Below are 53,907 nucleotides of genomic sequence, written 5' to 3'. Positions count from 1 at the left end.
TCACGAACCTGGTGCGTCGGGCGACCGTCAAGGCGTCCGAACTCACGGCCGCCGAACTGCGGGAGGGTGGCGCTGCACTGACCACCCTCGTCACCCAACGTGCGCCGCGGGTGGTCGCGGTCGCCGGGATCACCGCCTATCGCACGGCCTTCGGGCAGCCCAAGGCCGTGCAGGGACGCCAGCCCGAAGACCTGGCCGGTGCCGAGCTCTGGGTGGTGCCGAACCCGAGCGGACTGAACGCCCACGAGACCGTCGCGACGCTCGCCGATGCCTACCGCGAGGTCGCCGAGGCGGCCGGGATCGTCAGTCCGGGCTGACCAGTTCGCCGTCGAAGGTCGCGTGATCGGTGTCGCCGCTGCCGTTGTCATCGTCGACGGTGACCTCCACCCACACGGGCGATTCGGCCAGGTGGTGGAGGACGAGCTCACCCTCGTCGACTCCGACACCTCGCCGATCCCGAGCTGCGGACAGCAGTGGCGCGAAGGCCGCCGCGTCGAAGTCACCCAGATCAAATGCAGTGCCGCTGTCCGTGCTGGAGTAGAACAAGCTGAGCTCGTCCGGGTCCCAGCGACTCCACGAGTAGACAGTGACGTCGCGCGCCCCGGAACCACTCGGCACGCTCAACGAAGCCCCGTCGTCGCGAAGAGTTGCTGCGACGACCTGGTCGTCACCGACTGCCGCCTCGAGCAGGTCCGACAGGTGCTCGATCCCCTCGGCGGTGCGCGGGTCGGGACCCTCGTGGCTGGACTCCGTCGCCTGCCCGCTGAAGCCGTCGAGATTGCCCACGACGGCTACGCCCCCGAGGAGCGCCGCGAAGGTGAACAACTTGAAGACCATGTTGCGCAGGACCTTGTCGCCGGCCTCGACGGCGGCCTGGTTGGCGGCCCGCTCGGCAGCCTTGGCGGCTGCGGCCTGGGCGCGCGCGGCAGCGGTGGCCGTGGCAGGGGCGGGCGCCGCCGGCTCGCGGCGCCGATACGCGGCCCAGGGTTGCTGCGCGTCGACCTCGGGCTCCACCTCGTCGGGTGTCGGCGGTTGATAGTGCCGCCACAGTCGTCGCGCGCGGCGCTCGCGCTCCTGACGACGTTCCGGAGGGGCCATGCCGGCCATCCAACTACAGCGGCGTGATGCTGGTGATCAGCCAGGTCCCGTCCACGCGTTCGGCGTCGATGGACAACTGCGCTGCCGACACGGTGGATTCCTTGTCGGTGACTCGTTGCGAGGCCTGGTCGAGGAACACCAGCAACGACGCCTTGTCGCCCTTGAGCTCCTTGACGGCGGCAATCTGGACCTGCGCGGTGAGGACCAACTTCTGGCCGGGCGCCTTCTCCTCGAGGGACTTGAAGAGCAGGGCGTACTCGTCGCTGGCCTTGCCGGTCAGCAACTCCTTCGCGGCCTGCTGAGTCGGCGCCGGGTCGTCGTACGAGAAGCTGAAGACGCGCACCAGCGCGGCGGCGATCGCGGACTGGACCTCGGTCGTGCGGGTCGCGTCGACGACCGCGTGGTTGCCGACGTTGTCGACGCCACGGACCCGGTCGGCCTGCCAGAACGCCAGCCCACCGGCAGCGAGTACGACGACAGCGACCACGAGCAGGAGGTGGCGTCGGAGCAGCGTCATCATGAGAGGTCCACCGCCACCTGGTCGAGGGTTTCCAGCAACCAGGTGCCGCCGACCTTGACCAGGTCGGCCGCGAAGCGATTGCGCTTCACCGTCGGTGCGGCATCGGGGTCGGCGCCGTCGCGAACGGTCACCTCCACCGAGGCGATCACCGTCGCGGTGGAGGGAGTCAAGTCGATGACGGCCGCGTCGACCACCTTGCCGGACGAGACCTTGCCCTGGTCCTTCATCAGCGCCCGGGTCTCCTCGTCGGTCCCGGCGATCTGGTCCTTGAGCGTGCCCGTGGACACGTCCTGCCACTTCTCCAGGCCACCCGGCACGTCGCGGTAGTCGAGGGTGTTCATGGTCTCGATGTTGGCGCGGGCCGAGATCAGCACCGTGTCGCGCAACTCGGCCAGTTCGACTGCCTTGGCGTCGTGGTCACCGGCCTTCAGCCAGGACACGAGACCGGCGGCAAGGATGAGCGCCGCGATGACCAGCACCGCCCACTCGACGCCCCGGCCGCGAGTCTCGACAGGCTCGACCACCGCATCGGGCTCTGCAGGCTCGACCAACGGAGTCGACTCTTCGCTCTTGATGTCCTGCTCCTCCACGCTCGTCACTGGGCTCTTCGTCACTGGACACCACCCAACAGGTCGCCGAGTCCGTCGACCTCGTTGATGGTGGCACCGGGCACGGCCCTGCGCCCGAGTCCCGCTGTCGGTTCGTCGACGGCCTGCGCCCCGCGCACGTTGCCCTGGGACCGCGGCGCCGTACAACCGGCCTTCGTGTTCAGCGGCTTGCCTTCGGTGGCATCGGTGCCCCGCCGCTTCGCCGTGCCACTGTAGCCAGCGACGCATGGCAACGGATCGAAGAACGTCGGCACCAGGCCGAGGTTGATGCCCTGCGAACTCGTGGTCGCCCAACCGACACTGACGATCTCCGGGAGGCGGATCATCGCGTCGCGCACCCCGTTGGAGTTGACCCCGAAGACGGTCGCGGTCGAGACCAGGTTGTTCATCAGGATCGCCAGCGGTTGGCCGACGTCGTGGATGAGCAGGCTCAGTTCCCTGGTGGCACCGGGGGTGTTGCCGATCAGGGTGCGCAGGTCCGCGTCGGAGTCGGCCAGGGTCGCCGCGAACAGGGCCAGATCGTTGCTCCACGCGCGGATCGCCGTACTCGACTCCTCCTGGGTGCGCAGCACCTGGCGGGAGTTGCGGATGAGTGACGCGCTGACCAGGAAGTTGTCGTCGGCGGCCTTCTGGAACGACTGCGAGGTCTCCAGCAACCGGGACATGTCCTCACCGAGTCCCCGCGAGAGCAGGTACCCCTCGTCGATCACGGTGGTGAGGTCGTCCGACGGCAGTGACCCGGCCAGGTCGCGACCGGACCGCAGCACCTCGGACAGGTCCTGCGGCACCGACTCGATGCCACCGCTCAGGTGGTCGCCGTCGGCGAGCACCTTGTCGGTGTCGGCGCCGCGGAGGTCGAGGTACTGCTCACCGATCGCTGACCGGTTCCGGACCTGGACCGTCGAATCGGCCGGAATCTCGGGGGCATCCGGCTTCATCTCGATCGTGGCCTCCACCCCGTCCCTGGTGGGCGTGAGGTCGGTGACCTCACCGACCTGGACGCCGCGGTAGGTGACTTCGGAGTTCACGAACAGGCCACCGGCCTCGGGGAGCGCGACGGTCACCTGGTAGCCGTTGCTGAACGGCGTGAAGCCGACGTACATCGCCCCGAGGTAGCTGGTGCCGAGCAGGGCGACCAGCACGAACATGCCGAGCTTCACATGGACGGTGCGGGTGAGTTGCTGCATCACTGACTCCCTTCACTGATGCCACCGGAGGCGCTGTCCGACGAGCCCGGGGTGGGGCTGTCGCTCGTCGACGGATCGGTGGGACTCCCACTGGGCGTCCCACTGCTCCCCGGATCCGAGGGGCTGCCCGACCCGCTCTCGGACGGCACGATCGACGGCCCGGGCAGGCTGGGCGTACCAAGACCGGGCGTCGCGCTGTCGGTCGACGGCAGCATGGTCGGCGGCAGGTCCCCGGGGACACTGGATCTGGGACTCACCGCCGACCCGCCGCCCGGCTGCGGCCAGGCGCAGCCGATCGCCGCACACCCCGCAGGAAGGGTGCGGAAGTTCGTCGTCATGAAGACGTTCAGGTAGTCGCCCCGGATCGCGCCGAACACGGAGTCCGGGAACGGGTAGGTCAGCAGGATCTCCAGCGAGTGCGGCAGGTCGCTGCCCGCCTTCGCCAGTTGGCGCAGGATCGGCTCGAGGGCCTTGAAGTCCGCGACGATGTCCTTCTGTGACGCGTTCAGGGTGCTCACCGTGACCTTGGACAGCTTGTCGAGCGCGGTGAGCATCCGGGTCAGTTGCGGGCGCTGCTCGACCAGCACCTTCATGCCGGGCGACAACTTCTCCAGCACGTTCGCGATCTGGTCGCGGTCGCCTTCGAGGGACTCCCCCAACTTCGCGAGGCCGTCGATGGCACCGGTGATGGCGCTCTTGCGGCGATCGAGGACCCCGACGAAACGGCTCGTCTCCTCGAGGAACGCCTTGATCTCTCCGGTCTGACCGCCGTTGACCTCCTGCAGCTCACGGGAGATCTCCTGGAACTGCCCGATCCCACCACCGTTGAGGACCAGCGACAGAGCACCGAGGACCTGTTCGGCCGTGGCCGCAGCGTCGGTCTCCCCGGTCTTGAGGAGGGCGCCGTCGGCCAGCGCACCGCCTGTGCTGCTGGGGCCTCCGGCCTCGGGGCGGACCAGGGCGACGTACTTCTCACCCAGCAGGGAGGTCTGCTGGAGCCGGGCGGTGGTGGCCGCGGGCAGGTCGATGTCGGAGCGCACCTCCATCTCCACCAGGGCCGTGCGGCCGTCGTCGGCCAGGGTCACCTCCGAGATCCGGCCGACCGCGACGTTGTCGACCTTGACGCTCGACTGGGGCACCAGGTCGAGCACGTCCTCGAACTCGGCACTGATGGTGATCGGGTCATCGCCCAGGTCCGCGCCACCCGGGAGCGGTGCGTCGTAGACGCCGCCGCTGAGGACACCACACCCACTGAGGCTGAGGCCGAGTACGGCCACCCCTGCGGCCGTCGTACGACGGAAGCTGCCGGAGATCCGCATGCTCATTGCCCTCCGTCCACGCCGGGCAGCATCACCGGGGGCGCATCAGCGGACGAACGTGCGGTCTTGCCGTCCTCGGTCCAGACCGTCAGTTCGTTGAGGTTGCCGCGGCCACTGATCGTGTTGGTGCGGGGGTCGTAGGCGTTCAGGAAGTTCTGCAGGGCCAGCGGAATGGTGCGCACCGCCTCGTCGATCGACTTCCTCTGGTTGACCAGGACCCGGGTCGGGCCGAGCAGGCCGTCGACGCTCTTCTTCAGCGCCGCACGGTTGTCGTGGACGAAGCCTTCGAGCAGGGCCATCGCATCGCCGAGCTCGAGGATCGCGGCTGACATGTTCTCGCGGTCCTCGGCGAGGTACTGGGCAACCACCGCCAGCTGCTTGTTGGCCCCGAGCACGCCGGTGTCGTTCTTGAGCAGCGTGGTGTTGAGGGTGTCGAGGTGGCTCACGGTGTCGAAGAAGTCCTTGTCGAAGCCGTCGATCGTGGCCGACGCGTCGGAGAAGTCCGACAGCATCGTGTTGATGTCGGCGCCCTGACCGTCGAGGTTCTTCGCCATCGTGGTGAGGAAGTCCGACAGTGCTCCGTCGCGGTTGGCGCCGTTGGGACCCATCGCATCGCTGACGTCGACGAGGCTCTCGTACATCTCGTCGATCTCCACGGGTACCGCCGTCTTCGCGATCGTGGCGCCGTCCTTGAGAGCGGGGCCGCCGTCCCACGGTTCGGTGAGCTGGACGTAGCGGTCGCTGACCAGGGTCGGTGCGACGACGACGGCGCCGGTGTTCTTCGCGACCTTCTGGCCCTCGTCGAGCTCGATGGTCACCAGCACGCCGTCACCTCGCGGTTCGACCGCGGTCACCACGCCGACCGGGACGCCGAGGATCTGCACGTCGGACCCGGGATAGAGCCCGACCGTGGCGTCGAACTCGGCGGTGAACTCGGTCGTGTCGCGCAGCAACCGCAGGCCGACCACGACCCCGGTCACGACGAGCGCAATGCCCGTGGCGATGGCGATCCAGCGGATCCTGGACGTTGTCGTCGCGTTCATCGGGCGCCTCCCGGCTTGCAGTCGCGGACCACGTCGTTGTCGAGCACCGGCGCATCGTCGGCGTCGAAGAGACCGCAGATGTAGGAGTCGATCCACTTGCCGTTGCCCATGGCCGAGGTGAGCATCCGGTAGTACGGCCCGAGCACCTTCAGCGCGTCGTTGAGGTGGGTCTGGTTGGCCCGCAGTACGGCGGACACGCGATCGAGCTTCTTCAGGGCAGGAGTCAGCTGCTTCTCGTTGTCCCGCACCAGGCCCTGGAGTTCCTTGCCGAGCGCCGCCGTGCTCCGCAGCATCGTGCGGATCGACTCGCGCCGGTTGGCCAGCTCGGTGAGCAGCAGGTTGCCGTCGGACACCAGCGCGCCGAGCTCCTCGTTGCGGGTGGCGAGGGTGCCGGTGACCTTGTTGGTCGAGGCGAACAGCTTCCCCAGTTCGTCGTCGCGGCTGGAGATGGTCCGCGACAACCGCGACAGTCCGTCGACCATGCCCTTCACCGACTCCGGAGTGTTGGCGAACACCTCGGACATGGTGTTCAGGCTCTCCTCGAGCTGGGCCGTGTCGATCTCGCCGATCGTCGAGGACAGGTCGGAGAAGGCCGCGTTGACGTCGTACGGCGTCGTGGTGTGCTCGAGCGGAATCGGACCGTCGAGCGCCTCGGTGCCGAGTGGGTCGATGGACAGGAACTTCTTGCCGAGCAGGGTCTTGATCTTGACCGCAGCAGTCGACTGGTCGCCGACCTCGACACCCTTGACCCGGAAGGTGACCAGCACCTGCTTGCCGACGAGTTCGATGTCGGTCACCTTGCCGACCTTGACCCCGGCAACCCGGACCTCGTCGCCGGCGTGCAGCCCGGCGGTCTCGGCGAGGTAGGCCTGGTGGCGGTCGCCACCGCCGATGACCGGCAGGTCCTCGGCGTAGAACGTCGCGAAGAAGGTGGCGACGAGGGCGGTGAGGCCGATCACCGCGATCACCACGCGGTTGCGTTCGGCGAAGGAGGTCGAATAGCGCTTGGTCATCACTTGCACCTCCCGGCGACGGGCTGGACGCCCAGATCGCCGTAGTAGCCCTCGGGGAGCGGGATCCGACCCTCGATGGAGCAGACGTAGAAGTTCACCCAGGAGCCGTAGCTGCTCAGTCGACCGACCCGGTCGAGCTTGGTGGGCAGGGTCTGGAGGAACTTGGCGATGACCTCGTCGTTGTCGGCCAGGACGGCGGACAGGTCGCCCAGCGCCTTGATCGAGCCCTTGAGCGGCGCGCGGCCTTCCTGGAGCAGACCGGCAACGCTGCTGGACAGGTCGCTCATCCCCTCGATGGTGGAGCCGATGGTCTCGCGGTCCTCCGCGAGTCCGCTGACCAGTTGCTGCAGGGTGACCAGGGTCGTGTCGAGCTGGCCGGAGCGTTCTTCGACGACGCCGAGCACCGAGCTCAGGTTGGTGATCAGGTCACCGATCACCTGGTCGCGGTCGGCCAGCGTCGAGGTCAGGCTGGCGGTGCTGCTGAGCAGGCCCTCGACAGTGGGGCCCTCGCCCTGGAAGACGGCGATGATCTGCCCCGACAGTTCGTTGACGTCGTTGGGGTCCAGCAACCGGAAGAGCGGCTGGAACCCGTTGAACAGGACGGTGAGGTCGAGGGCCGGTTGCGTGTCGTCGAGGTCGAAGACGTGGCCAGCAGCCAGTCGCTTGCCGGGTACGTCGGCCGGCTGGACGGCGATGTAGCGCTGGCCGACGAGGTTGCGGAACCGCAGTTCTGCGGTGGATCCCTCGCTCAGCGGCGCGCTCTCGGCCACCGTGAACCTCACGCGTGCGATCCGGTCGTCGGTGACCTCGATCCCGGTGACGGTGCCGACCTTCACTCCTGCCATGCGGACGTCGTCGCCCTTGTTGAGGCTCGTGGCGTCGGTGAACAGGGCGACGTACTCGTCGTTCGGTCCGCTGCTGCTGTTGCGGATCGTGCCGGCCAGCGCCAGCGTCGCGAGGATCGTGGCGATGGCGAAGACCAGTGACTTGGTCAGCGTCGTGGCGAGCTTCCGGTTGCGGCTCATCGGACCTCCACCTCGGCTCCGCGGAGCAACGGTCCGACCAGCAGGCTGCCCCAGGCGGGGTAGGCGCGCGGGCTGACGCCGACGGTCGGCGCCATCAACTCGGCGATCAACTGGTTCTCGGCAGGCGAGTTGGCCTCACCGAGGCCGGCACCGGCCGCGAACGTGTTGCGGATCCGGTCGCTCGGCGGGGGCGGCACCTGCTCGGGCGTGTCCGCGGAGGCGACAGGACGGTTCCCAACGGGCTTGACGCTGCCGTCCTGGTAGGGACAACGGGGCTTGCCCTGCGTGGCGTAGCGCGGGTCGTCGCGACCGAGCAGGTACTTCCCGCGCGACGGCGTCACGTTCAGCACCACGTGCACGCCGGGCTCGTTGGTGCCCTTGCCCAGGGTCTTGTCCATCACCGGGATGAAGTCGCGCAGCGACTTGAACAGGCAGGGGAACTGCGCGGCGTACAGCGCCACCGCCTCCAGTGCACGGCGGCTCTGCTCCGACAACACGGTGATCGTGGACTGGTTCGCGGCGACGTACTCGCGGGCGTCGTCGGCCGCGACGATCACGTTGGCGAACAGGTCGTTCACCTCGGTGCGCTGGTCGACCAGGGTCGCCGACGTGGTGGTCATGCTGTCGAGCGCGTCGACCAGGTCGGGCGCGGCGACGGCGTACGTCTGCGCCACGCGGCCGAAGGATTCGAGGTCGTCCATCATCTGCGGCGCGAGCGGGTTCAGCTTGTGGAGGTAGTCGCCCCAGGCGACCATCGTCGTGCCGATGTCGGCACCGTTGCCGCGCAGCATGAGGGCGAGTTCGCCGAGCGTCGCGGAGAGCTTGTCGGGCTGGATCGCCTGCAGGACGGGCAACAACTGGTCGAAGACCTCCTCGAGCTCGACGGCGGAGGACGAGGAGTCCTGGGCGATCGTGTCGCCCGCTTCGAGAGCCTTGCCCTTGGTCGACGGGACCATGAGGGCGACGTACCGCTCGCCGAACAGCGTCTTGGGCAGCAACCGGGCCGTGGTCGTCGTCGACAGTTCGTCGAGGACGTCGGGCTGGAGCGCGAGGGTGAGCGTCGCTCCCCCGTCGCGCGGTTCGATCTTGTCGACCGTGCCGACGGGTACGCCGTTGAGCTTCACGTCGGAGCCTTCGAGGAGGGCGTTGCCGAGAGTCCCCGTGGTGAGGGTGATCTCGGACCGGTCGGCGAACACCTGGTTGTAGGCCAGCCAGGTGCCGGCGAGGATCGCCAGCACCAGCGCGATGTAGCCGAGGCCGAGGGCGGCGTCGCGGGCGCGGCCCAGGCTCATCGAATGGGTCATGGGCGCGCTCATCCGGCGATCCTCACCGTCGTCGTGGTGCCCCACATCGCCATCGACAGCGCCAGGTCCAGCAGCGCGACGACGACCAGCGTGCGTCGTACGGAATGACCGACGGCCAGGCCCACGCCGGCCGGTCCGCCCTTGGCGTAGTACCCGAGCCGGCAGTGGATCAGGATGATCAACACCGCGAAGACGAGCACCTTGCCGAAGGACAGCAGGATGTCGCCCGGTGGCAGGAAGAGCTGGAAGTAGTGGTCGTAGGTGCCCGCGGACTGGCCGCGCAGTTGCACGGTGACCAACCGGCTCCCGAAGTACGACGTCAGCAACCCGATCACGTAGAGCGGGATGATCGCGATGAAGCCCGCGACGACCCGGGTCGAGACGAGGAACGGGACGGCATCGAGTCCGATCACCTTGACCGCGTCGATCTCCTCACTGATCCGCATGGCACCCAGTTGCGCGGTGAAGCCCGCGCCGACGGTGGCCGACATGGCGAGGGCCGCGACGAGCGGCGCGATCTCGCGGGTGTTGAAGTAGGCGGAGATGAAGCCGTTGAGGGCGCTGGTGCCGATCTGGTCGAGCGCGGCGTAGCCCTGCAGCCCGACGACGGTGCCGACGAACAGGCTCATGCCGGTCATCACCCCGACGGTGCCGCCGATGACGGCGAGCGCGCCGGTGCCGAAGCTGACCTCGGACAGGACCCGCCAGATCTCCTTGGGGTAGAGCCGGATCGCCTTGGGGATGCCGGCGATGACCGTGCCGTAGAACCGGACGTCGCGGCCGCTCTGGACCAGGCCGTCGAGGCGGCGGTCCCACCACGGGCGCTTGGGTACGACGACCTGGCCGGGCTTGCGGCTGGGCGGCCGTCCCCAGGTGGGCGGAATGCCCCCCTTGCCTGGCGGGCCGGTCGGTGGTCGGGTGCCGATCGCCATCTCAGGCTCCCTTCCCGGGGACGAGCTCGAGGTAGAGCGTGGTGATCACGAAGTTCACGAAGAACAGCAACAGGAAGGTCACGACGACCGACTGGTTGACCGACTCCCCCACGCCCTTCGGCCCGGGGCGGGTGTTGAGGCCCCGGTAGGCCGCGACGACACCGGCGAGGAAGCCGAAGATGACGGCCTTGAGCTCGCCGACCCACAGGTCGGAGATCTGCGCAAGCGCCGTGAAGCTGGCGAGGTACGCACCCGGCGTACCGCCTTGCACGACGACGTTGAAGAAGTAGCCACCCAGGACACCGACCACGGACACCAGTCCGTTGAGGAGCACGGCCGCCATCACGCAGGCGAGCACGCGGGGGACGACGAGTTGTTGCACGGGATCGATGCCGATCACCCTCATGGCGTCGATCTCGTCGCGGATGGTCCGCGAGCCGAGGTCGGCACAGATGGCCGCACCTCCTGCTCCCGCGATCACCAGCGTGGTGACGATCGGCGCTGCCTGTTGTACGACGGCCAGGACCGAGGCCGCGCCGGTGAACGACTGCGCGCCGACCTGGACGGTGAGGGTGCCGAGCTGGAGGGCGATCACGGCGCCGAACGGGATCGCGATCAACATCGCGGGGACCCAGGACACGCTGGTGACGAACCAGAACTGGTCGAGCAATTCGCGGGCCGCGAACGGCCGGCGGAAGGTGGCGCGGATCGTGTCGAGGGCCAGCGCGAAGAAAGCACCGACCTGGTCGAGCGAGCGCGAGACGGGGTCGGGACGCTTCACGGAAGGTGGTCGATCTACCTCCTCGTCGTCGGCGATGTACAGCGCCGACTCCCCCGAAGCGACTCTCCGGGCGTGCCGTTCGGTGGCCGGACGCGGGAGGCCGCTGGCAGGCAGCAACTGGCGCGGCAGCACCTCGATGGCCCGGGCACCGGCACGCACCATCGTGTGGGCACCGACGGCGTCGGCCGGGTACCCGTACGCGTCGAGCACCGGCGCGTTGACGCTGTGGTCGACCTCCTCGCTCATCCCGATCGGGCCGACCGGGTCGCCGGCCATGAACTGGGAGACGACCGGGTGGTCGGTGAGCAGGAACTGCTCACGCGGTCCGTACATCACCAGCTGGCGCCGGTAGAGCATGCCGAGGTTGTCGGGCAGGGTGCGCGCCAGTTCGATGTTGTGCGTGACGACCAGCATGGTCGCGTCGGTCTGGGCGTTCACGTCGAGCAGCAGTTGCGCGAGGTTCGCCGTACGGACGGGGTCGAGGCCGGAGTCAGGCTCGTCGCACAGGATGATCTCGGGCTCGGTGACCAGCGAGCGGGCGAGGCCGGCACGCTTGCGCATGCCGCCAGAGATCTCGCCCGGGAGCTTGTGCTCCTGCCCCAGGAGTCCGACCATGTCGAGCTTGTTCAGGGCGATCTGGCGCACCTCCGCCTCGGTCTTGCGGGTGTGGGCCCGCAGCGGGAACGCGACGTTGTCGTAGACACTCATCGACCCGAAGAGGGCGCCGTCCTGGAAGAGGACGCCGAACTTCTTGCGCAGGTCGAGCCGGTGCGACTCCTTGGCCGTCACCATGTCGACGCCGTTGACGAGACAACTGCCGTACTCCGGGCGGAGCAGGCCCATCAGCGACTTGAGGAAGACCGACTTGCCCGTCCCCGACGGGCCGAGCAGCGCCGTGATCTCACCCGGCGCGAGCGTCAGCGTGACGTCGCTCCAGATGTTCTGGGAACCGAAGCTCTTGGTGAGTCCGGTGACCTCAACGGTGCCGCCCATGGCGGGTCTCCTGCCTGTCGGTGTTGATGCGGGTGTTCATGGCGCGACCGCGGGGTCGCTGCTGGTGGTCGTGGCGGTGCTGGGCTCGGTGGGTTCGCTGGTCGGCTCGGTCGGGTCCGTGGGGCCGGTGGGCGACTCGGTGGGATCAGTGGGCGACTCGGTCGGCTCGGTGGTCGGCTCGCTGATCGGCTCAGTCGGATCCGTGGTCGGGTCGCTGCTCTCGGACGTCGGCTCCGACGGCCGGGGCGTCAGCGCAGCCGACCCCGTCTCCGTCGAGGCACGGGGCAGCACCGGCCGGGCCTGGACGTCATCGCATTCGCAGAGCTCGGGCAACACGGGCAACGGACCGATGGGCACCACCGGGACGGGCAGCAGTGCCGCCTCCTTCTCGTACTGCCGGATCAGCGCGAGGACGGTGCGGACGAAGCCGGGCGCCGGGTGGTACGCCGAGAGTGCCGGCACCAGCTCCCACAGGCTGACGAGGTCACGTCCACCGGCACAGAGCAGGACCGCTGCCGCCAGGGCGGCGTCGTCGACGTCCTGCGGATTGCGGACCCCGTCGTCGTCGGCGTCGACAGCCACGACGGCCCAGGTGGCGGGCAGCAGTCGCATCGGACCGACGGGCGCGTCCCGGAGTTCGTTGCCGTCGACCTTGCCGAGGTCGGTGTCCGGGATGTCGAGGAGCTCTCCCACGGCGGGGCCGCGCCCGTGGTCGGACTCGACGCGGCCGATGGCGGCGAGCACCGTCCAGTCGAGTCCGCAGTCCGAAGCCGCGGTCATGATCGCCGCGGCCCGCTGGTAGGCGGCCACGGCGGCCGGCGGGGCGGAGCCGAGCGACCCCGGGAAGTCGCTCGGCTCGCCGACCGCCTGCCGTCGTACGACGACCGCGGGTTCCACCGCGACCGCCGGAACCGCGTCGGAGACGAGGGCTGTTGCCTGGGAGGTCGCCTCCGACCGTTCCGGCGTCGCGGGGGCTGGATCGGCCGATGCGACCCGGAGGACCTGGACCGCTCCCCCGACCAGACCGGTCGTCGCGAGGAGGACGCCGAGCACGACGGTGAGCACGGTGCGTGCCCGGTTCCCCCGCAGAATGCGGTGGAACGCCTTCGTTGCCCGAGACATCGATTCCCTCTCCCGTGACGGCCGTCACTCGGCCTGCGGCTAGTCAAGGCGGATGGCGAGACCGGGGCTAGGGGCTCGACGCAATCGATCCCCGCACCACACGGATGTTGTGATGCGCGTGACAACTTTTGCGCCGCCTACGTGCCGATCCGTCTGAGCGCCCCGTCATGACCAGCGGCCACCCGGCACCGTCTCGAGACACCGAAACCGCCATCCCTGTTGGGGAGTGGCGGTTCCGATGGGGGCCGCTGTGGGCGCGGCGTCAGGACAGCGTCAGCGGCCCGCTGCCGGCGGTTGGGATGTTGGTGAGATACCCACCCATCACCATCGCGTCGCCGGGAAGAAGATCGATCGTGACGCACATGGTGCCGACAACTGAGGTGATCACGAGATCGGAACTCGTCGGCGTCCATCTCTGCGTCGACGGGATGAAGGTGCCGTCAACTGTCCCTTCGAACCGCCAGACGAAATTGACGTGTGACACCTTGATACTCACCTCAGCGAGCCGGGCCGTCCACGAGGTTCCCGACCCCGCAAGCACTTCAAGATCCCAAATCGGCTGTGAGGGTAGTCGGGCCCATGATCGGGTTCGAGCACGTGTGCGTGAGCACCCCGAGATCGGCAGCCGTCGCGCCGAAGGTTCGGCTGGTCCCAGGCGAGACCACCTGACCCGCGACGTCGAACTGGCTGCACGTGACTGTCTGATTCGCCGGCACGTTCGTGAACCAGACACTCGTCCCGACCAGATTGAGCGATGGCTCACCGGTCGGGGTGTAGTCGGTCGTGGCCCGGGCGCTGGTGGCGGACGCCGCAATCACCGTGACCGACGCTACTGCGACGGTGACACAACGCACGGCCCGGGAGAGCGTGGATTTCATCGGAGGTCCTCAGGAGAAGCTCAGCGGGACACTGCCCGCGGGTGGGACATTGGTGAGCGAACCCGAGATCACGATCTCGTCGCCGGGCAGGAAGTCGATCGTCACGCACATCGAGCCGACCACTCCGGTGATGACCAGCGCCGACGTCGTCGGCGTCCACTGCTGGGTCGCTGTGTCGAAGAGGCCGTCCGCCTGTCCTTCGAAGGTCCACTCGCAGTTGGCCCAGGCCGCCGTCCCTGACACGTCGACGAGCCGGACCCTCCAACTGGACGTCGCACTGGCATCAAGCACCGCCAAGTTCCACGAGACGTCGAAGGAGATCGAGCCCATGAGCGGATGGGAGCAGGTCTCCGACGGGGTGCCAAGACCGACGGCTGTCGTGCCGAGCGGACGGCTCATTCCCGGGGACGTCACGGTGCCGGGAACGGTGAACTGGGAACAGGTGATCGTCTGAGCGGCGGGAACGTTGGTGATGGCGATGTTCGTTCCCTGCAGCTTCACAGCCGGCCCACCGGTCGGTGTGTAGTCAGTCGTGGCCCAGACGCTGGTGGCGGATGCCGCAATCACCGTGACCGACGCTACCGCGACGGTGACGCAACGCATGGCCCGAGAAAGAGTGGAGTTCATCGAGGAGTCCTCAGGAGAAGCTCAGCGGGACACTGCCCGCAGGCGAGATGTTGGTGAGCTGGCCGTTCAGTTCCATGTGGTCGCCGACCTGGAAGTCAAAGGTGGTGCAGGAACTGCCCACCACCAATGTGACGACCAGATCGGAGGTGATTGGAGTGAAGCGCTGGGTCACGATGTCGAACGTGCCGTCCACGGATCCCTCGAAGGCTTGGTCACAGTTGACCGCGGACAGGGTCATGTCCACCTGATCCAACCTCGTCGGCCACGAAGTACCGCTCGGCGATCCGGTGATGGAAAGTCCCCAATCAGGGTCGACATCAAAATCCACAAGCCCGAAGACCGGATGGGTGCAGTTGTCGGTCAGCGCGCCCAGGTCGACCGCTTCGCTGTTGAAAGCGCGGCTCGTGCCCGGCGCCGCGACCTGACCGGCGGCGTCGAGGCGCGAGCAGGAGTACGTCTGGAGGGCTTCGACGTTGGTGAAGGTGACGCTGCTGCCGACGAAGTTGGTTCCCGGCCCGCCGGTCGGCGTGTAGTCCGTGGTGGCCTCAGCGTTCCCCGACGTCACAGTGACCAGAGTCAGCGAGAACGCGGTGGCCGCGACAACCCGACGGGCAGCTGCTGTCTGCGCCCGCACGTCACTCATCCCCGTTGGGAAGCGGTGGCCGATCGCCCAACGGGGGAACCGGGAGGGGACAGCGTCCGCTTGCATCGCATGCCTCAAGATTGTTGAGGTCGAACCCGCTGTCCCAGAACCTGGCCTGTCCCTGCATCACGCGGAGCGGATTGTTGGGCCCCGAAGCCATCGCCGTGATGAGTGGGTCCAGGTCGTCGCCGACGCCACAGCCGGTGAAGGGAGGAATCGTCACACCCGTCGACGGCGGGATGACGCGCCCTTGCAGTTCCACGTAGAACGGATCGTCCAGCCGCCCAAGGGAGCCCACATGCGCCCCGTCGTAGGCCAAGAGCCTTCCGCCCGAACCCGGGAAGTAGCCACCCGATGCCGGGTCTCCCCACAAGGCCAGGTCGGCAGGTCGTTCGGTGCGGCACGAAGGGCCTAGAGGAACAGGCACGCCATCGACCTTCAGGTCACTCAACCGGATCTCGACTTGCCCCTCGACCAGCGAGTCGGCCGAAGCGCCCACCTGCGCTGGATCGCAGCCGCCTGATGACTGCCAGGTGTGGGCCACCAGCGGCTTCACTCGCGCACCTGCCTGAGGAACCCGCAGGGTCAGGGTTGCCGTCGCAGGCATCGAACCGAACGCCACCAGCCTGACGTCGGTACGGGCCACCAGACCCACGTCGACTCCACCGCCCGGCAGCTTGGACATCGGAAAGATGTAGCTCCTGAAGTACTGGCCCTTCCGCTGGGTGTTGATGTCGTCGGTCGCACATGCCGGTTGGAAGAAGGGGTTGGGCACACAGCGGCGCCCTCGCGCACACTGCGACACAGTGGAGGTGGGGTTGTCCGTCGGCGTGTTGTACATGAACACGTACACGGCGGCCCACATCGGAGTGTCGGTGCCCATGGTGATGTACGTCTTGGACCGTCTGACCACCGTGCCCTGCGAAAGAGCGGCGACCGCCTGGCTCGTCGTCAACTCCTTCACCGCCGGGAGGTCATCCAACCCGGGCGCAGGGTCACCGGGCGCACTGCTGCTCGGCGTGGACAGCAACAGCGACACCACAGCCACCAGGCACGCAACAGCGACGGCATTGCGCCGGATGGAACCGGGGCGCGGGGTTCGATTTCGCATGATGACTGCTGACCTCCGAGTGGGCTGATGGGGACGGTAGTACACAAATCACCGAAGGCCGGTGGTGCAGGTCGGAGAATCCGACGTGCACCACCGGCTCCAGTTCAGGACACCGACGTCACGGGTTGGAGATGTCCAGCGCCGCGCTGCCGGAGGGCGGGGTGTTGGTCCAGCTGCCACCCACTGCGACGTTGTCGCCGGACTGGAGGTCCAGCGTCACGCACATGCTCCCGGTCGGGGCACCGGCGCCGCTGTCGATGGTCAGGCCCGATGCTCCCGCGTTGGGCGTGAAGACCTGGGTGCTGTCGTTGAACGTGCCGTTCACCTCACCGGACGCGCTGAAGTCACAGTTCACGGCGGACACGTCGGCAGACACGTTCTTCAGCTTGGCCGGCCACGACGATCCGGTGGCGTCACCGGTGATCGCGACGGTCCACGTTCCGTTCGGCGTCACGGTCGTCGGTCCCGCGAGCGGGTGCGAACAGCCGCTCGACGAGAGGGTTCCGAGGGTGCCGCCGTCGGCGCCGTACGCACGGCTCGATCCCGAGCTGATGATCGATCCGCTCAGGTCGAACTGCGTACAGGTGAGTGTTTGTCCGGCCTCGATGTCGGTGAAGCTGACGCTGCTGCCGACGAAGTTGGCGCCGGGGCCACCCGTGGGGGTGTAGGTGGTCGCAGCCTGGGCGGACGTCGCGGTCATGGCCAGGACGGCGGAGGCCGCGGCCGTGGTCACCATCATCGTGCTGGCGAACCGGTTGAGCTTCTTCATGGGGTTTCTCCTTGGGTGGTGGGGGTGTTACCTGTGGAGCAGTCGGTGGATGCAGGCATCAGGCCGGCGGGCGCGGGTTGCTCAGGCTCAGCTCGAGCGTGTTGTCGGTGCCGGGCACCAGCGAGTTGATCGGGATCGAGCCGAACCACGGGAAGAACCCGGGGATGTCGAAGAAGTTCAGCGGCGTGCAGCCGGTGAAGTTCCCGATCGTGTACGTCGCCGTGACCGGGCCGCCGGCATTGATGGTGAAGTAGCCGGTCGGCGGCGTGGTGCTGTTGTCGATCGGGCTGCTGGCGTTGATCGTGACCGGGTTGATCGTGTGGCAGTTGCTGCCCACGGCCAGCGGCCACCAGATGCCGAACACCTTCGCCTCGACGTTGCTGAGCCTGATGTCGTACTTGACCTGCGTCTCGAGGTCGAGCGCCTGCCGCGGAGACGGAAGCTTGGTCAGGGTTCCGGTGACCGGGCCGACCTGGGTCATGGTGACCGTCGCCCGGCTCGGGATGCCGAAGATGCTGAACGTCATCACCTTGCTGGGGATCGTCATCGTCCCGTCGACGATCGGCGTCGGCAGTGCTGCCGCGGTGTCGATGGTGACCTCGATCGTGGTGGGCCCGAGGGCCATGTCGGCGTCGATCTGCGCGCCGATGTGGGTCGAGCCGACGGCGTCGTACACGACGCTGAGGTGGTTCGGGTTGGTTTCGTCAGCGTGGGCCGCGGGCTGCGCGACCGCCGCCGTGGCGACGAGCAGTGCGAAGGCGCTGGCCACGACGGCCGACCGCCTGCGTGCCTGGGAAAGGACGTTCACTGGATCTCCTGGGGGTGGGGGTGCGATGCACCGTCACCGTGGGAGCCAGCGGCTTCCACGGTCAACGGAAAGGTCGGGCAACGGCCCGAAATCCGGACGCCTGCCCGGAAAACACGGTCAGGAGCGGGCCGCACGGGCAGCCACCTCCTCGCGCCAGCGCGGCAGGCTGGCGTGCAGCGCGACGACGATCGCAGCGTGGGCAGCGGGCTCGTCGATGGCCGTTCCCAGGAGCTGCTTGCCGGCCCGTAGCCGGTCGTGCGCGGTCTGTCGTGCGACGTGGTGCGTGGTCGCGATGACCGAGAGCGGTTCGCGCGACTCCAGCCAGGTCAACAGGACCTCGCCGACCTCGACCCGGCGGCTCGGTCGGAGGTCACGCAGTCCGGCGAGGTACTTCTCGACGAGGATCTCGGTCAGCGCCGGACGGCCGGCGAGCAGGAGCTCGGCAGCGACGTCGATGCACGACGTGATCGGCGCTTCGTTGCCGATGAGCCCGGCCCGCAGTCCCGCGGCGGCCTGACGGGCGAGCTGCAGCGCGTCGCCGACGTCGTACGGCGGCCGCGCGGGCCCCGTGACGACGCGCTCCCCCGGCGCGAGCGCAAGGTCATCGAGCCGGTGCTCGGGGACGAGCGCGCTCCGTCCCGTCCCCTCGACCAGGGCGTCGTCGATCGCGGCCACCGCGTGCGTCGCCCCGTTGCCCGTGATCCAGACGACCGGGGCGTACGACGCCGTGGTGTCGATGCCCGCAAGGAGGAGCAGCTCCTCGGGGACGGACCCCGACGCGAACAGCGCGCGGGCGACCATGTCGCGTCGGGCGTCCAGCCCCAGCGCCATCATCGTGTGGGCCTGTCGGTGGCCGGTCAGTGTCGCGTGCCGGACCTGGTGCAGGAACTGGCGCAGGCGGCACCGGACCAGGTCGCGCTGCTCGGGATGATCGATCCGGGCGATGACAGGATCCGCAATCCGGGACCGGTCCTCCACGACGCGCTGGAGGTCCTGGCTCAGCCGAACTGCGGAGTGACCACGCACGGCAGCGCGCCGTCCCAGACCCATCAGGACCGGACCGACCTGGCGGGCCGCATCGTCGGAGCGGCCGTCGGCAACGACGAAGGCCCGGGTCGCGGCGAGGATCGACCGGGCCACGGCCGGCGGCAGCGCGTGGTCCGCGGAGTCGAGGTCGCGACACAACGCAGCGACCAGCGCGTCGCCGTCGATGATGTCGGCCCACCCGCCGATCACGCTCCCGAGCACCACGATCTCCCTCTCGTCCCTCCGGGGCCGTCAGTGACGACCGCCACATGAGCCAGCCACAGCGCGAGCGCCCGTCGCAAGGTCCCGATCGGCCGGACAGCCGAAAGCGACGCTCCCTTGTCAGGTGGATGACAACGGCGGGTGAAGGAGCCGGGGAACCGTGTCCAGCGCCAGCGGCCACGGAGCCGAACCAGCGCTCAGCAGCCATTACTTGTCATGCGGGTGACAAATTCTCCCGTCGTTCGACCCGCGGAGGTATGTTCCACGTCACAGCGGCACGCGGAGGTGTTGGCTCCCGTCGAGCCCGCTTCGCGCAGCGTTCGGGACAGCCGCACGGGAGGGGACAACCAGATGAATTCGGACGAGACCCAGGAACGGGTCTCGTTGCCGGGCTCGGCCCAGTGGATGCTCAGCAGCCTCGAGGCAGAGGTGCGTCCGGTGGCCGAGCGGGTGACCCAGCAGGTGCGCGCGACGGTGCCGGGGCTCGATGCTCCCGACGACAGCAAGCTGCGCCATCTCGTCTTCACGGCGATCCACAACGCCATGCGGCTGTTCGTCGACGAAGCCCTCGGCCGCGAGGTCTCCTACATGCCGGTCGAGGACGCGTTCCGCAAGGTGGGCTACCGCGTCGCCGTACGCGGCCGGGACCAGGAACTCATCGACCAGGGCATGACGGTCGCAGTCGGCGAGATCCTCGACGAACTGCGCGTCCGGGCCGCGGACAACGAGCTCTCCGCGAGCGCACTGAACGCCATCAACGGGGCTGTCACCGCCTTCGTCGCACACCTGACCGCGCAGATCTCCGTCGGCTACGCCGCCGGCACCCAGGCCCGCAACACCGACACCGGACTGGCCCGCGCCCGCCTGCTCGCCGCGCTCCTCGCCGGGGACGAGGAGGAGACACAGACCCAGGCCGCGGTCGCGGCGTGGGAGGTCCCCGACTCCGTCACGGTCATCGCCGTCGACGTACGACCGGACGAACCGATCAGTGGCGACGTCCTCGGCCCCGAGGGACTGACCCGGCCGGGGCGTACCCCGCAGCCGGTGGTGTGCGCGACCGCCGACACCGACGACGTCGTGGCCGCGATGAAGGCGGTTGCCCCCCGCACCCGGATCGCGGTGTGCTGGCCGGTCCCGCGGGCGGACGCACCGGCGGCGTGGGTCTGGGCGACGCGCGCCCTGGACCTGGTGGCGGCCAAGGTGATCCCCGCGCGACCCGTGATCGACTGCGTGAAGTTCCGGACCGAGATCTGGCTGCACGCCGAGCCGGTCCTGCGCCGACAACTGGCCCAGGAACTGCTCCAGCCACTCTTCGGCGAGACCGAGAACTCCCGCGAGATCCTGTCCGAGACCCTGCTGGTCTGGCTGGAGACCCGCGACAGTGCGCCGGCGATCGCGGCCCGACTCGGTGTTCACCCGCAGACGGTGCGCTACCGCTGGAAACGGATCAACGAACTGTTCGGCGACTCGCTCCACGACCCCGACTTCGTGATCCAGCTGACCCTGCTCCTCAAGGCCAGCGTGCCGTTGTGGATCGCCGGCGACCAGAGCGACTTCCAGCGGTTCCGAGAGCAGGAGGTCGGCTGATGACCGGGGGCGTATGGGGCGCCACGATCGCGATCCTCCTGGCGGCGCTGCCCGCACTCCTTGCGTACGGCGTCCCGCTGACGCGCTGGGCGACGCGACTCCGCGGCCGGGAAGCGGGCATCTACTTCGACGACCCGACCGCGCTCCGCGTCGGGGCGAGCGTCGACACCGTGCTCCTGGACCGGTGGGGCACGGTCACGACCGGGCAACTGCGGGTCACCACCGTCGAGCCCCTCGAACCCGACCACGACCGCAACCTGCGCTGGTTCGCCGGCGCACTCGGCCATGAGTCCGAGGACCCCGTCGGCCAGGCCATCGCGCGCCTGGCCGCACGCGGCAAGGTGAGCGGGATCGAGCAGCACGACGGCGCCGGGATCAGCGGCTCGGTCGACCGGCACCCGGTGCGCGTGGGTGCGCCCGGATGGCTGGGGATGGCCGAGCGGGACGACGTCGGCGTCACCGTCGGGGTCCAGGTCGACTCCCGGCCGATCGGCTACATCACGGTCGCCGACGACGTACGGCCCGATGCTGCTGCTGCCGTGGAGCGTCTGCGAAGCGACGGCGTCGACCCGGTCCTCGTCTCGGAGGACACCGACCGCAATACCGGCCACCTGGCCGAGCTCTGCGGGATCGAGCACTGGCACGCCGGGTCACTGGCCGCGCAACGACCGGGGCTCGTGGCGGACTATCGCGGGCGGGGCCGCGTCGTTGCCGTCGCCTCCGGGTCCGCGGAGACCTCGGCCGACCTGGCACTGTCCGACGCCGAGACCGTCAGCAGCGGCATCCGGTTGCGCGACCTCGACGTCACGCGGGTCGCCCGGGCACTGGCGCTCACCCGTCGCGCCGCCCGGCGGGTGGTCGCGACCCGACGGGTCGGCCTCGTGCTCGGTGCGGTCGGCGTCGTACTCGCTGCGGTGGGGGTGCTCACCCCGGTCCTCGCCGCGGCGTACGCCGTCGTCGGCTGTGCGGTCGTGACCGTCGTTGCCGTGCGTCCCTGAGCTCAGGGAGCCGAGGTCACCTGGATCGAGTCGTCGCCACCGACGCTGACCACCCACTGCACGTCGCCGGTGTCGCGGTCGACGTCGATCCGCAGGTCGTAGGTGTAGACGTCGTCGGTCTTCGTCAGGGCGTCCTTGACGGCGGCGATCATCGTGGCGGCATCGATCGTGGAGAGGTCGAACGGAACCGGCTGGTAGCTGTCGTAGTGGCTCTTCTCGACGCGCAGCTCGTAGCCCTCGACGTAGTCATTGGTCTCGAAGTAGCGCGTCTCGCGGTTGTTGGGGTCGAAGTACTCCACCGTGAGGTCGTACTCGGAGAGGCGCACGGACACGGCGTCCTTGCCCTCGACCTTCAGCGCCTGGGCGAGACCCTCGTCGATGAAGTCCTCCGTCAACAGGGAGGTGTCGACGTCCCCGCTGATGCCTTCGTCGTCACCCGAGTTTGCCGCGACGATGATCCCGACGACGACAGCGAGGCTGACGACCACGATCAGGAAGCCCACCCAGCTGCTGAGCTTCACGCCGGCCCTGGCCTTCGGCTTCGGCGGCATGACTTTCGACGTCGAGCGCGACCTCGGTTTCGGTTTCGGCTTCGCGTTGCGAACGGCGACGGGCTGGCCGGTCTCGTCCCGCTTCTCGGCAGGGGGTTTGTATCGACTCCACCGCCGCTTGCTCGCCATGCAGAGACCCTACAAAACGCCCTTGCGCTCGGCCTCGGCCACCAGGTGTCGCACCTTCTCCAGCGAACCGCAGCCCTCGTCGATCAACTGGTTGCGGCGTGCAGACCACTTCTCGCCGAGCTCACGTCGCACCTTGTCGGACACCTCGGACCGCGCCGGCTCGATGATGCTCAACTCCTCCTCCGCAAGGTGGTGGGCGATGAGGTTGCTCAGCTCCTCGACCGCGTCGACGAAGGCCTGGGTGTCGGTGCCCTTGAGTTCGAGGACGGCGAGCAGCGCCTGGTTGCCCTCGGCGTGCTCCTCCTTGCCGTGCTCGACGTCGTGCGCGTCGACGTCGCCTGCCTTGCGGCGCAGCACCGGATAGACGATCTCCTCCTCGGCCGCGCCGTGGGCAACGAGCACATCGGCGAACGCTTGACGCACGGCGTCGCGGTCAGCGGTGGCCTGGCGCAACTGGGCCAGGAGGTGCTCGAAACGGCGGTGGTCATCGCTGATCAGGTCGAGGACGTCACCCGAAGTGGGGCGGCCCAGGTCGATTCCAGTGGTCATGGAGCCGGAGGTACCCGAAGCCCCTCGAGGTATGCGTGGACCAACGACACCGCGGACGCACCCTCGCCGCTGGCCGACGCGACCCGCTTCATCGAGCCCGAGCGGATGTCGCCGGCGGCGAAGATGCCGGGCACACAGGTCGCGAGGTTCTCCGGCGGCAGGTCGTCGACCCAGCACTCGGTGGGTACGTCACGCCCGGTCAGCACGAACCCGTGGTCATCACGTCGTACGTCGTCGGGCAGCCAGTCGCAGTGCGGAGCCGCGCCGATCAGCAGGAACAGCCCGCCCGCGTTCACCCGCTCCTCGACGCGGGTGCGGACGTCGCACAACTGCAGCCAGCCCAGCTGACCGCTGTCGTCGGGGCCGCCGTCGATGATCTCGGTGCACGACCGCACGCTGATCCGCGGGTTCCACTCGATCTCGTCGATGAGGTACTTCGACATCGTGGACGACAGGTCCTCGCGGCGGATCAGGATCGTGACCGAGCGGGCGAAGCGGGCCAGGTGGACGGCGGCCTGGCCGGCGGAGTTGCCGCCGCCGACGACGTACACGTCACGGTCCTCCATCTCGCGGGCTGCCGTCATCGCGGCGCCGTAGTGCACGCCGGTGCCGACGAGTTCCTCGAGGGGCGCGACGCCGAGGCGGCGGTAGGCGACACCGGAGGCCACCATCACGGCGCGGGCCCGCACCGACCCACCGGCGGTGACGAGGGTGTGCGGGGCGCCGTCGACGCCGGGCACCAGCTCCTCGACCGGCCATCCCGTGAAGAAGCGGGCGCCGAACCGCAGCGCCTGCACGCGGGCGCGCTGCCCCAGTCGCATCCCGGAGATCCCTCGGGGGAAGCCGAGGTAGTTGCGGATCATCGAACTCGTGCCGGCCTGTCCGCCGATCACCTCGGACTCGAGCACGATCGTGCTCAGCCCCTCCGAGGCGCCGTACACGGCGGCCGCGAGGCCCGCCGGACCAGCGCCGACGACGGCCAGGTCCACCACGGTGTCGACCTCGATGTCCGAGGGGCGCCCGTAGATCAAGGCTGCCAGTTCACGCACCGACGTCGGCGCAATGATCGGGTGCTCGGCGAAGGGCCGCGAGGACAGGTGGACCAGCGGGTACGACGGCGTGCCGTCGTAGAGCGCAAGGGCTTCCTGCCCCTGCGGGCTGTCCGGCGGGTAGGTGCGGTGTGGGAAGCCGGTCCGGTCCAGGAAGTCGCGGATGGCCAGGGCCAGCGGCGACGCATCGGGCGTGATCAACCGGACGGTGTCGATCACCGACGCGGCCACGGTCGCGCCCCAGTCGCTCAGCAGCTCGACGATCGCGTAGTGGAACTCCTCGTCGCGTCGGCCCTGCGGCAGGATGAGGTAGGTGTCGAACTTCCCCTTCTGCAAGTAGGGCCGCAGGGCTACCGAGTCGCTGGCGAAGCGCGAGATCGGGATGGCGACGACGCGGCGCGCGGTCGGCATGAGCGTGCGCCACTCGTGCATCGCCATGAGCAGGTCCTGATCGGACAACTCCGACTCGGTGACGATCATCGCGACCGCCTGCCCGCTCTCGACGGCTTCACGGAGCGCGGCCGTCGCTTGCGTCGCCGTGGTGGCGGTGCGGACGTCGTAGTCGTGCTCATAGCGAAGGAACTGCTCGGTCAGGACGTCGATCTCGTCGGCGGAGACGAGGAGGATGAGGGGATCGCTCACCGGGTTCGATGCGTTCACAGGACCAGTCTGGCGGGGCCTGTGGAAAGCGACCACCGATTGTCGGACCCGACGCTCAGGATCGTCGCCATGGAAACACTGCCGCCGTACGATGTAGGTACGGTACCTACAGGAGGTGGTCGCGATGACACTCATCACGAGCAGGGAGTTCAACCGCGACGTGAGCGCGGCCAAACGGGCGGCCCTGGGCGGCCCCGTCGTGATCACCGACAAGGGTCGGCCATCCCACGTGCTGCTGTCGATCTCCGACTACGAGGAGCTGAAGCGCCGCGCCGGGACGCTGGCCGACCGCCTGATGGGCCCTCCGGGGGCAGAGGACATCGAGATTCCCCTCCCCCCGCGGGAGATCGAGGCCTTCCGCCCCCTCGACCTGTGAACTTCCTTCTGGACACCAACGTGCTCAGCGACATGTTTCGCAGGAACAGAACCGTCGCCGCATGGCTGGCTGCCCATGAAGACGCGTGCGCGATCAGCGCCATCACCACCATGGAGCTCGAGCGAGGCGTGCTACTCCTCGAACGCCGCGACCCACGACAGGCCATCCGGCTGCGACGTTGGTTCGACGAATGGGTGCTGCCTGAATTCGCGTGGCGCACCCATGGCGTCGACACCGATGTTGCTCTGCGCGCTGCCGCCCTGCATGTGCCCGACCCGGTGCCGATCAACGACGCCTACATTGCAGCGACAGCGCAGGTCCACGACCTGACCGTCGTCACCCGCAACGTCGCCGACTTCGCCCGGACCGGCGTCCTGGTCATCAATCCCTACGACTGACCAGCTCAGATGAAGATGTTCAACCCCATCACGAACACCAGGCCCGTGACGGAGAGCAGCGTCTCCATGGCCGACCAGGTCTTGAGAGTCTGGCCGACGCTCATCCCGAAGTACTCCTTCACCAGCCAGAAGCCGGCGTCGTTGACGTGGGAGAAGAACACCGACCCGGCGCCGATCGCGAGCACCATCAGGGAGACCTCGCCGCTGGAGAGCTGGGTGGTGAGCGGCGCGAGGAGCCCCGAGGCCGTGACGGTGGCGACCGTGGCGGAGCCCGTCGCGAGCCGGATGAGTACGGCGACGAACCACGCCAGCAACAGGACGGAGATGTTGGAGTCGGCGACCCGCTCGGCCACGATCGTGCCGATCCCCGTGTCGACCAGGGACTGCTTGAATCCACCACCGGCGGCGACGATCAGCAGGATGCCGGCCACACCGGGCAGCGAGGACTCGAGGGACTTCGCGACCCCGTCGCGTCCCATGCCCGAACCGAAGCCGAGGGTGAACATGCCCACCACGACGGCGATCGCCAGTGCGATCAGTGGGGTGCCGAGCACGTCGAGGGTGCGGCGCAGCGGGGCGGTCTTGTCGTCGATGAAGATGTCGGCCATTGCCTTGCCCATCATCAGCACCACCGGCAGCAGCACGGACGCCAGCGTCACGACGAAGCTCGGTCGGCGGTCGAATGCCCGCTCCGGGGCGGCGAACTGCTCGGGCACCGCCACGTCGACGTACCGACCGACGAGACCGAAGACGGGGCCGGCGATGATCACCGTCGGGATGGCAACAGCGACACCGAGGGCGAGCGTGGTGCCGAGGTCCGCGCCGAGGTAGTCGATCGCCGTGAGCGGGCCGGGGTGCGGCGGCACCAGACCGTGCATGGCGGAGAGACCGGCGAGCGCGGGGATGCCGATAGTGACCAGCGACTGGCCGGAGCGGCGGGCCACGAGGTAGATCACCGGCATCAGCAGGACGAGGCCGATCTCGAAGAACATCGGCAGGCCGATGATGGCGCCCACCAGCGCCATCGCCCACGGCAGGGCGCGCGGCGAGGCGTGCCGGATGATCGTGTCGACGATCTGGTCGGCCCCGCCGCTGTCGGCGAGGATCTTGCCGAACATCGCACCGAGCGCGATCAGGATGCCGACGCCGGCGGCCGTGGTCCCGAAGCCCCCGGTGAAGCTGGCCAGAGCGACCTCCACACTCACCCCGGCCGTGATCCCGACCGTGATGGCGCCGGCCGTCAGGGCGAGGAACGGGTGGATCTTGCCGGCGATGATCAGCGCGACGATGACGCCGATGCCGAGCAGGGCAGCGACGAGCAGGCGGCCTTCGGACGCAACCGGATCAACGAGGTCGGTGCCAGCGGCGAGGACGAGATGGGCGGACATGGCGGACATAGGGGGTGGCTCCTCAGTCGGTCGAGGCCGCGACGATGCGGTCGACGTATTCCTGGACGATGGCGTCGACGTCCTGGTCGACGTCGATGACGAGGCCGGCCTCGTGGCGCCCGAGCGGTTCGAGCGTGTCGAACTGCGAGTCGAGCAACGAGGCCGGCATGAAGTGGCCGGGCCGGCTGGCCTGGCGCCGCGCGATGACCTCGCGCGATCCGTGCAGGTGGACGAACGCGGTGCGCGGTGCGTGGGTGCGCAGCTGGTCGCGGTAGGCGACCTTGAGGGCGGAGCAGCTGATCACGCCACCCTGCTCGTGCCGGGCGAGCCACTCCCCGATCGCTTCCAGCCAGGGGTGGCGGTCGACGTCGTCGAGGGCGTGGCCGGCGGTCATCTTCGCGATGTTGGCGGGCGGGTGGAAGTCGTCGGCGTCGGCGAACGGAACCCCGAGGCGTTGCGCGAGCGCCGCGCCGACGGTGGACTTGCCCGACCCGGACACGCCCATCACGACGAGTTGCGGGGGCTGCTGGTTCATGCTGGTCATGTCGCCTCCTGCGGACGGTCCCTGATGTGCCCTGATGTGTTGGCCGTCACAGTGTGCGATGATTAATCTGGTTTTATCAAGACCTTGGACCAATAAATCTGATTATTGGAGGAGCGATGGCGCGCACCGCGCTGCACGACAACGTGCTCGATGCCCTGGGGCAGCGGATCGTCAGCGGCACGCTGGCCGCCGGCACGGTGCTGACCCTCGACACCATCGACAGCGAGTACGACGTCAGTCGCTCCGTGTCGCGCGAGGCGGTCCGGGTGCTCGCCTCCATGGGCATGGTCGCCTCGCGCCAGCGGGTCGGCGTGACCGTGCAGCCGCGGACCTCCTGGCAGGTGTTCGACCCGCGGTTGATCCGCTGGCGCCTGGACTCCGAGGACCGCGTGGCCCAACTGCGGTCGCTGGGTGAGTTGCGCAGTGGCTTCGAGCCGGTCGCGGCCGGACTCGCGGCGGTCCGGGCCACGCCCGACCAGTGCGGCGCGCTGTCCGCCGCGGCCAGTGACATGGTCGTGCACGGTCGATCCGGGGACCTCGAGGCCTTTCTTGCGGCCGACGTCCTGTTCCATCAGATCGTGCTCGAGGCGTCCGGCAACGAGATGCTGGCCGCCCTCGACGGCGTCGTCGCGGAGGTCCTGGCCGGCCGTACCCACCATCACCTGATGCCTGCGCACCCCAAGGACGAGGCCATCGACCTGCACGTCGAGGTCGCCCGTGCCGTCCGATCGGGGGACGCCACCGCAGCGCGGGCAGCGATGGCGGCGATCATCGAGGAGGCCACCGACGCCGTGGATGGCGACGACAAGGATGAGGACACCGGCCCGGAGTCGACTACTGTCGGTTGAGTCATGGAGAACACGCCGGAACTTGCAGACCTGATCGATCTCATCCAGGCGGAGGAGCACACCGTCGAGGAAGTGCTCCCCGGCGTGCTGCACGTGAAGGGCCGGTTCTCCAACCCGGAGCGGATCGCCCTGCGCGCTGCCGCCGACGCGGGCGACCGTCCGATCGCGGTCTGGGCCACCAGCCACCGCGAGGACTGGACCCTCATCGCGTGGGACCGCCCCGACCTGGTGCACGTCAACCAGCGCGGCCAGACGCCTCAGCGCTGGCGCCACCGTGAACTGCCTCCGACGCTGAGCCCGGACGCCCAGACCTTCCTCGAAGGCGCGTCTTCGTCGTTCGACATCGAGACCCGACCCAAGCACCAGCCGACCACCTCGGCCCGCGCCGTGCTGTCGCGCTTCGGCATCACCGAGCCCGCCCCGCCCGGATGGGTTCCCCCCGTCATCGAGGTGCCGGCCGTGGTCGAGAAGCTCGTGCCCGTCAAGGCCCCTCGTGCCCCCCGCGCCACGAAGGCCGCGGTCCCGCGCACCCCGGCCAAGCCGGCCAAGTCGGACGTCGTCTTCAAGATCTGCCCGACCTGTTTCATGGCGCTCCCGTCCACGGGCGTCTGCGACAACGGCTGCTGATACCCGCCATGCTGGGGGCATGAGCGACACCGCAACTGCTCCCACCACGCTGCGCGCGATCTCGCGCGTCGGCATTGCGATTGCCCTCGTGGGCGCGCTGATCCAGTTGGTCCTCGGGATCTACTACCTGGCGATGGCACACTCGCCGTCCCCCAACGACCTGCCCATGGGCATCGTCGGCAGCCAGGCCCAGCAGGACCAGCTGACCCAGCAACTCGAGGCCGACGGCGCCTTCAAGGTCGAGCCGTACGACGACGCGGCCGCGCTGCAACAGGCGATCCGCGAACGCAAGGCCTACGGCGGGGTCGCCTTCGACGGCCAGTCCCCCACGCTCTACGTCGCCTCTGCTGCCTCCCCGCAGGTGGCCAACCTGTTCAAGGCGAAGTACACCGCGGCCTATCAGGACGAGATCGCATCGCAGGTGGAAGCGCTCACCGCTTCCGGTGCTGCCGTGCCCGTCGCCACCGTCGCGGCTCTCACGACGCCGCCCCCGGTGACGGACGTCGTACCGCTTCCGAAAGAGGACAGTGGTGGCAGTTCGCTGGGCTTCGTGATCCAGGCGCTGTGCCTGGGCGGGTCCATCGCGTCCCTCGCGCTCGGGCGACTGCGGGGCCGGACCGAGCAGTCGACCCTGCGCGGCCTGGGTCACGCGGGCCTGCTCGTGGTCTATGCGCTGCTGTCGTCGGCCGTCGGGCTGTTGGCGATGTCCCTGTTCGGCGTCGGTGACGGGGCCGCCCACTTCACGTTGTTCTGGGGCCTGGCCCTGATCTCGCTGGCCGTGACCGCCTCCACCGCCGCGTTCGTCGCCCTTCTCGGGCCGGCCGGATCGCTGATCGGCGGCCTGTACTTCACCGTCGGGCTGATCATCTCCGGGTCGTCGATCGCACCCGAGATGCTCCCCCGCTTCGGCCACAGCATCGGCCAGTTGCTGCCACCAGGAGCGGGAGCGACGGTCGCGCGCGATGCGCTCTACTTCCCGGACGCGTCGACGTCGGCACCGTTCGTGGTCCTCGGCCTCTACTCCGTGCTCGGCCTGCTGGTGATCCTGTTGAGCAACGCCGCGGCGAACCACACGCGGTTCACGCGGATCCTTCGCCGGTCAGGAACTGGCACGTAGGTCCGGGCGCACGCGTCAGCCGGAGGTCCAGCGTTGCGAGGGGTGCGTCGAGCGCCTCGGCCAGCGCGACGTACCAGGCGTCGTACGTCGTGACGGAACCGCGGAGATCCCAGATCCGGTCAAGGACCGACGCGGCGTCGTAGTAGGTGATGGGCAGGTCCCGAAGATCTGCCATCGCCAGCGACCCGACATCCGTCGAGATCTGGCCCGTCGCAACAGCCCGACGCAACTGGCTCGCCACCTCGACCGGAAGCAGATGGGGTGCTGCCAGTCGCCCGGCCAGAAGTTGCTCCTCAGCCCATGTCGAACTGCCGTCAGTGCCGACGAGGGCGGCGATGACGACGGAGGCGTCGAGAACGACGGTCACTTCTGATCAACGGCCTTGAGGCCGAGGATCTGCTCCGTCGTCAAACCGCCTGCCGCCGCTGCCTTCCGGCGGCGAATGCGGTCGACGAGCTCGACAGGGTCGGGCGTCGAGGCGAATTCCACCAGCCGTAGGCGGAGGTACTCCTGCATCGACTGTCCGCTCCGGGCAGCGCGCACAGCGAGCTCGGCCCTGGTCTCCTCGGGGACGTCGCGCACCGTGATGGCAACCATGCATGCATTTTGCAGCGATTGCCTGCGGATTGCAACGCGGGTCAGGTCTCTGACGGTAGGTCGCCTACGCTCAACGACGTGAGCGAGCGCAACGTCCTGGGCGGGGACCTCGAGCCCTGCGGGACCGATCCGATGACCGGCTTCTACCGCGACGGCAACTGCTCGTGCGGACCGCAGGACGTCGGGCTGCATGCGGTCTGCGCCGTGATGACCGAGGAGTTCCTCGCCCACCAGATGGCCGTCGGCAACGACCTCTCGACGCCGCGCCCCCAGTGGCAGTTCGCGGGACTCCACCCGGGCGACCGGTGGTGCGTGGTCGCGGCCCGCTGGTTGCAGGCGCACGCCGACGGAGCAGCCGCCCCGATCGTCCTCGCGTCGACGAACGAACGGGCGCTCGAGCTCATCCCGCTCGAGGTGCTGCAGTCCCACTCCGTCGACGTACCCGACGACCCGAGTGGTCTCTAGGCGGCTCCAGCCGCGAGATCACGCGGGGTGACGACCACCTCGAACGGGTCCATGGCCCGCCACGTCTCGTCCGGCGCCACATCGGCGACCTCCACAAAGGTGCCCTCGCGGAGGCCCCAGGCCACCAGTCGGAGGTCGTCAGGATCGACCACCCAGTACGACGGCACGCCCGCCCGTTCGTAGCGGGCACGCTTGAGGTTGAGGTCGATCAGCCGCGAACTCGGAGACAGGATCTCGACGGCAAGAAGGGGCGGCGCCATCAGCTTGCGGCCGACGATCTGGACCAGGGGTGCGACCAGGAGATCCGGCTGCACGACGGTGTCGTCGGCCAGGACGATGTCCGTTGGCGCGCTGAGAACCTGGAGCTCGGGTGGGGCCGCGTTCAGCAGCAGATGCATCAACCGCGAGTGCACCAACTGGTGGCGCAACAACGGTGTCGGCGACACGATCAGCGTCCCGTCGATGAGCTCGTAGCGGTGCCCGTCATCGGGCATCGCGTCGACGTCGTCGACCGTGAGGGGTCGGCGTGGCAGGACCGTCACAACACTCATGGTGCCTCATTCCCGACAAGCGGTCAGCCGGCGGCGGCGAGGTCGTCGGGCGCGGCCACCCGGAGCTCGACGTCGTTGGCCAGGTGCACCGGCCAGCGATCGCCGGTGATCGACGCCAGCCCGCGGGCCCAGGCAAGGTCGCCTGCGGTGCGGGCCGCGCCACCCGGGCGGGCCAGCAGGAACGCACACGAGTGCTGGTCGTCGACGACGCGATCGAGGATGACCCGGACGGATTCGATCTCGACCGGACTGGGGTGCAGTGGGACGTCCTTGATCTGCAGGACATGGAGCGGTCGGTCGCCATCGATGAACAGCAACCACAGCTGGGGCACGGCAAAACCGAGCTCGCCCATCATGGCGCGCCAGGTGTTCTCCAGTGCGGCCTGATCGGTCAACGGCGGCATCAAGTGCGGCGACAGGAGTTGCGGGATTTCTGAGTTCTGATCGGTCATGACGCCAGCCTGCGCCATTTCCGGCACGGGCGTCGGCGCTCATCCACAGGCCACCCTCGGGTGGCCGTGCGGGCATCAGTCCGTCGGGCTCCAGCTGCTGCGCAGCACCTCGCGGTGCGTGGGCAGAGCGTCGTCGTACACCTTGCGGCCCTGGTCGGTCAGGCAGACGAAGATGGCACGGCGGTCGTCGTCGCAGGTCGACCGTGAGACCAGGCCGTCCTTCTCGAGTCGGGTGATCGCGCGGGACAGGGCGCTCTGGCTGAGATGGATGTCCTGAGCGAGCTCGGCCATCCGGTACTTGCCGCAGTTGGCGTCGACGATCCGGTCCAGCGTCTCGAACTCGCTGAGCCCGATGCCGTGCTGGTCCTGCATCGCCTTCTCGAGTGCGCAACTCACGACCGCGTGGCGGTCCAGCAGCTCGCGCCATTCGGCGACGGGAGCTTGCGGAGCGCGGGCCTTCGACACGGCTGCATCCTAGCCAGCGCGTTACATTCATGCAAACACATTATTTGCGCTTGCATTCAATGCGCACGCATGAAACGCTTCTTGCCATGTCCTCGACAACTTCGAATCCACCCTCCACGGCCGGCGCGATCCGCTGGTCCACTCGCACCTGGGCCCTCCTGATGACCCTGTGCATCGTGCTCTTCCTCGACGGCCTCGACGTCTCCATGATCGGAGTCGCGCTGCCCTCCATCGGCGCCGAACTCGACCTGTCCACCTCGACCCTGCAGTGGCTGATCAGCGGCTACGTCCTCGGGTACGGCGGCCTGCTCCTCGTCGGCGGCCGCACCGCCGACCTGCTCGGGCGCCGCAAGGTCTTCCTGATCGCGCTCGCGGTCTTCGCCGTGGCTTCGCTGCTCAGCGGCTTCGTCAGTTCGGGCCCCCTGCTCATCGCGACCCGGTTCATCAAGGGCCTGGCCGCTGCTTTCACCGCACCGACCGGCCTGTCCATCATCACCACGAACTTCGCCGAGGGTCCGGCCCGCAACAAGGCGCTGTCCATCTACACCGTGTTCGGCGCGGGCGGGTACTCCTCCGGGCTGCTCTTCGGTGGGCTGATGACCGGCGTCGGCTGGCGCTGGACCTTCCTGCTGCCGGTGCCCATCGCGCTGCTGGCGCTGGTGGCGGCGTACTTCCTGGTCCCCCGCGACAAGGCGGTCGCCGAGGGCGGCCACGACATCCTCGGTGCGATCACCTCTGGCGCAGCCATGCTGCTCCTCGTCTACACCGTTGTCTCTGCCCCCGAGGCGGGGTGGACGTCGGCCCGCACGGTCGGCTCCTTCATCGCCGTAGCGGTGCTGTTCGCCTCGTTCGTCGCAATCGAGCAGCGGATCGCCCACCCGTTGATCCGCCTCGGCATCCTGCGCAAGGCGACGCTGGTGCGCGCCAGCATCGCCATCGTCGCGGTCGGTGGTTCCTACTTCAGCTGGCAGTTCATCGTCACCCTGTTCCTCCAGGAGAACCTGGGCTGGAGCCCACTGGAGCTGGCCCTCGCCCTGCTGCCCATCGGCCTGATGGTCACCCTGTCGGCGATCTTCTCCGACAAGCTCGTGGGCCGCTTCGGCACCGGCCCGATCATCGCCGTGACCATGACGGTGATGGCGATCGGGTACCTGATGTTCGTGCTGCGCCTGGACACCTCGCCGTCGTACGTCGGCATGCTCCTGCCGGCGCTGCTACTCATCGGCATCGGCTGGGTGGGCTTCCCTGCCATCAACATCCAGGCCACCAGCGGCATCGATGACGACGAACAGGGTCTCGCCGCCGGCGTCCTGCAGACCTCGATGCAGGTGGGTGCAGCGATCGTGCTCGCCGTGACCACGGCGATCATCTCGAGCGCCCAGCACGCCACCTCGGCGACCGACGTTCTCGACGCCTACCGGCCCGGGCTCGGGTTCGCCGCCGTGGTCTGCACCGTCGGTGCTGCCGTGGCCGTTGCCGGCCTGGTCCTCGACCGGCGGTCCGGACGCGACGACACCCCGACCGCTCCGGAACCGGAACTGGCCGAGGTGTCGTGACGCACCGCGGGGCGCAGGTCAGCCGACGCCGGCCTGCGCCTCCGCGGTGACGGTGACACCTTCGGCCAGTTCGATGATCTGGTCGTCGGTCAGGCCGAGGGATTCCCAGACCTGCACCAGGACCCGCTTGTCGCCGTCGTTGTAGGTCAGGACCTTTGCCCCGTCGCTGACACGCAGCCAGCCGTCGAGGTCGCCGACCTTGACCGGGGTTCCTTCCGGGGCGCCGGTGACCGAGGACGACTCGAGCATCACGACGACCTTCTCGACGAAGACGTCGAGGCCGGTCAGGTTGTCGGGGCGGGCGATGTTGAGGTTGAACGGCCCGGCGCCCTCGAGCACGAAACCCTCCGGGACCTTGGTGATGACGAAGCCGGGCTCCTGGGCGCCGGTGTAGTTGACCAGCTTGAGGTCGCCGCTCGGGGCCTGGCCGTCGGAGGAGTCCTGGGCGATGGCCGGCGGGCGGTCCTGGTCGGCATTGACCGCAACGGTCACGCCGACAGCAGCGACGGCGGCGATGCCGAGGCCGGCCACCCCCATCCGGACGGTACGACGACGGGCGGCGCCGCGGCCCCGGAGGACATCGCGCTTGATGGTCTCGTCTGTGGTTTCGGCGTTGAGGTTGAGCTTGCGCAGGCGGTCGGTGAGGTCGAGGTCGGTCATGATGCGTCTCCTTCGAGGGGGGTGTGCGTGGGGGTGCTGGGGACGGTGCTGGGGTCGGGCAGGACTTCGCGGAGCTTGGCCAGGCCGCGAGCGGTCTGGCTCTTGACCGTGCCTTCGCTGCAGCCGAGGGCGTCGGCGGCGTCCTCGACGCTGAGGTCGACGACGTGGCGCAGCACGACGGCTGCCCGCATCCGGGCGGGCAGCGCACTCAACGCGGCGAGCAGCTCGGCGTCGATCGGCTCCTCGGCGGACGGGCCGGCGCGATCCGGCAGCTCACCGGTGACCTTCTCCCGGGCGACCATCGGGCGGCGCCGGTGGTCGATGAAGGCGTTGACCAGGGCCCGTCGCGCATAGGCGTCGACGCCGCCGCGCTTCGTGGCCCGGCCCCAGGCGAGGTACAGGCGCACCAGGGTTCCCTGGACGAGGTCCTCGGCCAGGTAGTGGTCGCCGGCGGTCAGGACGGTCGCCGTACCCAGGAGGTGGGATCGGCGCCGTCGTACGAACTCTTCGAACTCCGCGTCACGCGGTGTCGGTCTCATGTCCCCTACACGAGTGGGAGGTCCCAGCGGGTTGCATCACCCTCCCCACGATGTCACCTCGAAGGTGACGCGAGGGTCAGCCGTAGTGGCAGACGTAGCCCAGCGTCTCGGTGACCTCGATGTCGAAGGACGAGTCGCCGGGGACGCTGAAGGATTCGCCGGCGGCGTACTCGGTCCAGTCCTCGGAGCCGGCCAGGCGGATCCGGCAGGCGCCGGCGTTGAGCTCCATCACCTCGGGCGCAGCGGTGCCGAAGTTCAGCGACGCCGGGAAGATCACGCCCGCTGACTTCTTGGTGCCGTCGGCGAGGTGGAAGGTGTGGCTGACGCACTTGCCGTCGAAGTAGATGTTGGCCTGCGGATCCAGGGTCACGTTCTCAAAGGTCACGAGGCCGAACTTTAGTGGCTGTTGGCGTCGGGCCCGGCGCCCGCGGGCTCCGGCGGTACGACGACACGCTGGCCTCGCCCGCAAGCCAGAACCGCCAGGGCACATCGGCCGCCTTCGAGACGCCGACGCGAGGGCCGGCCTCGATGCGGTGTCGGTGGCGTACCTCGGGCCCGAGTGCGACGGCTCCGGGCGCCAGCAGGTCGGTGCCGAGGTCGTCGAGGGTGATGCCGAGCGCCTGGGCGAGGTTGCCCGGTCCGCGGGCGAGTTGGTGGTCCTGGGTGGTGTTACGGCGAGTGCGCGCGAGGTCGATCCCGTCGACCACCTCCCCTGCCCGCAGCAGCACCGCGGCCCCGATCTCGGTCGGCCCCGTGACCACGTTGGCGCAGTGATGGATCCCGTACGACCGGTAGACGTAGAGCCGCCACGGCGGTCCGTACATCACCTCGGAGCGCGGGGTGCGCGTGAACGCGTGGGACGCGGGGTCCTCGCAGCCGCCGTACGCCTCGACCTCGGTGATCCGGATGGTCACGTCGTGGGCGGTGAAGGTGCGGCCGAGCAGGGACCGCGCGCGTCGTACGACGTCGGCACGATCGCGGGCACTCACGGTGGCGAGGCTAGTCGCAGACCGAGGGCGGGCTGGCCTTGTCGGCCTTGAGGTAGCGGTCCTCGCGCGGGTGGCGGCCGTATCCGTCGCGGGAGTCGTAGCGCGCGATCGCGAGCCCCTGCTTGATCAACTGCAGGCCGGCGTCGACGTTGCCGACGTCGACGTACCGCAGCAACCGGTCGTAACGGTCGCGGTCCTCGTCGGACGCGCCGAGGGTGATCCGCTTGTCCTCGACCAGGTCGACGAGCGCGGACCGGGCCTCGCGGTAGCCGCACTCCCCTCGTTCCGGGGTGTCGATCCCGACGAGCCGCACGGTCTCCCCGTTGCTGAGGTCGACGGTGTCGCCGTCGACGACATGGGTGACGACGAGCGAGCGTCCGTCCTTCGGCTCGACCTGCTGAACCTCGTTGTGGGGCTGGGCGTTGGCGCCGTCGAACACGCGAAACAGCACGAAGACCAGCACGACCACCGCCACCGCGACGAGCAAGGGGTGGCGGCGCATGTGCGGAACGTACGGCCAGGGTCCGACCCTGTCAGGGGAACGGCGAAGTCAGTCCTTCGGTGCCGGTTCGAAGGCCAGGTAGTGCACGTCGGTCAGCGGGCGCGACACCAGTTCGAAGACCCGGCGGCCGATGCCCCACTGGCTCCGGATCACCTTCGCAGCACGTTGCCGGTCGGCCTCATCGGTGAGGACCCGGCCGCGCGCGGCGATCGGATCACCCTCCGGGACACCGCGGGCGTCGCACGGAGCGAGGAGGGCGCGCGGGTCGTTGCGCACCCGCTTGGCCTTGAACGCGTTGATCTCGGTCCACACGTAGAGCGTCTGGCCGTCGCGGGCGAACCACACCGGTGACGGAATGGCCGTCCCGTCGCGCTTGTAGGTCACCAGCAGCACGTGGACGTGGCCGTCGAGGGACGAGAAGTCGGTGTGTTGCACCGGCCGGTCGAGCACGGTCATCGCCTCGGGCGCGCGCATCGCGTTCATCGGCTTCTTGCCCGACTTGAGCAGCGGCCGGACGATGGCTTCGGGAAGTCGCATGGGTCGATCTTGGCGGCTACGGCGCCGGCTGTCGTCGTACCTGGGGAGGAACCTCCCCAGGTACGACGGACCTCAGGGCCTCAGTCGCAAGCCGGTCCGCTGGCACAGCGCCGTACGACCTCGAACCTTGCGGCGCTGCTGCGAGTGCTGAAGGCGCCGACCACCTTGACGACCTTGTCGCCCCACGCCGTGCCCACCTTGAACGTGAACCGATAACTGCCCGAGGCCGTGGCGTGCGCGCTGCGGGGTGTGACGGTCTTGCCGTCGAAGCTCACCCGGATGCGCTCGCCCGGCGCGAGGCCGGTGACGGTGACACTCTGCTGGTCCGAGGCCCGGACCTCCCGGTGCGCGAGCCGCACCTTCAGGCCGTCCTTCGTCACGACCCACACGCGGGCGGCGCCGGTGCGGTCCGGTTCCGAGCCGACGAGTCGCAGGGAGTGCCGACCCTGGGTCGTCCCAGCCGGCAGGGTGATGGTGCGGGCGACCGTGCCGTTGCTGCTCGCACGACCCGTGGCCAGGGTCTTGCCGTCGATCCGGATGGCGTAGGTCTCGCCGCCGTCCAGGCCACGGCCGCTGAACGCAGCGCGAGAGCCGGCGAGACGAATCCCGGTGGGCTTCGTGACGGTCAGCGCCTTGGCCTGGCGAACGACACGGATGCTCACCTGGGTGGTGGTCGTGCCGTTCGCGTTGGTGGCGCTCAGCAGGTAGGTGTGCGACCCGAGAGTCAGGGGGCGGACGGTCTGGCTCCCGCTCGCCGGCTTCGTGCCGCTCCAGCTTCCGGAGGCCTCTGCCGCGCTCGCGTCGGTGACGACCCAACCGAGGGTGGTCGACTGACCGCGGCGCAGCTGCGTCCGGCCGGTGTCGAGGGTGATGCCCGGGGCGCGGTTGGTGGCCACCGGGGCCGACGCGGCCGACAGGGCGGACCCGTCGACGTAGCCGGGGCGGGTGGCCGTGACACCCACGGTCAGTACGGCGCCGGTGAGACCGCTGCCGACCAGGTACTCCGCGGAGGTGGCGTCGTCGATGGCATCGCCGTCGGCGTACCACTGGAAGTCGACCTGACCCGGCGTGGGCGCGATCGAACCGGCGTTGGCGGTGAGGGTCTCGCCGACCTTGAGGGTGCCGCTGATGGTCGGGACCGGCATTGTCGAGAACTCGGCCAGTTCGACTTCAGCAGTGTCGACGCCGGCCGTCGCGTCGTCGAAACCGTCCCGGGTCGCCGTCGTGGTGACGTGAAGGGTGTGGCCGACGTCCGCGGCAGTCGGGGTGTACGTCGTCCCGGTCCCGACTTCGGTCGTGTCGTCGCGCTGCCAGACGTGGGTGATCTCGGCATCCGCCGGGTTCAGCGCGGGCGCTTCGGCCAGTGACACGGTGAGGGGTTGGTCGACGACGGGCGTGCCCGTCACCACCGGTGACGGCAGCGTGATCGTGCCGGGTACGACGACCTGCTCGACTCCCGTGGCCGACACGATGGCGTGCGAGGTGCCACCAGCCAGGGCGGTGATGCCCACGAGGCCTTCGGGGATGGCGCCGACCCAGTAGGTCTCCCCCCAGACGAAGAGCTGACCGTCGGCGGTCAGCGCCATGCTGTGCCGGCTCCCGGCGGCGATGTCCACCACGACCTCATCGGCCAACGCTGCGGGGATCGTCGTCTGGCCCGTCGGCGGGCGCCACATCCACATGGGGTGGTCGCCCCAGGCGACGACGTGGCCGTCGCCGGTCAGAGCGAACGCACTCGTCTCCGAACCGGCGACCTCGGTCACGACCACGCCGGCGAGGCTCGCGGGGACCTCGGTCTGATCGGCGTCGTCGATCCCCCAGGCCCGGGCTTCGCCGTCCGTGGTGACACCGAAGAACGCGCCCTCACTCGTGTCGATGGAGGCGAAGGTTGCCTGGGCGATGTCGAGCGGTACGGCGAGCTCGTCCCCGGCGTAGTCCCAGGTCGTGACATGTCCGTCGTCCGTCAACGCCATGGCATTGCGGTCCGCGGCGATCGCAGTGACGTGCTTGCCCGTCAGGGACGGCGGGATCTCCGAGTCACCCGGGAACATCTCGCCCCAGGCGACGATCGTGCCCTCGGCCGTCACCGCGTACGACGTCCGGATGCCCGCGGCGAGTGCCACGACCTCCTCGTTGTCGAGCGACGCAGGCACCTGCGACTTGCCACCCTCGTTGTAGCCCCAGGCAGTGACCTTGCCGTCGTCGGTCAGCGCAAGGGTGTTGAGGAATCCGCCGGAGACGGCGACGACGTTCTTGCCGTCCAGCGAAGCCGGAGGCTGCGTCTCGCCGAACTGGTTGTAGCCCCAGGCGTGGACGACGCCGGGTGCCGGGCTGACCGGGTCAGCCTGCGCGGAGACGCTGAGCGCTCCGATGGAGAGCGCAAGGGTCGTCGTCGTGACGAGCGCACTGCGAAGTACGGCGTGGCGGGACATGGGGTTCCTCGAGATTCCGTCGTGGTGCAGGGCGCACTGGAACCCCGAGCATCATCCGCCCGAGACTTTTCGGAGACCTTTCACCAAGGAAGTGGCCGATCGGACAATTCTCCGCGAGTTCAGCCATTCAGCCACGCGCCAACGCTGCACCTGTCCATGCCTCGTCGCCGCTGACGTCCTCGAGCACGTCGAGCCAGGCCGGATACGGCATCGGTTCGCGGTCGGCATCATCGATCTCGGCGAGCAGCGTTCCGTCCTCGAGTTCGTCGACGACGACATGCCATCCGTCGCGGTGCACGTGGTGCCGCCGCTTGCGCAGCGTCCTGCCGGGCAGCTGGGCAAGGAGCAGGGTCCACTCGGCGTCGTCGAGGTAGATCGAGGTGCACGCGACCTCGGCCGGGCTGTCGTCGAGGCGCACCTTGTGCCCGAGTTTGCGCACGATGGTGCCGTCGGGTCGTCGTACTTCTCGAAGCCGAAGGCGACTTCCGTCGACGTACCGATCCTCGATCTCCCAGGTCTCCCCCACGCCCTCGGGAAGGGACGCCACCAGGAAGCGGCGTTCACGTTCGACGACGGCGTACTTCAAGGAGACCATGCGGCCAGTCTGCCCAAGACCCGCATGAGAAGCGGTCCGTTGGGTACCGGCGTTCATCCGGTGACCGCACCGGACAGAACGATAGGAGTCCCCATGCTGACCATCTTGTGGCTGATCGCAGTCGTCCTCGTCATCGCTGGCGTCGTGTCCTTGCTCAAGGGCCGGATGCTCTACGGCGGCCTGCTGATCGTCGCCGGATTCCTGGTCGGCCCCGGCGGCGTATCGATCTTCAACTGACGCCCGCGGACCCACCCAAACACTGATCGAAGGAGCACACATCATGGCTATCGGACTGGGCATCGTGCTCATCGCAGCAGGACTCATTCTCCTGCTCGATGTACTCACGGTCGATCTCTCTTTCATCGATGACTCGGCACTCGGAGGCATCCTCCTTGCCGTCGGCGTTCTCGCCATCGGGTTGTCGCTCGTGGTGAACCAGCAGCGCAGCCGCCACAAGGTGGTCGAAGAACGACGCTGAGGTCTGGCGGAGGCCCGGGCTGCCCTGTGGGGAGCTCGGGCCTCCGTCGCTCTTTCGGGGGCGCCAACCGCCGCACCTTAGGCTCAAGCCCCGTGACGCCCTCAGCGAAGAAGCACTTCAAGGTCGTCGGCGCGGTCATCGTGCGCGACGGCCTGGTCCTGTGCGCCCGGCGCGCGCCAGGCGGAGAGACCGGCGACCTGTGGGAGTTCCCCGGCGGCAAGATCGAGCCCGGCGAATCCGCAGGCCGCGCGCTCGAACGCGAGATCCTCGAGGAGCTCGGCTGCCGGATCAAGGTCGGCGCCAAGGTGGTCGCGACAACGCACGAGTACGGGTTCGGCGTCATCACCCTCACCACGTTCTACTGCGAGTTGCTCGACGGTACGCCGATCGCGACCGAGCATGCGGCGCTGCTGTGGCTGGCGCCGGATGAGCTCGACGACCTCGAGTGGGCGCCCGCCGACGTACCGGCGGTGGACCTGGTCAGCCGCGCCCTCGGCTGAGCAGTCGGACCCGGTCCCTACGGCCGCAACAACGCGAGCAGGTCGAGCGAGACCTCGCCCCACGCTCCCACTGTGATCGTCGCGCTGAGGTTGTCGGCGTCGAGGACCGCGACACGATCCCAGCCCTGACCGTTGTTGCCGTAGACGATGAGCGAAGGCTCGGCCCGGTCGACAATCCAGTACTGGCTGATGCCTGCGGCAAGGTACTCGGTCGCCTTGCGGACGGTGTCCTCGCTCGCTGTCGAGGGCGACAGGACTTCTACGACGAGGATGGGGACGTTGGCGTCGAAGACGACGTCGTCCTTGTGGGCGAATACGGCGACATCAGGGATCCGGTGCAACTCGCCGAACGCCCACCCTGACTCGGTCCGGACATCAACAGCCTCCGCCAGGCCTGCCTCGATGGCGTTGGCGATCCGGCGCTGCGCCTTGTTGTGTCCGCTGGTGGCCGGTGGAGTCACGACGGCCTCGCCATTGACGTACTCCGCACGAACGCCCTCGGGCAACGCGAGGTACTCCGCGAGCGACATGGGCCACCGCTCAAGACGCTCGATGCGTTCAGGCGGCGTGGGGACAACCGACATCGTGACTCCCGTGGTGGACACACTTCTTCTCCTCACCATGCTCGCACGCTCAACTGATCGCAAGCGCGGTCTGGCGAGGATCTGCCACGATCCTTCAACCCGCAACCGGTCATCCACAGGTCCGCTGGGGCTCAGACCGGCACCCCGCTCAGACGACCTCGATGTCCACGTTCGCAGCGTTGGCGGCGAGTGCACCCAGGTCTCCACCATCGGAAGTGATCACCGTGCTCCCGGGCTCGGCGACGGCAACGACGAGGGCGTCTACCGCCGAACCTCGATGCGCCTTCGTACGCAGCTCCGCGGCCCGGCGGGCGACCCGTTCGGTGACCATCGGCCGGACATCGCATGCCTTGAGGAAGCGGTTGGTGTTGGCATCGCGCTGGGCAGAGCCAGTCAACGACTCGGCAAGGACCACCGTCGGCACCATCGCTGGCCACAGACCACGTCGCCGCAACGCGAGGAGGAGGGCAGCGGTCTGACGGTCGCGCTGGGAAAGACGAGACACACCGCCCGAATCGAGGACGAGCATCAGCCGGCCTGAGCGGCGATCGCGCGTTCATGGAGCCGACGCGCGATCGCGTCGGCTCGGGAAAACTCCTCCTCGCCCGGTTCGCCGACCTCATCGAGGAGTTCCGCCAAGTACTCGTCCGCACGGCTGAGCAGCTCCTGGCGGCGCACCTCGGCAGCGACGGCCTCCTGAAGCAACTCGGAGGCCGGAAGGCCACGCTCCTTGACCTCGCGGTAGAGCGCGTCGGGGAGGTAGACCTGCATCCGTGGCATACGCACAATTATACGCCTAGTCGGCCCAGGTCCGGGCAGTCCGTCGGCCCCGCGTCCAGCTCCTCTGCAACGCGAAGCCCGGTCGTCTCCCGATCCAGGAAGATCGACCCGGACATCCGGTTGATCAGTTCGATCTCGCGTTCGTTGAGCGGCGGCGATACGTGCAGGTAGCCGATGAAGTCTGCCTGATGTCCCATGCCCTCCAGCGTTGTCACCGCGGGCCTCGTCGACAAGCCTGGCCTTCCGACCTGTGGAGAACTCAGAGACCGAGCCTCCGCGCGACCTCAGTTCCACCGACTTCACGCACGTCGGCATGAGACGTGCGCGGGACGGGTTGTGGCTCGACTACCTGCCCCGATGATGGGCCCCACCCCGACGCGCCATTCCCGGACCGTTCTGTCGGTCCCACCCCTAAGCTTCGGCACGTGGAACAACCGGTCACCAAGAAGCAGATCAATGTCGTCGGTGCGGTCATCGTCAAGGACGGCGACGTTCTCTGTGCTCAGCGCGGCGACGGTGCCCTGGCCGGAATGTGGGAGTTCCCCGGAGGCAAGATCGAACCCGGAGAGACACCCCGTCACGCGCTCGAGCGCGAGATTGACGAAGAGCTCGAATGCCAGGTCCGCGTCGGCGACGAGGTTGTGTCGACCACCCACGAATACGACTTCGGCATCGTCACGCTCACCACGTTCTATTGCGAGCTGATCGACGGCACCCCCAGCCTGACCGAGCACGCGGCCGTCGAATGGCGCGCGCCATCCAGGCTCTCCGAGTTGGGCTGGGCGCCTGCCGACATTCCCGCCGTCGAGAAGATCCGGGCGGAGTTGGCCGATCGATGAGTGACATCGGCTGGCACAAAGAGCTGGCCCTGGACGTCCAGTTCGGCTATCTCGGCGCCGACGTGGTCGCGCCTCGCCAGCACCACCCTCAGATGGTTCTCAACGGCGAGAGCGAGTCCGTTCTACGCGTCCTACGCGACGAACTGAAGCGAGCCTCCGGCTTCCTCTTCTCGGTCGCCTTCGTCTCCCCTCGTGCCATCGCACTGCTGAAGCAGGAGATCTTCGAGTTCGGCGGAATGGGCCGGATCGTCACATCCGACTATCTCGGCTTCAATCGCCCCGAGGCCTTCGCGGAGCTCCTCACCCTGACTGACTACGGCGTCGATGTGCGCCTGCATCGTGCGAGCGCCTTCCACCCCAAGGGCTACATCTTCGAACACGCTGACGGGGTCACCGCGATGATCGGCAGCTCGAACCTCACCGAGAGCGCGCTCGTCAAGAACCACGAGTGGAACCTCAAGGTGTCGGCGGCAACCGGGAGCGACCTCGCTGCCCAGGTCCGACGACTGGTTGACGAACAACTGGCCGAATCGATTCCCCTCACACCCGAATGGATTGATCAGTACGCCGCGTCGTTCGTCCCTCCAGGACCTCGCCCGCATCGCGCGCCGCTCAATGTCTCCGCACCGGTCGTCGACGCAGCCGAGTCGGATCCAGGCGTCGTTCCAAACCTGATGCAACGCGACGCACTTGCCGAGATCGCGGACGTCCGGCTCAAGGGCGAGTCGCGAGCGATCATCATCTCCGCAACGGGCACGGGCAAGACGATCCTGTCGGCCCTTGATGTCCGCGCATTCAACCCGAGACGAATGCTCTTCGTCGTGCACCGCGAGCAGATCCTCGATCGGACGATCCATGAGTACCAACGGGTGCTCGGAGGACCGCCGTCCGACTACGGCAAGCTCTCCGGATCCTCGAAGCAGACCGACCGCCGGTACACGTTCGCGACCGTCCAAACTCTGTCCCAGCCGGAGGTTCTCGCCGCTCTCGCGCCCGACGCGTTCGACTACGTCATCGTTGACGAAGCACACCGCGCCGGCGCCGTCTCGCACCGTCGCGTCATCGACTACTTCCGGCCGAAGTTCTTGCTGGGCATGACAGCGACTCCGGAGCGCACCGATGGCTTCAATGTCTACGAACTCTTCGACTACAACGTGCCGTACGAAATCCGCCTGACCCATGCACTGGAAGCGGACATGCTGAGTCCGTTCCACTACTACGGCATCGCGGACGTGACTCTCGACGACGGCACGACCGCAACCGCCGACTCTGACCTGTCGTTCCTGATTACCCCAGAGCGCGTCGACCACCTGCTGGAGGCCATCACCAAGTACGGCCAGGCAGGTGTCGCCGCTCGAGGCCTGATCTTCTGCAGCCGCAAGGACGAAACCCACGCCCTGGCTCAAGCCCTGAATCAGCGCACCCTGCGCGGCAAACAACTTCGCGCTGTCGCCCTGACAGGCTCGGACCCGATTCCCTACCGCGAGCACGTCGTTGAGGAACTCGAGCGTGGCGCAATCGACTACATCCTCACGGTCGACGTCTTCAACGAGGGCGTCGACATCCCGTCAGTGAACCAGGTGATCCTGCTTCGCCAGACACAGTCAGCAATCGTGTTTGTCCAGCAACTCGGCCGAGGCCTCCGCAAGGCCGACGGCAAGGAATACCTCGTCGTTATCGACGTGATCGGCAACTACGCCAACAACTTCCTCATCCCGATCGCCCTGTTCGGCGACGAGTCCCTCAACAAGGAGTCGCTGCGCAAGAACCTGATCGCGGCCGAAGAGACCGGGGTTCTGCCGGGCCTCTCCAGTGTGCGTTTCGACAAGGTCTCGCAGGAGCGAGTTCTCCAGTCCATCGGCGACACCACCCTGAACAACGCGGCACGGCTGAAGGCCGCCATCACCGCGATGAGCAATCGCGTGGGTGGACCGCCGAAACTGTGGGACTTCTACCGATTCGAATCGGTCGATCCCGTTCTGCTGGCGACCGAACGCGCTCACTTTCCTGCGCTTCTCAAGGCAACGCTTGGGATCGACCACGGGTTCACCGACGCCGAAGACCGTGCGCTCGGACTGCTCAGCCAAGAAGTCCTCACCGCCCGGCGTTTGCATGAGTTCGTCATTCTTCGCGCCCTGCTCGAAGGACCCGCTTCGGTTCAGGGCCTACAGGAGGCGTGCGCAGGCGAAAGTCTTCCGTCCACCCGCGCCCTCATCGAGGGGGCCATCGACACTTTCACCCTGGCCCACCATGCCGAGGCGGATCTCAAGCGCTACGCGAGGGGTGTCGTCGAACGCACCGATGACGGCGTTCGCCTCCGCGCTGACTTCGTCGCCGCGTACGAGGGCAACAAGACCTTCCGCGGCGCTGTCGACGACATCCTCAAGACGGGCACCGCGCTCGTCAGTGACCGGTATCGACGCGACGTTCCTTTCACTCCCGGAATGCAGTACGGCCGCAAGGAAGCGACGCGACTCCTGTCCTTGCCTCGCAAGTGGACCTCAACGATCTACGGCTACAAGGCCGACATGAATAAAGGCGTCTGCCCGATCTTCGTCACTCTCCACAAGGCCGACGACGTGTCAGCGAGTACCGCATACGAGGACGCCATCGTGGATCGCTCAACGATGGTGTGGTTCACCAAGTCGCAGCGGCATCTCAAGAGCCCCGTCGAGCGGGCGATCGCCGCGAACGAACTCGACCTGCACGTGTTCGTGAAGAAGGACGACGCGGAGGGCAAAGACTTCTACTACCTCGGAAGTCCGACGGCGTACGACGCCGAAGACACGACGATGGTGGGCAGCAACGGGAAGGAACTACCGGTCGTGCGGATGAAGTTGCGGTTCGACGAGCCGATCGACGCCGCTCTCTACGACTACTTCCACCCCACAGTGACGATCTAGCGCCTCGGCAGCCGGTTACTGGCTGGGATCGGATCAGCCCGCCGGGTGATCCGATCCCAGCCAATAACCCGAACGCCGACGGCCCGGCACCTCCGAGGAGGAACCGGGCCGTCGTATGTCGCCTGCGTCTCGATACGCCCTCGCCTGGCGGCTCGGGCTACTCGACGACCTTGATCAGCTGCAGCCGCTGGTGCTTCCGCACCCTTCGCACACGTAGCACGAGCCAGCAGGCCGCATCTTCGTGCCGCAGGTCAGGCAGAGCGGGCTGTCGACGGCGGTGCCGGTGAGCTGCTCGAGCAGCTCGGCCGTGGTCTTGGCGACCTTGGGGGCACCGGCGAGCGGGTCGGCCTCGACGATCTCGGCCTCGGTGGCTTCGGTGGTTTCGAGGCTCGTCGCGTGCGCTCCTCGCACCTCAACCACCGAAGAGTTCTCGACGAGTTCGGACGGGCTGCCGATGTCCTCCTCGAGGGGCTCGTAGGAGCCGGTCTCGAGGTGGCGCTGGCGCTCTTCGGCGGAGTAGATGCCGAGGGCGGAGCGGTCGTCGAAGGACAGGTAGTCCAGCGCCAGGCGGCGGAAGACGTAGTCCATGATCGACTGCGCCATGCGCACGTCCGGGTCGTCGGTGAGGCCGGCGGGCTCGAAGCGCAGGTTGGTGAACTTCGAGACGTAGGTCTCCAGCGGGACGCCGTACTGCAGGCCGATCGAGACCGCGATCGAGAAGGCGTCCATCACACCGGCCAGGGTCGAACCCTGCTTGCCGAGCTTCAGGAAGATCTCGCCGAGGGTCTGGTCGTCGTGCGCACCCGAGGTCATGTAGCCCTGGGCGCCGGCCACCGTGAACGAGGTGGTGCGAGCCAGGCGGGACTTCGGGAGGCGCTTGCGGGTCGGGGCGTAGACGACCTTCTCCACGACCTTCTCGATGACCTTGGCAGCGTCCGCCGCGTCGGCAGCGTCAGCCGCGTCCTTCTTGGCCTTGCCGCCGCCGTCGGCCAGGGGCTGGCCGACCTTGCAGTTGTCGCGGTAGATCGCGGTGGCCTTGAGGCCGAGCTTCCACGACTCCATGTAGATGGTCTCGATCTCCTCGACCGAAGCGGACTCCGGCAGGTTGACCGTCTTGGAGATCGCGCCCGAGAGGAACGGCTGGCAGGCAGCCATCATCTTCACGTGGCCCATGGGCTTGAGCGAACGCTCACCCATCGCGGTGTCGAAGATTTCGTAGTGCTCGGTCTTGAGGCCGGGAGCGTCGACGACGTGGCCGTGCTCGGCGATGTAGGCAACGATCGCCTCCACCTTCTCGGCGTCGTAGCCCAGCTTGCGCAGCGCACGCGGAATCGTCTGGTTGACGATCTGCATCGAGCCGCCACCGACGAGCTTCTTGAACTTGACCAGCGAGAAGTCCGGCTCGATGCCGGTCGTGTCGCAGTCCATCATGAAGCCGATGGTGCCGGTCGGCGCGAGCACCGAGGCCTGTGCGTTGCGGAAGCCGTTGGTCTTGCCGAGCTCGACGACCTTGGCCCACTCGGCCGAAGCCAGCTTGTGCACCTCGGCGTCGGAGATGTGCAGCGGGCGGACCGTGTCGTTGGCCGCCTGGTGCTTGCGCATCACGCGGTTGTGGGCCTCGGCGTTGCGGGCGTAACCGGCGTACGGACCGACGATCTCGGCCAGCTCGGCCGAACGGCGGTACGACGTACCGGTCATCAAGGACGTGATCGTGGCTGCCATCGCGCGGCCACCGTCAGAGTCGTAGCCCAGGCCCATCGCCATCAGCAGGGCGCCAAGGTTGGCGTACCCGATGCCGAGCTGGCGGTAGTCGCGGGTCGTCTGGGCGATCGGCTCGGTCGGGAAGTCGGCGAAGCAGATCGAGATGTCCATCGAGGTGATGATCAGCTCGACGGCCTTCGCGAACAGCGGCGCGTCGAACGTGTCGTCGTCCTTGAGGAACTTCATCAGGTTCAGCGACGCGAGGTTGCACGAGGAGTTGTCGAGCGACATGTACTCCGAGCACGGGTTGGACGCGGTGATCCGGCCCGTCTCCGGGTTGGTGTGCCAGTCGTTGATCGTGTCGTCGTACTGCAGGCCCGGGTCGGCGCAGGCCCAGGCGGCCTCGCTGATCTTGCGGAACAGGGTGCGGGCGTCGACGGTCTCGATGACCGAGCCGTCCTTGCGCGAACGCAGGCCGAACTCGCGACCCTCTTCGACGGCGGTCATGAACTCGTCGTTGACGCGGACCGAGTTGTTGGCGTTCTGGTACTGCACGGACGTGATGTCCTTGCCGCCCAGGTCCATGTCGAAGCCGGCGTCACGCAGGGCGCGGATCTTGTCCTCTTCGCGCCACTTGGTCTCGACGAACTCCTCGATGTCGGGGTGGTCGACGTCGAGCACGACCATCTTGGCCGCACGACGCGTGGCGCCGCCCGACTTGATGGTGCCCGCCGAAGCGTCCGCGCCGCGCATGAAGGAGACCGGGCCGCTCGCCGTACCACCGGAGGACAGGAGTTCCTTGGAGGAGCGGATGCGGGAGAGGTTCAGGCCGGCGCCGGAGCCGCCCTTGAAGATGAAGCCCTCTTCCTTGTACCAGTTCAGGATCGAGTCCATCGAGTCATCCACCGAGAGGATGAAGCAAGCGGAGACCTGCTGCGGGGACTGCGTGCCGACGTTGAACCAGACCGGAGAGTTGAAGGAGAAGTACTGGTTCACGAGCAGCCAGGTCAGCTCGTGGTCAAAGATCTCGGCGTCCACCGCAGACGCGAAGTAGCCGTTCTCGATGCCGGCCTTGGTGTAGCGGGAGACGACCCGGTCGATGAGCTGCTTGAGACCGCGCTCGCGCTCGGGGGTGCCGACGGCGCCACGGAAGTACTTCGTGGTGACGATCGTCGAAGCGTTGAGGGACCAGAAGTCGGGGAACTCGACACCGAGCTGCTCGAAGACGGTCTCGCCGGTCTTCCAGTTCTGCTGGACGACGTCGCGACGCTCCCAGTTGATGGCGTCGTAGGGGTGCACGCCCTCGGTGCTGAAGATCCGCTCGATCTTCAGACCCTTCTTGCGCGCACCGGTCGCTGTGCCTGCTTCGGTGTTGCTGGCCGTCTCGGTCATGTCTCTCCTGGTCTCCTGGTACGTCGTGCGGCGGTGTTGTTCAGAACTGATTCAAAGCTGATTCAAAACGGGTGAATCCGAGAAAGGGGGGTGGCCCGGCAGGCGGCTTCCCCACCACCTGCCGGGCGTCTGTGGTCAACCCGTTGGGGCTGGTTCGCTCTGCAACTGCCGCTCGGCACGCAGGAGAGCGATCTCGTTCTCGAAGTCGGCCGCGGAGTCGAACCCGCGGTAGACCGAGGCGAAGCGAAGGTAGGCCACCTCGTCGAGGCGACGAAGGGGGGAAAGGATCGCCAGGCCCACCTCGTGGGCGGCGATCTCGGGACTGCCGGCGAGGCGCAACTGGTCTTCGACCTCCTGGCCCAGGCGGGCCAGGTCGTCCTCGTCGACGGGGCGACCCTTGCACGCCTTGCGCACACCCGAGACAGCCTTCTCGCGGGTGAACGGCTCGGTGGCGCCGGAACGCTTGAGCACCGTCAACTGCATGGCCTCGACCGTGGTGAAACGCTTCTCGCAGTCCAGGCACATCCGGCGGCGGCGGATCGCACATCCGTCGTCGGACACCCGGGAGTCGAGGACCTTCGTGTCACTGTGCTTGCAGTAGGGACAGTGCATGAGCCCTCCTCACGAGAACCTGGCGGCGGATTGCTGTGGACAGAGGGGGAGCCTCCTGTGCACAACGGGGCAAAATCTGTGCGTTTCCACCCCTCGTCCTGTGGACTAGATGTGGAGAACTACATCGTTGTAACTACTAGATGTAGTGGTAACCGTACGCCCCGACCACCACGGGTGCAAGACCGGGGGCCAACGAGTTCACGGAAGTTTCTCCGGGGGCGTCATTTGCGCTCAGGAACGGCCCATCGGAGGGTTGAGGGGACACGTCAGCCACCCATCGGACACAATGACGCCGTGGCGGGAGGCAAGCGTTCCGGGGACCGGGTCAAAGCAGGGTTCCGACCCGACCTCCTGCTGCTCGCCGTCGGCATCACCTTCGCCCTCGTGGCCTGGGGATACCTGGTTTTCGCCGCCATCGACTTCGGCGCCACGGCCCGCCACGACGGCAAGGCCGGCGCCTGGTTCTTCCTGCTCGTCGCCTGCATGGGCGCGATGTTCTGCCTGTTCCTGGCGTTCATGCTCGCCGTGCGCCTCTCCCGTGCGGTCGGATGGAGCGAGGGCCCGACGCCCCGAGTGAAGCGGGACCCGGCTGCCCCCAAGGGTGGCAAGCGCGCCGCTCGGTAGCACCCGGCTCGCCCCGATGCGAACAGCGCGAAGGGCGAGGCCGGCTGCATGAGCCAGGCCCCGCCCCTCGTCTTCCCCTGCACCCGTCGGGGTCGAAGCGACGGGCGAGTTTGGTCTCGAGACGGTTGCTGCGCAACCTCCTCGACCAACGGCTCGCTACTCGGTGGGCACGCGGAGCTGCTGGCCGGCGTAGACCATGCTCGAGTCGAGCGTGTTGAGCTGCTGGATCTGCTCCATCACCGAGCGCACGTTGTCGCCGGTCGTCGCGGCCACGTCGCTGGCCAGGCCCCACAGGGTCTCGCCCGGAGCGACGGTCACGATCTCGACGGCGGGCTCGCCGCCACCCTCGCGGGTCGCGGCAGAACCGGCGGCGAGCCACACGGCTGCCGCAGCGACGACCAGGAGGGCCAGCACCAGCACGACGAGCCGGCCGCGGCGGGTCAGCCGGACCTGGCCGGCCTGGCTGCGGGCACGCACCGGGCGAGCCGTCGTCGTACGACGAACGGTGGAGACCTGCGGGGCGAACGTGATGGTGCTCATGGAAACCTCCGGGGGAAGTGGACGGGCCATGTCTAGTCAGACCGTCCGACAGAAGCTGATCGATCAGGCGTTCGATCGAACATGTGTACGAGACTAGATCAGGTGTTCGAACAAATCCAGTACCTGTTCGAACAGACGCTCGACGGCGTGTCGCGACACGCCCCTTCGAACAGATGTTTGAAGAAGGGCCGGTTCATCGGTTAGCGTCGTCACATCCGAACCGGGCGACTTGCCGGAAGACTTGGGAGGGCATCCATGGCTGACAAGGCCAAGACCACGACTGGCAGCACCGTCACGGAGCTGCCCGACGGACCTCCGGACGCCAGTGGGCTGACCGCACGCCAGCTGCGCGTGCTCGCCCACATCAAGGACAGCATCGAGAAGCGCGGCTACCCGCCGAGCATGCGCGAGATCGGCCAGGCCGTCGGTCTGACCAGCACCTCCAGCGTCGCCCACCAGCTGCGCACCCTGGAGGAGAAGGGCTACCTCAAGCGCGACCCCAACCGGCCGCGCGCCCTCGAGGTCTTCCTGCCCGAGGTGATGGCCGCCCGCCGCGCGATGTCGACGGTCGAGGAGACCGGCCATGACGGGTACGACGACACTGGCATCAACGACGCTGCGCCCGCCCCCCGCAACGTCCCGGTCGTCGGCCGGATCGCCGCCGGTGGCCCGATCCTGGCCGAGGAGCGCGTCGAGGACGTGTTCCCGCTCCCCCGCCAGCTCGTCGGCGACGGCCAGCTCTTCCTGCTCCAGGTCAGTGGTGAATCGATGATCGACGCGGCGATCTGCGACGGCGACTACGTGGTGATCCGCCAGCAGCCGACGGCCGAGAACGGCGAGATCGTGGCCGCCATGATCGACGGCGAGGCAACGGTCAAGACCTTCCAGCGCAAGGCCGGGCAGGTGTGGCTGCTGCCGCACAACCCCGCGTTCGAGCCGATCGACGGCACCAACGCCACGATCCTGGGCAAGGTCACGGCGGTCCTTCGCCGGGTCTGACGTAAGGTCAGGGGGTTCAATCCATCGACCATGAAGGCCGAGCTTCCCCATGACGCGCCGCAGCAACCTGCCCTTCTCGGGGCTGCTCATCGCCCTGCTTGCCCTCCTCCTGCTCGTGCCGTCCCTCGGCACCGCAGCACAGGCCGACCCCACGGATCCAGCGGCTCCCGCCGGCCCGGGTGCGCCCGCGGCTGAGACTCCGCGGGAAGTGGCCGAGCAGGCGCTCGAGGCGGCGGAGGAACTGCTCGACCCGACCGCTGCGCCGGCCACGACGAAGGCCGACCGCGAGCACGGCAAGGACGTGACCCTGGCGCTGCGCGACCTCGCCGCCAGCCGGGCCGACCTGCCCAAGGACAAGAAGGATGACGCCGGGCGCCTGCTCGCGCGCCCGACCGACGGCCTCGGCGCCTCCGGCAGCTACGAGTGCGACGGCAACAACGGACCGCCCTGCTACCAGACGCCGGAGAACACGCCCCTGTGCAGCGGCTACCTCTGCGTGCACTACGTCGACGGAGCCGACGCGAGCGCCGCCGACCCGGAGAACAACGGCACGAGTGGTCGCTGGTCCGGCACCGACGCCGCCTACCCCGACTACGTCGAGTTCGTCTGGCAGGCCTTCTCCGTGGTGGCGAACGCCTACACGAACGCTGGCTACCAGCGGCCCGCGAGCGACGGGTTCATCGGTGGCAACGGCGCCGACAAGGTGGACATCTACATCGCTGAACTCGGCCAGTTCGGCATCTACGGGTACTGCGCGACCGACGAGAACATCAGCGGCCAGGGCCCGGCGCCCGCCTACTGCGTCGTCGACAACAACTACAGCAGCGCCGACTACCCCAACCACACGCCGGCCGACAACCTCAAGGTCACCGCTGCCCACGAGTACTTCCACGCCGTGCAGTTCGCCTACGACGCGAACGAGGACGGCTGGTTCATGGAGGGCACCGCCACCTGGGCCGAGGACGAGCTGTTCAACTCCATCAACGACAACCGCTCCTACCTCCCCTACGGTCCGCTCGGCGTACCCAGCCAGCCGCTCGACCGGTGGGGCAACCTCGCGCAGTACGGGTCGTGGATCTTCTTCCGGTACCTCGGCGAGCGCTACCCCACCGCCGAGGGCCTGATGCCCGTGATCATCCGCAGGATGTGGGAGAAGGCTGGCGCCGGCGGCCAGTACTCCGTCCAGGCCATCACCTCGACGCTGACGGACCTGCGCACCACCATGAACGTCCAGTTCGCGGGGTTCGCCTTCTGGAACCGGAACCCTGCCCAGTACTACTCCGAAGGCGCCGGCTACCGGCCCGCGCCGCTGTACGGGACCTACAACCTCAGTGGCTCCGCGCCCTCCAAGAGCCTGCGGATCCAGCTGCACCACCTGAGCGCCAAGCACTACCGGTTCGTCCCCAAGATGACCGGGGCGTGGCGGCTGCGGGTCCAGCTCAACCTCAACTACCTCATCGCCGGCGGCGCTGCGGTCGTGACCGTCAAGAAGAAGGGCCAGGCGCCCGTCGCCAAGATCGTCGCGCTCAACAGCGCCGGCGACGGGGTGTCCCTGCACACCTTCGGTGGAGCAGTCGACTGGGTCGAGGTGGCAGCCGTCAGCGCCAGCACCCGCTACGTCAGCTGCGGCACACGCAACTTCGAGTGGACCTGCGGAGGTGTTCCGAAGGACGACTCCGTCTACCAGAGCATCATCGTCAAGGCTGTGCGCTGAGCCGCTTCAACGCGGCCCGGACCATGGCCGGGTCGGTCGTCGCCCACATGG

64 protein-coding genes and 1 pseudogene (2 of these 65 only partly in view) are annotated in these 53,907 nt (G+C 68.2%); 18 read left to right on the top strand and 47 right to left on the bottom strand.

The features are described from left to right. On the top strand, positions 1-317 hold the 3' portion of the coding sequence (locus tag HRC28_RS08345) for a mismatch-specific DNA-glycosylase (protein ID WP_182379656.1). Its footprint begins 277 nt before the window's first position; only the last 317 of its 594 coding nucleotides appear in the window; the start codon falls outside the window, past its left edge; it ends in the stop codon at positions 315-317. On the opposite strand, the gene HRC28_RS08340 is transcribed toward HRC28_RS08345, so the two are convergent. The 21 genes and pseudogenes from HRC28_RS08340 to HRC28_RS08245 all read right to left on the bottom strand — a co-directional run bounded on the left by HRC28_RS08340 (position 304) and on the right by HRC28_RS08245 (position 19,032). Then, entirely contained in the window at positions 304-1,098 is a 795-nt protein-coding gene (locus HRC28_RS08340; protein ID WP_182379655.1) for a hypothetical protein, read from the bottom strand. The two genes, HRC28_RS08345 and HRC28_RS08340, sit on opposite strands and share 14 nt — an antisense overlap. Positions 1,099-1,111: 13 nt before the next feature. Further along, positions 1,112-1,618, bottom strand: coding sequence for a hypothetical protein (locus tag HRC28_RS08335; RefSeq protein ID WP_182379654.1), 507 nt, complete (start codon positions 1,616-1,618; stop codon positions 1,112-1,114). After that, complete coding sequence (locus HRC28_RS08330; protein ID WP_182379653.1) at positions 1,615-2,217, bottom strand: hypothetical protein; 603 nt, start codon at positions 2,215-2,217, stop codon at positions 1,615-1,617. The genes HRC28_RS08335 and HRC28_RS08330 overlap by 4 nt, the downstream gene beginning before the upstream one ends. A gap of 11 nt (positions 2,218-2,228) precedes the next feature. Then, positions 2,229-3,413 (bottom strand): MlaD family protein, encoded by a 1,185-nt coding sequence (locus HRC28_RS08325; protein ID WP_182379652.1) that lies wholly within the window; start codon positions 3,411-3,413, stop codon positions 2,229-2,231. After that, complete coding sequence (locus HRC28_RS08320) at positions 3,413-4,738, bottom strand: MCE family protein (RefSeq protein ID WP_202033272.1); 1,326 nt, start codon at positions 4,736-4,738, stop codon at positions 3,413-3,415. Before HRC28_RS08320 ends, HRC28_RS08325 begins: the two co-directional genes overlap by 1 nt. Next, on the bottom strand, positions 4,735-5,775 hold the full coding sequence (locus tag HRC28_RS08315; RefSeq protein WP_182379651.1) for an MCE family protein: 1,041 nt from the start codon (positions 5,773-5,775) through the stop codon (positions 4,735-4,737). The genes HRC28_RS08320 and HRC28_RS08315 overlap by 4 nt, the downstream gene beginning before the upstream one ends. After that, positions 5,772-6,788 carry an MCE family protein gene (locus HRC28_RS08310; RefSeq protein ID WP_182379650.1) on the bottom strand — a complete coding sequence of 339 codons (1,017 nt, stop codon included), beginning with the start codon at positions 6,786-6,788 and terminating at the stop codon, positions 5,772-5,774. Before HRC28_RS08310 ends, HRC28_RS08315 begins: the two co-directional genes overlap by 4 nt. Then, positions 6,788-7,813, bottom strand: a complete 1,026-nt coding sequence (locus tag HRC28_RS08305) for an MlaD family protein (protein ID WP_182379649.1) — start codon at positions 7,811-7,813, stop codon at positions 6,788-6,790. Before HRC28_RS08305 ends, HRC28_RS08310 begins: the two co-directional genes overlap by 1 nt. After that, positions 7,810-9,129 carry an MCE family protein gene (locus tag HRC28_RS08300; RefSeq protein ID WP_182379648.1) on the bottom strand — a complete coding sequence of 440 codons (1,320 nt, stop codon included), beginning with the start codon at positions 9,127-9,129 and terminating at the stop codon, positions 7,810-7,812. Before HRC28_RS08300 ends, HRC28_RS08305 begins: the two co-directional genes overlap by 4 nt. Further along, positions 9,126-10,049: an ABC transporter permease gene (locus HRC28_RS08295; RefSeq protein WP_182379647.1), complete on the bottom strand. Its 924-nt coding sequence runs from the start codon at positions 10,047-10,049 to the stop codon at positions 9,126-9,128. Before HRC28_RS08295 ends, HRC28_RS08300 begins: the two co-directional genes overlap by 4 nt. A 1-nt stretch (position 10,050) precedes the next feature. Continuing rightward, positions 10,051-10,830: an ABC transporter permease gene (locus tag HRC28_RS25125; protein ID WP_237111840.1), complete on the bottom strand. Its 780-nt coding sequence runs from the start codon at positions 10,828-10,830 to the stop codon at positions 10,051-10,053. A 504-nt stretch (positions 10,831-11,334) separates the two neighbouring features. Further along, positions 11,335-11,823 (bottom strand): annotated as a pseudogene (locus tag HRC28_RS25600) (ATP-binding cassette domain-containing protein); the annotation flags it as partial. 36 nt (positions 11,824-11,859) lie between these two features. Next, positions 11,860-12,945: a hypothetical protein gene (locus HRC28_RS08285; RefSeq protein ID WP_182379645.1), complete on the bottom strand. Its 1,086-nt coding sequence runs from the start codon at positions 12,943-12,945 to the stop codon at positions 11,860-11,862. A 262-nt stretch (positions 12,946-13,207) separates the two neighbouring features. Next, the gene (locus HRC28_RS08280; protein ID WP_182379644.1) at positions 13,208-13,441 is read right to left on the bottom strand and encodes a hypothetical protein; all 234 of its coding nucleotides are present in this window, start codon (positions 13,439-13,441) and stop codon (positions 13,208-13,210) included. Positions 13,442-13,487: 46 nt separating this feature from the next. Next, positions 13,488-13,823 (bottom strand): hypothetical protein, encoded by a 336-nt coding sequence (locus tag HRC28_RS08275; RefSeq protein ID WP_182379643.1) that lies wholly within the window; start codon positions 13,821-13,823, stop codon positions 13,488-13,490. A gap of 9 nt (positions 13,824-13,832) precedes the next feature. After that, positions 13,833-14,450 carry a hypothetical protein gene (locus HRC28_RS08270; RefSeq protein WP_182379642.1) on the bottom strand — a complete coding sequence of 206 codons (618 nt, stop codon included), beginning with the start codon at positions 14,448-14,450 and terminating at the stop codon, positions 13,833-13,835. Positions 14,451-14,460: 10 nt separating this feature from the next. Next, entirely contained in the window at positions 14,461-15,093 is a 633-nt protein-coding gene (locus HRC28_RS08265; RefSeq protein ID WP_182379641.1) for a hypothetical protein, read from the bottom strand. Next, positions 15,086-16,204: a hypothetical protein gene (locus HRC28_RS08260; protein WP_182379640.1), complete on the bottom strand. Its 1,119-nt coding sequence runs from the start codon at positions 16,202-16,204 to the stop codon at positions 15,086-15,088. The genes HRC28_RS08265 and HRC28_RS08260 overlap by 8 nt, the downstream gene beginning before the upstream one ends. A gap of 118 nt (positions 16,205-16,322) precedes the next feature. Next, positions 16,323-16,973, bottom strand: coding sequence for a hypothetical protein (locus HRC28_RS08255; RefSeq protein WP_182379639.1), 651 nt, complete (start codon positions 16,971-16,973; stop codon positions 16,323-16,325). Positions 16,974-17,031: 58 nt separating this feature from the next. Then, complete coding sequence (locus HRC28_RS08250) at positions 17,032-17,781, bottom strand: hypothetical protein (RefSeq protein ID WP_182379638.1); 750 nt, start codon at positions 17,779-17,781, stop codon at positions 17,032-17,034. A gap of 117 nt (positions 17,782-17,898) precedes the next feature. Next, a complete protein-coding gene (locus tag HRC28_RS08245) occupies positions 17,899-19,032 on the bottom strand; it encodes a helix-turn-helix domain-containing protein (protein ID WP_182379637.1) in 1,134 nt (377 codons plus the stop codon). Positions 19,033-19,380: 348 nt separating this feature from the next. Between HRC28_RS08245 and HRC28_RS08240 the strand changes: the two genes are divergently transcribed. Together HRC28_RS08240 and HRC28_RS08235 are read left to right on the top strand one after the other, a co-directional pair. Beyond that, positions 19,381-20,616 carry a helix-turn-helix domain-containing protein gene (locus tag HRC28_RS08240; protein ID WP_182379636.1) on the top strand — a complete coding sequence of 412 codons (1,236 nt, stop codon included), beginning with the start codon at positions 19,381-19,383 and terminating at the stop codon, positions 20,614-20,616. After that, a complete protein-coding gene (locus HRC28_RS08235; RefSeq protein WP_182379635.1) occupies positions 20,616-21,614 on the top strand; it encodes an HAD family hydrolase in 999 nt (332 codons plus the stop codon). Before HRC28_RS08240 ends, HRC28_RS08235 begins: the two co-directional genes overlap by 1 nt. 2 nt (positions 21,615-21,616) lie before the next feature. On the opposite strand, the gene HRC28_RS08230 is transcribed toward HRC28_RS08235, so the two are convergent. The 3 genes from HRC28_RS08230 to HRC28_RS08220 form a co-directional block, all read right to left on the bottom strand. After that, positions 21,617-22,165 (bottom strand): hypothetical protein, encoded by a 549-nt coding sequence (locus tag HRC28_RS08230; RefSeq protein ID WP_182379634.1) that lies wholly within the window; start codon positions 22,163-22,165, stop codon positions 21,617-21,619. A gap of 138 nt (positions 22,166-22,303) precedes the next feature. Further along, positions 22,304-22,843 carry a hemerythrin domain-containing protein gene (locus HRC28_RS08225; protein WP_182379633.1) on the bottom strand — a complete coding sequence of 180 codons (540 nt, stop codon included), beginning with the start codon at positions 22,841-22,843 and terminating at the stop codon, positions 22,304-22,306. After that, positions 22,840-24,552 carry an FAD-dependent oxidoreductase gene (locus HRC28_RS08220; protein WP_237111750.1) on the bottom strand — a complete coding sequence of 571 codons (1,713 nt, stop codon included), beginning with the start codon at positions 24,550-24,552 and terminating at the stop codon, positions 22,840-22,842. The genes HRC28_RS08225 and HRC28_RS08220 overlap by 4 nt, the downstream gene beginning before the upstream one ends. 124 nt (positions 24,553-24,676) lie before the next feature. Here HRC28_RS08220 and HRC28_RS08215 point away from each other — a divergent pair, with 124 nt between their 5' ends. Next, a complete protein-coding gene (locus HRC28_RS08215; protein ID WP_182379631.1) occupies positions 24,677-24,928 on the top strand; it encodes a type II toxin-antitoxin system Phd/YefM family antitoxin in 252 nt (83 codons plus the stop codon). Next, the gene (locus HRC28_RS08210) at positions 24,925-25,326 is read left to right on the top strand and encodes a type II toxin-antitoxin system VapC family toxin (RefSeq protein WP_182379630.1); all 402 of its coding nucleotides are present in this window, start codon (positions 24,925-24,927) and stop codon (positions 25,324-25,326) included. Before HRC28_RS08215 ends, HRC28_RS08210 begins: the two co-directional genes overlap by 4 nt. A gap of 5 nt (positions 25,327-25,331) precedes the next feature. Here HRC28_RS08210 and HRC28_RS08205 read toward each other — a convergent pair whose 3' ends face one another. Beyond that, complete coding sequence (locus tag HRC28_RS08205) at positions 25,332-26,714, bottom strand: gluconate:H+ symporter (RefSeq protein WP_202033389.1); 1,383 nt, start codon at positions 26,712-26,714, stop codon at positions 25,332-25,334. 22 nt (positions 26,715-26,736) lie between these two features. Further along, positions 26,737-27,258 (bottom strand): gluconokinase, encoded by a 522-nt coding sequence (locus tag HRC28_RS08200; protein ID WP_237111749.1) that lies wholly within the window; start codon positions 27,256-27,258, stop codon positions 26,737-26,739. Between the two features lie 116 nt (positions 27,259-27,374). Here HRC28_RS08200 and HRC28_RS08195 point away from each other — a divergent pair, with 116 nt between their 5' ends. Genes HRC28_RS08195 through HRC28_RS08185 form a run of 3 tightly spaced genes read left to right on the top strand, consistent with a single transcriptional unit; the run spans position 27,375 to position 29,850 of the window. After that, on the top strand, positions 27,375-28,106 hold the full coding sequence (locus HRC28_RS08195) for an FCD domain-containing protein (protein WP_182379628.1): 732 nt from the start codon (positions 27,375-27,377) through the stop codon (positions 28,104-28,106). Positions 28,107-28,109: 3 nt separating this feature from the next. After that, positions 28,110-28,733, top strand: a complete 624-nt coding sequence (locus HRC28_RS08190; protein ID WP_182379627.1) for a hypothetical protein — start codon at positions 28,110-28,112, stop codon at positions 28,731-28,733. Between the two features lie 19 nt (positions 28,734-28,752). Further along, positions 28,753-29,850, top strand: a complete 1,098-nt coding sequence (locus HRC28_RS08185) for an ABC transporter permease (RefSeq protein ID WP_182379626.1) — start codon at positions 28,753-28,755, stop codon at positions 29,848-29,850. On the opposite strand, the gene HRC28_RS08180 is transcribed toward HRC28_RS08185, so the two are convergent. Both HRC28_RS08180 and HRC28_RS08175 read right to left on the bottom strand, forming a co-directional pair. Continuing rightward, on the bottom strand, positions 29,813-30,217 hold the full coding sequence (locus HRC28_RS08180) for a type II toxin-antitoxin system VapC family toxin (protein WP_182379625.1): 405 nt from the start codon (positions 30,215-30,217) through the stop codon (positions 29,813-29,815). The two genes, HRC28_RS08185 and HRC28_RS08180, sit on opposite strands and share 38 nt — an antisense overlap. Continuing rightward, positions 30,214-30,447: a hypothetical protein gene (locus HRC28_RS08175; protein WP_182379624.1), complete on the bottom strand. Its 234-nt coding sequence runs from the start codon at positions 30,445-30,447 to the stop codon at positions 30,214-30,216. The genes HRC28_RS08180 and HRC28_RS08175 overlap by 4 nt, the downstream gene beginning before the upstream one ends. A 78-nt stretch (positions 30,448-30,525) precedes the next feature. Here HRC28_RS08175 and HRC28_RS08170 point away from each other — a divergent pair, with 78 nt between their 5' ends. Then, the gene (locus HRC28_RS08170; protein WP_182379623.1) at positions 30,526-30,912 is read left to right on the top strand and encodes a DUF2237 domain-containing protein; all 387 of its coding nucleotides are present in this window, start codon (positions 30,526-30,528) and stop codon (positions 30,910-30,912) included. Here the strand turns inward: HRC28_RS08170 and HRC28_RS08165 are convergent. The 3 genes from HRC28_RS08165 to HRC28_RS08155 all read right to left on the bottom strand — a co-directional run bounded on the left by HRC28_RS08165 (position 30,909) and on the right by HRC28_RS08155 (position 32,380). Next, complete coding sequence (locus tag HRC28_RS08165; protein WP_182379622.1) at positions 30,909-31,463, bottom strand: Uma2 family endonuclease; 555 nt, start codon at positions 31,461-31,463, stop codon at positions 30,909-30,911. The genes HRC28_RS08170 and HRC28_RS08165 overlap by 4 nt on opposite strands. A 23-nt stretch (positions 31,464-31,486) precedes the next feature. Continuing rightward, positions 31,487-31,915, bottom strand: a complete 429-nt coding sequence (locus HRC28_RS08160) for a hypothetical protein (RefSeq protein WP_182379621.1) — start codon at positions 31,913-31,915, stop codon at positions 31,487-31,489. 75 nt (positions 31,916-31,990) lie between these two features. Then, on the bottom strand, positions 31,991-32,380 hold the full coding sequence (locus HRC28_RS08155) for a MarR family transcriptional regulator (RefSeq protein ID WP_202033271.1): 390 nt from the start codon (positions 32,378-32,380) through the stop codon (positions 31,991-31,993). An 86-nt stretch (positions 32,381-32,466) separates the two neighbouring features. Between HRC28_RS08155 and HRC28_RS08150 the strand changes: the two genes are divergently transcribed. Continuing rightward, a complete protein-coding gene (locus HRC28_RS08150; RefSeq protein WP_202033270.1) occupies positions 32,467-33,936 on the top strand; it encodes an MFS transporter in 1,470 nt (489 codons plus the stop codon). Between the two features lie 18 nt (positions 33,937-33,954). On the opposite strand, the gene HRC28_RS08145 is transcribed toward HRC28_RS08150, so the two are convergent. From HRC28_RS08145 to HRC28_RS08110, 8 genes are all read right to left on the bottom strand, one after another. After that, the gene (locus tag HRC28_RS08145; RefSeq protein WP_182379619.1) at positions 33,955-34,596 is read right to left on the bottom strand and encodes a hypothetical protein; all 642 of its coding nucleotides are present in this window, start codon (positions 34,594-34,596) and stop codon (positions 33,955-33,957) included. Beyond that, positions 34,593-35,135, bottom strand: a complete 543-nt coding sequence (locus HRC28_RS08140; protein ID WP_182379618.1) for a SigE family RNA polymerase sigma factor — start codon at positions 35,133-35,135, stop codon at positions 34,593-34,595. The genes HRC28_RS08145 and HRC28_RS08140 overlap by 4 nt, the downstream gene beginning before the upstream one ends. 76 nt (positions 35,136-35,211) lie before the next feature. Continuing rightward, positions 35,212-35,520, bottom strand: a complete 309-nt coding sequence (locus HRC28_RS08135; protein ID WP_237111748.1) for a pyrimidine/purine nucleoside phosphorylase — start codon at positions 35,518-35,520, stop codon at positions 35,212-35,214. Continuing rightward, the gene (locus tag HRC28_RS08130; protein ID WP_182379616.1) at positions 35,510-36,124 is read right to left on the bottom strand and encodes a DNA-3-methyladenine glycosylase; all 615 of its coding nucleotides are present in this window, start codon (positions 36,122-36,124) and stop codon (positions 35,510-35,512) included. The genes HRC28_RS08135 and HRC28_RS08130 overlap by 11 nt, the downstream gene beginning before the upstream one ends. A 10-nt stretch (positions 36,125-36,134) precedes the next feature. After that, the gene (locus tag HRC28_RS08125) at positions 36,135-36,626 is read right to left on the bottom strand and encodes a thermonuclease family protein (protein WP_182379615.1); all 492 of its coding nucleotides are present in this window, start codon (positions 36,624-36,626) and stop codon (positions 36,135-36,137) included. Positions 36,627-36,674: 48 nt separating this feature from the next. Next, a complete protein-coding gene (locus HRC28_RS08120; RefSeq protein ID WP_182379614.1) occupies positions 36,675-37,163 on the bottom strand; it encodes a PPOX class F420-dependent oxidoreductase in 489 nt (162 codons plus the stop codon). 80 nt (positions 37,164-37,243) lie between these two features. Continuing rightward, positions 37,244-39,595 carry a hypothetical protein gene (locus HRC28_RS08115; RefSeq protein ID WP_182379613.1) on the bottom strand — a complete coding sequence of 784 codons (2,352 nt, stop codon included), beginning with the start codon at positions 39,593-39,595 and terminating at the stop codon, positions 37,244-37,246. Between the two features lie 127 nt (positions 39,596-39,722). After that, the gene (locus tag HRC28_RS08110) at positions 39,723-40,190 is read right to left on the bottom strand and encodes a hypothetical protein (protein ID WP_182379612.1); all 468 of its coding nucleotides are present in this window, start codon (positions 40,188-40,190) and stop codon (positions 39,723-39,725) included. 93 nt (positions 40,191-40,283) lie between these two features. Here HRC28_RS08110 and HRC28_RS08105 point away from each other — a divergent pair, with 93 nt between their 5' ends. From HRC28_RS08105 to HRC28_RS08095, 3 genes are all read left to right on the top strand, one after another. Further along, positions 40,284-40,427 carry a GPGG-motif small membrane protein gene (locus HRC28_RS08105; protein WP_182379611.1) on the top strand — a complete coding sequence of 48 codons (144 nt, stop codon included), beginning with the start codon at positions 40,284-40,286 and terminating at the stop codon, positions 40,425-40,427. A gap of 43 nt (positions 40,428-40,470) precedes the next feature. Beyond that, positions 40,471-40,668, top strand: coding sequence for a hypothetical protein (locus tag HRC28_RS08100; RefSeq protein ID WP_182379610.1), 198 nt, complete (start codon positions 40,471-40,473; stop codon positions 40,666-40,668). A 92-nt stretch (positions 40,669-40,760) separates the two neighbouring features. Next, complete coding sequence (locus tag HRC28_RS08095) at positions 40,761-41,168, top strand: (deoxy)nucleoside triphosphate pyrophosphohydrolase (protein WP_182379609.1); 408 nt, start codon at positions 40,761-40,763, stop codon at positions 41,166-41,168. A gap of 17 nt (positions 41,169-41,185) precedes the next feature. On the opposite strand, the gene HRC28_RS08090 is transcribed toward HRC28_RS08095, so the two are convergent. The 4 genes from HRC28_RS08090 to HRC28_RS08075 form a co-directional block, all read right to left on the bottom strand. Beyond that, on the bottom strand, positions 41,186-41,773 hold the full coding sequence (locus HRC28_RS08090) for a Uma2 family endonuclease (protein ID WP_182379608.1): 588 nt from the start codon (positions 41,771-41,773) through the stop codon (positions 41,186-41,188). A gap of 127 nt (positions 41,774-41,900) precedes the next feature. Further along, complete coding sequence (locus HRC28_RS08085) at positions 41,901-42,281, bottom strand: PIN domain-containing protein (RefSeq protein ID WP_182379607.1); 381 nt, start codon at positions 42,279-42,281, stop codon at positions 41,901-41,903. Then, complete coding sequence (locus HRC28_RS08080) at positions 42,281-42,532, bottom strand: hypothetical protein (RefSeq protein ID WP_182379606.1); 252 nt, start codon at positions 42,530-42,532, stop codon at positions 42,281-42,283. The genes HRC28_RS08085 and HRC28_RS08080 overlap by 1 nt, the downstream gene beginning before the upstream one ends. Before the next feature lie 8 nt (positions 42,533-42,540). Further along, on the bottom strand, positions 42,541-42,747 hold the full coding sequence (locus tag HRC28_RS08075; protein ID WP_182379605.1) for a hypothetical protein: 207 nt from the start codon (positions 42,745-42,747) through the stop codon (positions 42,541-42,543). Positions 42,748-42,957: 210 nt separating this feature from the next. On the opposite strand from HRC28_RS08075, the gene HRC28_RS08070 reads away from it, so the two are divergent. Together HRC28_RS08070 and HRC28_RS08065 are read left to right on the top strand one after the other, a co-directional pair. Beyond that, complete coding sequence (locus HRC28_RS08070) at positions 42,958-43,371, top strand: (deoxy)nucleoside triphosphate pyrophosphohydrolase (RefSeq protein WP_182379604.1); 414 nt, start codon at positions 42,958-42,960, stop codon at positions 43,369-43,371. Continuing rightward, complete coding sequence (locus HRC28_RS08065; RefSeq protein ID WP_182379603.1) at positions 43,368-46,274, top strand: DEAD/DEAH box helicase; 2,907 nt, start codon at positions 43,368-43,370, stop codon at positions 46,272-46,274. Before HRC28_RS08070 ends, HRC28_RS08065 begins: the two co-directional genes overlap by 4 nt. A gap of 174 nt (positions 46,275-46,448) precedes the next feature. On the opposite strand, the gene HRC28_RS08060 is transcribed toward HRC28_RS08065, so the two are convergent. Next, positions 46,449-49,367 carry a vitamin B12-dependent ribonucleotide reductase gene (locus HRC28_RS08060; RefSeq protein ID WP_182379602.1) on the bottom strand — a complete coding sequence of 973 codons (2,919 nt, stop codon included), beginning with the start codon at positions 49,365-49,367 and terminating at the stop codon, positions 46,449-46,451. A gap of 135 nt (positions 49,368-49,502) precedes the next feature. Continuing rightward, entirely contained in the window at positions 49,503-49,979 is a 477-nt protein-coding gene (nrdR, locus tag HRC28_RS08055) for a transcriptional regulator NrdR (RefSeq protein WP_182379601.1), read from the bottom strand. Positions 49,980-50,273: 294 nt separating this feature from the next. Here nrdR and HRC28_RS08050 point away from each other — a divergent pair, with 294 nt between their 5' ends. Continuing rightward, positions 50,274-50,603: a hypothetical protein gene (locus HRC28_RS08050; RefSeq protein ID WP_182379600.1), complete on the top strand. Its 330-nt coding sequence runs from the start codon at positions 50,274-50,276 to the stop codon at positions 50,601-50,603. A gap of 156 nt (positions 50,604-50,759) precedes the next feature. Here HRC28_RS08050 and HRC28_RS08045 read toward each other — a convergent pair whose 3' ends face one another. Beyond that, entirely contained in the window at positions 50,760-51,143 is a 384-nt protein-coding gene (locus tag HRC28_RS08045) for a LysM peptidoglycan-binding domain-containing protein (protein WP_182379599.1), read from the bottom strand. 255 nt (positions 51,144-51,398) lie between these two features. On the opposite strand from HRC28_RS08045, the gene lexA reads away from it, so the two are divergent. Both lexA and HRC28_RS08035 read left to right on the top strand, forming a co-directional pair. Next, positions 51,399-52,142 carry a transcriptional repressor LexA gene (gene lexA / locus HRC28_RS08040; RefSeq protein WP_182379598.1) on the top strand — a complete coding sequence of 248 codons (744 nt, stop codon included), beginning with the start codon at positions 51,399-51,401 and terminating at the stop codon, positions 52,140-52,142. 49 nt (positions 52,143-52,191) lie between these two features. After that, the gene (locus tag HRC28_RS08035; RefSeq protein WP_182379597.1) at positions 52,192-53,856 is read left to right on the top strand and encodes an MXAN_6640 family putative metalloprotease; all 1,665 of its coding nucleotides are present in this window, start codon (positions 52,192-52,194) and stop codon (positions 53,854-53,856) included. Here the strand turns inward: HRC28_RS08035 and HRC28_RS08030 are convergent. Continuing rightward, positions 53,840-53,907: the 3' portion of an ATP-dependent DNA helicase gene (locus tag HRC28_RS08030; protein ID WP_182379596.1), read on the bottom strand. The gene runs 1,954 nt beyond the window's last position; only the last 68 of its 2,022 coding nucleotides appear in the window; its start codon lies beyond the right edge, outside the window; its stop codon occupies positions 53,840-53,842. The two genes, HRC28_RS08035 and HRC28_RS08030, sit on opposite strands and share 17 nt — an antisense overlap.

The sequence above is a fragment of the Nocardioides sp. WS12 genome (genome assembly GCF_014108865.1).
Taxonomy (GTDB): domain Bacteria; phylum Actinomycetota; class Actinomycetes; order Propionibacteriales; family Nocardioidaceae; genus Nocardioides.
This window is presented reverse-complemented; position numbering and strand designations above follow the sequence as displayed.

What these genes read in the sequence shown, in the direction of transcription:
- HRC28_RS08285 (WP_182379645.1), bottom strand. Translation starts at nt 12,945, where the DNA reads ATGTCTCGGGCAACGAAGGCGTTCCACCGCATTCTGCGGGGGAACCGG.
- HRC28_RS08325 (WP_182379652.1), bottom strand. Translation starts at nt 3,413, where the DNA reads ATGCAGCAACTCACCCGCACCGTCCATGTGAAGCTCGGCATGTTCGTG.
- HRC28_RS08175 (WP_182379624.1), bottom strand. Translation starts at nt 30,447, where the DNA reads ATGGTTGCCATCACGGTGCGCGACGTCCCCGAGGAGACCAGGGCCGAG.
- HRC28_RS08200 (WP_237111749.1), bottom strand. Translation starts at nt 27,258, where the DNA reads ATGACCAGCATGAACCAGCAGCCCCCGCAACTCGTCGTGATGGGCGTG.
- nrdR (WP_182379601.1), bottom strand. Translation starts at nt 49,979, where the DNA reads ATGCACTGTCCCTACTGCAAGCACAGTGACACGAAGGTCCTCGACTCC.
- HRC28_RS08295 (WP_182379647.1), bottom strand. Translation starts at nt 10,049, where the DNA reads ATGGCGATCGGCACCCGACCACCGACCGGCCCGCCAGGCAAGGGGGGC.
- HRC28_RS08150 (WP_202033270.1), top strand. Translation starts at nt 32,467, where the DNA reads ATGTCCTCGACAACTTCGAATCCACCCTCCACGGCCGGCGCGATCCGC.
- HRC28_RS08120 (WP_182379614.1), bottom strand. Translation starts at nt 37,163, where the DNA reads ATGCGACTTCCCGAAGCCATCGTCCGGCCGCTGCTCAAGTCGGGCAAG.
- HRC28_RS08080 (WP_182379606.1), bottom strand. Translation starts at nt 42,532, where the DNA reads ATGCCACGGATGCAGGTCTACCTCCCCGACGCGCTCTACCGCGAGGTC.
- HRC28_RS08270 (WP_182379642.1), bottom strand. Translation starts at nt 14,450, where the DNA reads ATGAACTCCACTCTTTCTCGGGCCATGCGTTGCGTCACCGTCGCGGTA.
- HRC28_RS08110 (WP_182379612.1), bottom strand. Translation starts at nt 40,190, where the DNA reads ATGGTCTCCTTGAAGTACGCCGTCGTCGAACGTGAACGCCGCTTCCTG.
- HRC28_RS08335 (WP_182379654.1), bottom strand. Translation starts at nt 1,618, where the DNA reads ATGATGACGCTGCTCCGACGCCACCTCCTGCTCGTGGTCGCTGTCGTC.
- HRC28_RS08310 (WP_182379650.1), bottom strand. Translation starts at nt 6,788, where the DNA reads ATGACCAAGCGCTATTCGACCTCCTTCGCCGAACGCAACCGCGTGGTG.
- HRC28_RS08145 (WP_182379619.1), bottom strand. Translation starts at nt 34,596, where the DNA reads ATGACCGACCTCGACCTCACCGACCGCCTGCGCAAGCTCAACCTCAAC.
- HRC28_RS08255 (WP_182379639.1), bottom strand. Translation starts at nt 16,973, where the DNA reads ATGAAGAAGCTCAACCGGTTCGCCAGCACGATGATGGTGACCACGGCC.
- HRC28_RS08185 (WP_182379626.1), top strand. Translation starts at nt 28,753, where the DNA reads ATGAGCGACACCGCAACTGCTCCCACCACGCTGCGCGCGATCTCGCGC.
- HRC28_RS08340 (WP_182379655.1), bottom strand. Translation starts at nt 1,098, where the DNA reads ATGGCCCCTCCGGAACGTCGTCAGGAGCGCGAGCGCCGCGCGCGACGA.
- HRC28_RS08235 (WP_182379635.1), top strand. Translation starts at nt 20,616, where the DNA reads ATGACCGGGGGCGTATGGGGCGCCACGATCGCGATCCTCCTGGCGGCG.
- HRC28_RS08085 (WP_182379607.1), bottom strand. Translation starts at nt 42,281, where the DNA reads ATGCTCGTCCTCGATTCGGGCGGTGTGTCTCGTCTTTCCCAGCGCGAC.
- HRC28_RS08045 (WP_182379599.1), bottom strand. Translation starts at nt 51,143, where the DNA reads ATGAGCACCATCACGTTCGCCCCGCAGGTCTCCACCGTTCGTCGTACG.
- HRC28_RS08160 (WP_182379621.1), bottom strand. Translation starts at nt 31,915, where the DNA reads ATGACCGATCAGAACTCAGAAATCCCGCAACTCCTGTCGCCGCACTTG.
- HRC28_RS08230 (WP_182379634.1), bottom strand. Translation starts at nt 22,165, where the DNA reads ATGCCGCCGAAGCCGAAGGCCAGGGCCGGCGTGAAGCTCAGCAGCTGG.
- HRC28_RS08300 (WP_182379648.1), bottom strand. Translation starts at nt 9,129, where the DNA reads ATGAGCGCGCCCATGACCCATTCGATGAGCCTGGGCCGCGCCCGCGAC.
- HRC28_RS08240 (WP_182379636.1), top strand. Translation starts at nt 19,381, where the DNA reads ATGAATTCGGACGAGACCCAGGAACGGGTCTCGTTGCCGGGCTCGGCC.
- HRC28_RS08190 (WP_182379627.1), top strand. Translation starts at nt 28,110, where the DNA reads ATGGAGAACACGCCGGAACTTGCAGACCTGATCGATCTCATCCAGGCG.
- HRC28_RS08260 (WP_182379640.1), bottom strand. Translation starts at nt 16,204, where the DNA reads ATGCGAAATCGAACCCCGCGCCCCGGTTCCATCCGGCGCAATGCCGTC.
- HRC28_RS08265 (WP_182379641.1), bottom strand. Translation starts at nt 15,093, where the DNA reads ATGAGTGACGTGCGGGCGCAGACAGCAGCTGCCCGTCGGGTTGTCGCG.
- HRC28_RS08065 (WP_182379603.1), top strand. Translation starts at nt 43,368, where the DNA reads ATGAGTGACATCGGCTGGCACAAAGAGCTGGCCCTGGACGTCCAGTTC.
- HRC28_RS08035 (WP_182379597.1), top strand. Translation starts at nt 52,192, where the DNA reads ATGACGCGCCGCAGCAACCTGCCCTTCTCGGGGCTGCTCATCGCCCTG.
- HRC28_RS08140 (WP_182379618.1), bottom strand. Translation starts at nt 35,135, where the DNA reads ATGAGACCGACACCGCGTGACGCGGAGTTCGAAGAGTTCGTACGACGG.
- HRC28_RS08275 (WP_182379643.1), bottom strand. Translation starts at nt 13,823, where the DNA reads ATGAAATCCACGCTCTCCCGGGCCGTGCGTTGTGTCACCGTCGCAGTA.
- HRC28_RS08315 (WP_182379651.1), bottom strand. Translation starts at nt 5,775, where the DNA reads ATGAACGCGACGACAACGTCCAGGATCCGCTGGATCGCCATCGCCACG.
- HRC28_RS08105 (WP_182379611.1), top strand. Translation starts at nt 40,284, where the DNA reads ATGCTGACCATCTTGTGGCTGATCGCAGTCGTCCTCGTCATCGCTGGC.
- HRC28_RS08305 (WP_182379649.1), bottom strand. Translation starts at nt 7,813, where the DNA reads ATGAGCCGCAACCGGAAGCTCGCCACGACGCTGACCAAGTCACTGGTC.
- HRC28_RS08225 (WP_182379633.1), bottom strand. Translation starts at nt 22,843, where the DNA reads ATGACCACTGGAATCGACCTGGGCCGCCCCACTTCGGGTGACGTCCTC.
- HRC28_RS08215 (WP_182379631.1), top strand. Translation starts at nt 24,677, where the DNA reads ATGACACTCATCACGAGCAGGGAGTTCAACCGCGACGTGAGCGCGGCC.
- lexA (WP_182379598.1), top strand. Translation starts at nt 51,399, where the DNA reads ATGGCTGACAAGGCCAAGACCACGACTGGCAGCACCGTCACGGAGCTG.
- HRC28_RS08060 (WP_182379602.1), bottom strand. Translation starts at nt 49,367, where the DNA reads ATGACCGAGACGGCCAGCAACACCGAAGCAGGCACAGCGACCGGTGCG.
- HRC28_RS08320 (WP_202033272.1), bottom strand. Translation starts at nt 4,738, where the DNA reads ATGAGCATGCGGATCTCCGGCAGCTTCCGTCGTACGACGGCCGCAGGG.
- HRC28_RS08125 (WP_182379615.1), bottom strand. Translation starts at nt 36,626, where the DNA reads ATGCGCCGCCACCCCTTGCTCGTCGCGGTGGCGGTGGTCGTGCTGGTC.
- HRC28_RS08165 (WP_182379622.1), bottom strand. Translation starts at nt 31,463, where the DNA reads ATGAGTGTTGTGACGGTCCTGCCACGCCGACCCCTCACGGTCGACGAC.
- HRC28_RS08115 (WP_182379613.1), bottom strand. Translation starts at nt 39,595, where the DNA reads ATGTCCCGCCACGCCGTACTTCGCAGTGCGCTCGTCACGACGACGACC.
- HRC28_RS08205 (WP_202033389.1), bottom strand. Translation starts at nt 26,714, where the DNA reads ATGTCCGCCCATCTCGTCCTCGCCGCTGGCACCGACCTCGTTGATCCG.
- HRC28_RS08195 (WP_182379628.1), top strand. Translation starts at nt 27,375, where the DNA reads ATGGCGCGCACCGCGCTGCACGACAACGTGCTCGATGCCCTGGGGCAG.
- HRC28_RS08100 (WP_182379610.1), top strand. Translation starts at nt 40,471, where the DNA reads ATGGCTATCGGACTGGGCATCGTGCTCATCGCAGCAGGACTCATTCTC.